We start from the raw sequence: 56,590 nt of genomic DNA on the forward strand, positions 1-56,590 counted from the left end.
CTAAAGAGGGACCACATCCTTTGMATTGGGTCACACGGTGAAGGACTCGATGGTCAGGATTCGGTGCTTGGCGGAGCGTCGTTCCTTGGTGCCCTGGCTGTCCTCCCGGCCGTTTCTCCGACGGTTGGCGAGAAGGAGATTTCGCCCCAAACCGGTCAGAGGACGGCGGTAAATGACTATTCGTACTGTTTTTTTTCGTACGGGCTTCTAATTCTGCAATACGTGCTTTCAATTGCTGGTTTTCTTGTCTTAACTGTTTATTTTCGTTGATGAGTTTTTCGATGGTCTGTGCTTGACGTTCGATGTTTGCCACCATGCTTTCGAGTGTGAAGACCGCTTCTTGGAAGCCAAAAGCAACATTTGCCATTGTGTTCACCTCCCATGTCTATGATGGTAATTAGTATAGACAAGGAAGGTACGAACAAACCGGCTCTCGTAAATTTTTTCTATGTACGGGCTGAATAGTTACTTTTGATAAGCATTATGGTATAATCTATCATTAAGCTTTTCTTGAATTTGCAGCAACAAATGGTACATGGCTTCATCATTTTTCACAATGTCGTCTAAATTGACATTCAGCTCTCGTTCGACCCTTAAAGCCTTTGCTACTCTTGAATTAACTGCTTTCACTTTGCTTTTTATATTGCCGTCGTTCATTAAGAATTTTCGGAACTCTTCTTCTCTCATTCTACACTCCTCCACCTTCTTTTTTTAGATAATATCATAAAAAATGGCAGCCTGATTTAGCAAATCGCTGTTTAAACATTTCTTTTTATCGCGATGGGTTAAACGCAATGTCATTTCCTCTTTCGAGCAAGGTTCATCACCATAACGTGTACTTGACGAGTGAGGCTTTTTCTCTTATCACCATGTATAAAAGTCGTTGATTTACTACCCTTTTTAGGTGGTGATGGCATATGAAACGAAAGGAGAATCGTCGATTGAAAGCTCCTATTATGAAAAGAAAAGGATTTCAGCCATCTAGGGCTTTTCGTTCTAGACGATTTACCCGAGTTCGACAGTTTTGAGGCCATTTTAGGCAAATGAAAATGGCCAAAATGCTGTTATATCAAGGATTTCGCCATACGGATCCTAGAAAAAAGAGCTGAATTTCATAGGCACACGACTTGACAATTTATCATTTTAAAAAAGCCTAATATCGTTTATAATATAGGCATGTACATACGACGAGTAACACGCAAAAACAAAGACGGAACGACCGTGGCGTATCTCCAGCTTGCTCACAACGAATGGGATCCGAAGGCCAAATATGCGAAAGCGAAGGTGATTTATTCGTTTGGGCGCGAAGACGAGGTGGATCGCGCTGTCTTGGAGCGTCTGGCCAAAAGCATTTCGCGATTCCTTTCTCCTGACTCATGATTCATGGCCAAAAGTAAGAGACGAATGTGAGCGTCTCATGCTTGGTCATTTTTCTTCCAAAAACGGCGACCTGCATCAACGGACTGAACTGACGGCCAAACAAGCGCAACTCTTTGCGGCTCTAGGGCTGGAGCCTCCTCCGAAGATCCTAGGCATCTATCCTCGCGCCTAGATACACGCCCAAAGTGTGCCCAAATGTCTCTCGTCCCTTTTGCATCAAGGGGCGAGAGGTATTTTGTTTGCCTAGTGACTGTCGAACTCGGGATCTACATATGCGAAAATAAGCTTTCCTGCTTCTAAACAAGACGCCATCACGCAGTATGTATTTGATCTACAAAGGGGCTGGCCCAAAAGTCTGCCAAAAAGCGGACTTTTGAAGTCAGCCCCTTCTCTTTTCCATCGATCCATCAGGCGCGCTGGAAATCTTTATCTAAAAAAGCGTGCAAACATTCCGAAAGAATGTGCAAAATCCGGAATAATTCGCAAACATTTTGCACATTCTTTCGGAATCCATCTGAAATAACTTAAAAAAGGATTCTGAAATAATGTGCTAATTTATAGCAAGAAACCTAGGAACGTCGTGGCATTGGTGGCCTCCGCTTGATGAACCACGGCGTCCCCATCGTGGATATTCACGGAGCCAAATACCGAAACACGGGCATGATGGCCGAATGTCGGCGTCGGCACTCGTTTTTGACGGCCGACCTCGGACCAGGTGGATCTCAAGACATGGATGTTTCGCTCCTGCTTGCGAAGTTCCCGTGGCGTCCATCCGTGATCGTTGGTGATGTTGAGGCGTTTCATGAATGCCCCCTTTCCTTTTCCATGGTTTTCCTTAGGAACAGGATAACCAAAGTGAGCACCGCTTATACGAAGGTTAACTTTTCAATGAGCATGTATATAATTTTGGATAATCAGCACTCGTGTAGAAGAACGATTTTATGACGAATAAAATCGTTCTTCATATAATTTTTTTACAATATATGATAGTGCCCTTTTATGCGCTTATCTTTTTAGCCTTACTTTCGAAGAGAAATCATCAAGTACTTTTATATTACCGGAAATCCTACAAGACCCAACGATACTACCAACCATATCTTGGAAATTTTTAATAGCTGCTTTTATATTTTCACTATTTTTTAGCCCTTTCTTTATAGATGGGAGTAGTTGGCTGCTGAATGGTATAGTTAGTTCAACTATTGGTTTCCAATATTGCTCGCCTTCTTCAGGGGAAGTCGCATTTCCGAACGAAACATCAAACAAATTCGTAATTGCTCGTCCAAGCAATGTTTCTAAACAACTAGCTATAGCTGCAGTTAATAAAAGTGTAGCGCCGCGATATCTTAAAAACTCTAATTGACTTTGCTCGTTTTGAGTTAGTCCGTCTTTACTTATCAATTCTTGCTTTTTGTTTTCAATAGCCCGAAGCAGTGAATACGCAAAAACTATGTGGTCAGCATGAGTTTGCTCTGAAAAAAATCTAGAGTAGAGGCCGTCTTCTATCCAAATTCGAGATTTTTCATGATAGGCGATAATCGGCTCTTGATGGAATGCAGCAAGAACTTGAGCCGCAGTATCTGACGGTAATAGATTAGGTTGTCTTCGTATCACGTCTTCGGCACCACCCCTTCTTCCTCCGAGATAGGTAACAGATGGAATTTTTTTGAATTCTTCACATAAACGACGTTGAATAGGATCCCCACTTCTAAAATCCGCAGGTTCAACTGGATTTTGTTTATTGTTGTATTCGATGATTCCTTTTACTGTCTTAACATCGCTACATTTGACAAAGCGGGCAGGAACCATGGCGTTTTGAGAAGGTCTAGTATTTAATGAGCCAATTGCTCCCGTTGTTTGTGCCCCGTTCACGATCGATAGACCAGTAATAAACAATATTGAGTCATCTTCTAGTAGTTTAAAATCATGAACTAAGACAGTAAGTCCGTTATTAAAAACCCAGAAATGCCCCGGATCTTGTCCCACCGTTTGTTTAATTCCATTGTTAATATTATTTTTACTCTTCCGACTTCCTAAATAACCACGTATATTAGAAGAGAACAGAGCATCCTTATGCTGAGAAAATACATCGTAAAGCCAACTTGCAGGTATAGTAGTCACAAAGGAATCCCAATTTTCCCCTGAAATTTTGAAGCCGCCATATGGAATTGGGACACGAAAAGAATTTCCTACTAGTATTGGATTTGTTAGCGATCTATACCACTCATCTAAAGTCCTTTGTCCCACCTCTACCGCTTTTATTTCGGTTACTTCTGAATCCGGAAAGTTACTTTCAACAAGCTTCTTTACTGTTGCCTCAACAGTTTTTAATTCATCTTTCACACTTTCTGATTCAGGGAGATTATGGACGTACCAAAACTGTACAGAGGAAATTTTATTTGCTGAAAGCGCTGAACGAAGTTCAACAGCTGCAGGCTTTAATCTTTCTGGCAAATCATCGATAGAACGGTTGAAGAGCCAAGAAGCAGCCGTATTGAGATCGCTTGCTTTGTTTGCTTTAGCACTTAATTTTGCTGTATTTTGACTATAGTAACTCTGCGCTACGATTATATATCCGTTGTCTTCATCTACGTACACCAAATCACATTTTTTATCATCATTTCCATCTGTTAGGGAGTTGACAGCCACACTATCAATGTTCTCAATTTGGAAACGAAGTTGAAGTGCAAAAAGGAGTAAAGCATTGTCTCCGTATTTTTTTAAGTCATCTCGTGCATTGAAAGCTGCTTTGAAACCAGTCAACAACTTAATTCCCCCCTAAGTTAAGCAGAATTTAATCATTTAGAACTGAGTCAAATCTCATTGTCCGCATTGAAACAATGATACAGTAATTAACGAAAATAAAAGGCTGGTATAGTTTATTTTTAGCTAAGTATAAAGCCTAATGGGCTTTTTTTATGCTTTCTCTTTGTAATTATAAGATTATCGGATAGGTATAAGCAAGGTCGCTGTCATTGATGGGTTAGTCAAGACTTTGTGGAGAACTTTTTTCGGTTCACTACGGGCGTTGTCAATCACCGGTTAGTGAACCATTTTCAGAGATTTATATCGTAAGCGCTTTTGGACTCTCATCCCTCATCTTGAGGTGATGATATTGTATTCCATTTTTTACATCTAACCAAAATCCCGAAGCACCGACAACTCTTGATCAATCGGCGTCCCTGATGACTGTTGGAAACACGGCATGAAGACAGCGAACACCTTTTGAAGAGTTCTAAATAATGGATCCTCCAACTCTTTTCATAAAGGCCATTCTGTGGTAAGATGTTGTTGAATCTTCATGGACTCTCTCCCTCCTGTTTTGTTGATGTTGCCTATCACCATCATAGCAGGGAGAGAGTCCTTTTTGTATGAGATTTGCTTTTTCCTACCGCGCTTCGCTTGGTGGCCCCGACGAGCGTGGCAAACAAAAATTCGCAACCCTCGTCGGGAATCATTCCTGAATGTCGCCCACAAATATTTTACTCACACTTTTGATAACGAACCTTTTATTTTCAAAAGAGGCTAAGCTAAAGAACTTTTTCCTTTTCACCCGCTCTGGCTCGTTGCGGAACACGGCTTGGCTACGAATGAGCATTTCGCGTTTTCTTGGAAATAGTAAACCATGTTGGTGTCATATTCCTTGTGGATGACGTCGTACGCTGCCTGCAGGCGGAACGGCCCTGTTGTCTTCTCTTGGAAAACGGTCTATAATCGAAATGGTGTACACGAAAATTTCTAAATGAAAAAGGAAGAGAGTCCATGAGAGCAGAACGTCGAAAAAAGAGGAAAAAATGGCTACGCTGGATTGTGGGGGCGTTTGTTGCGCTGTTTGTTGGAACAGGAATATTCGCCTATTCCATTTATCATCATGTGAAACAGACGGCGAACCAAATGCACGAGGACGTCAACTGGAAGTCGGAGAAGCGGAAAGAAGACGTTTCGTTTGAACGGAAGACGCCGATTTCCATTTTGTTGATCGGCGTTGATGAACGCAAAGGGGATCGTGGGCGCGCGGATACGCTGATTGTGATGACGGTGAATCCCAACAAACAGTCGATTGACATGGTGAGCGTGCCGCGCGATACGAGAACGGAGATTATCGGAAAAGGGACGAAAGATAAAATCAACCACTCGTACGCCTTTGGCGGAGTGGAGATGACGATGGCGACGGTGGAACACTTTTTAGATATTCCCATTGACTATTACATTAAGGTCAACATGGAAAGCTTCCGCGACATCGTCGATGCGGTCGGCGGAGTGACGGTGAACAACCCGTTCGCTTTTACGTATGAAGGAACGCACTTCCCGAAAGGCGAGATTACGTTGAACGGGGACGAAGCGCTGAAATACTCCCGCATGCGGAAAGAGGACCCGCGCGGCGATTTCGGACGCCAGGACCGCCAAAAACAAATCATTCAAGCGATTATTGAGAAAGGCGCAAGCTTCTCGTCGCTCACGAATTACAGCGATGTGCTCGCAGCGATCGGGAAAAACGTGAAAACGAACTTGACGTTTGAGGAAATGAAAGAAATTCAAGCGAATTACAAAGGCGCCCGCAAACAGATCAAACAGCTCCACATCACCGGCCAGGGGACGAAAATTAACGGCATTTATTACTTGATCGTGCCGGAGAGCGAACGGCTGGCGATTTCGAATGAGTTGAAAGAGCATCTGGAGCTGAAAGCGACGGCGGCGAAGTAAATGCGACGCGCACCTTAAGAGGTGCGCGTTTTCATTGGGCGATGAAGTGCTTGGCGAGCTTTGTTCGGATCGTCCGATACTGTTCCGCGATGGGCGATTTTGGGTTGTCGACGGTGATCAGCTTCCATTTCGCTTTTGTGGCGTGCTTTCCTGTTTTACGAACCTATGGTTTCACCTCTTGTTTACGGAATGGCGGCTTGGTGTTTCATGTTTTGATTTAGATCCACCACGATCATGCTGACAGCACCGAGCACGGGCAGTGTACTATATCTAACAGAAATCGTCCCCAATTTCCACAAATCAAAAAAAGCTGCCGAACAGGCAGCTTCCATGCGGTTATTCATCTTTATTGTCTTTGTCATTCGCATCCCGCGGATCTTCAATCGGGTCTTCGCGGTCCGGCACTCTGTCACGTTCGTCGTCGCCCGGTCCGTTGTTCGTATCGTCTCCCGGCGGGAGTTGATTGTTTTGGTTGTCGTTCAAATCGGTATCGCGGTTGTCCGGGATGCCGTCATTGTCTTTGTCGTTGTCGACGTTATCGTTTTGGTTGATGTCATCAGCCGGGTTCATGTCTTGATCGTTGACATCGTTTTGGTTGTTGTTCGGCGGCGGCGGATTGTTGTTGTCGCGGTTCATATTGCATCCAGCCGCTAAAAAGAGGGCGACAAGGGCGCTGAACAGCCGGATCAGCAACGCTTTTTTCTTCATCCTATCTGCTCCTTTCTATTGGTTGTGGTGACCTTATGTAAGGCCGGTCCTTGTTTATCTTTCCCAGAAAGAAACTTTTCATTCGCACGCTATATAGCGCAGCCGACAAAAAAACGCGCTCCCCGAAGGAACGCGTTTTGTTCAGTCAGCTCGTTTGTCGCCAAGAGCGAACATCAACTCCGTTTCGCAGACAAGCTCGCCGTCGACGGTGGCGATGCCTTTGCCTTTGCCGATGGCGCCGCGGGCGCGGAGGATTTCGACTTCCAAGCGGAGCTGGTCGCCCGGTTTGACTTGCTTTTTAAAACGGCAGTTGTCGATGCCGGCGAAGAAGGCGAGGCGGCCGCGGTTTTCCTCGCTTTGCAGGAGGACGACGGCGCCGACTTGGGCGAGCGCCTCGACGATCAACACGCCGGGCATGACCGGGTATTCCGGGAAATGGCCGGCGAAAAATGATTCGTTGGCGCTGACGTTTTTGATGCCGACGGCGCGCTTGCCTTCTTCGATTTCCAGAATGCGGTCGACAAGCAAAAACGGATAGCGGTGCGGGATGATGGACTGGATTTGCTGGATGTCAAGCATGGACAAACTCCTTTCTCTCGTTTGGCGGCTTCATCAGCCGCGATCCGTTCCTTTCTCGACGATATCGATGATGTGCTTCCACGTGGACGGGCGGAATACATCGAGCGGCTTCCCATCGCCGATGGCGCTGTAGCCGACGACCGCGCCGGCGGCGAGGCTTGCGGCCATCAAGACGATCACGATGATCAGCCGAAGCCAGATCGGGATGAGCCGGGTGCGGACGAACCGGCGCGGCGCGGCCGCCTCCCCTTCCGGCGGAAGGGCTTTGGCTTCCGGTTCGGCGGGAGTCGGCGGGCTCTTTCTTACTCGGCCTTTCCGCCTCGCCATCCGGGAAGACGGCGAGCGCATAGGTTCTTGATGCCTCTCGTCACTCATCGCGATCCTCCTTATGAGGAGCGCATGCCGTTAATCAGCCCGAGCATTTGTTCGGAGATGGAAACGGCGCGGGCGTTGAGCTGATACGCTCGGCTTGTCGCCATCAGGCCGACCATTTCCTCGCCAAGGTCGACGTTCGCTTGTTCGAGCGCGCCTTGCTTGACGCTGATTTGGCCGCGCAAGCTGCCGTTCAGTTCTTCGGCCGCGCCTGGGACGTTGGGAAGCGCATAGACATTGCCGCCGCGGGCTTCCAGAAGCTGCGGACGGCGGATCATGGTGACGCCCAAATTGACGCGGGCGACGACGCGGCCGTCGGTATTGGTTGCCGTCAACGTCCCAGTCGGGGACATCTGCACGTCATGCGCATCGGCGGGAAGCACAATCGGCGCGTTCCTTTCATCAAGCACAAACAGGCCGTCGCTTGTCGTCAAAGCAAGCTCGCCGTTCATGGGCGCAAGCGAAAAGTTGCCGGCGCGGGTGTAGCCGATCGTTTCCGCGCCGTTTTGATCGGCCAGACGGACGCGGAACCATTGGTTTTCGGCCGTCAAGGCAAAATCCAAGCGGCGGCCGGTTTCCACCAGCGCGCCTTGCTTGGTGATGAGCATCGTCGAAGCGAGACGCGCCCCGTTGCCATAGCGCACGCCCGCCGGCGTTTGCCGGGGCGCTTCGTCGTTCGGCAGGCGGTCGATTTGTTGGGTCAAGAGCTCGGCAAAGCTCGCTTCGCGCCGTTTAAAGCCGACGGTGTTGCTGTTGGCGATGTTATGGCTGATCGTATCGAGCCGCTGCTGCAAAGCGTTCATCGTGTTGGCGGCGGTGAGCATCGAGCGGAGCACGGGCTTGTCCCCCTTTCGTCATCATTTCAGGCGGCCGACTTCGTTGACGGCCTTGTCCAAGCTGCGGTCGTACGCTTGGACGATTTTTTGGTTCGCTTCAAACGTGCGGTAGGCGGCGAGCAAATCGGTCATCGTCCGCTCAATGTCGACGTTCGACCGCTCGAGAAAACGCTGTTTCACCGTATACGTCACATTGCCGGGCGCCTGCGGCAACGGCCCTGTCGTGCTGCGGAATAAGCCGTTTCCTTCCTTGACCAACGTTTGCGGATTGGCGGCGAATGCAACGCCGAGACGGGTGGCCGTCCCATTCTCATCGATGATCGTTCCATCGTCGCGGACGGCAAACCGCTCGCTTGAGAGCGGAATGCGCTCGCCATTGGCATCAAGCACATACCAGCCCTCTTGCGTCGTCAAGTAGCCGTCCGGGCTCAAGGTGAAATGACCGTTTCTTGTGTAGCGGACCTCCCCTTGACCGTTGGCGACGGCAAAAAACAGCGCGCCTCGCTGGCCGCTCGCCCGGTCGACGGGGACTTGTCCGTCCACAAGGGCGATATCGGTCGCCAAGCCGGTTTCTTTCACATCCCCTTGGCGGAAGTTCGGGATGAGCTCTTGCATATATACACCCGTGACGAGCGGCCCAATGACGGTTTGCGTCGGGATGGCGCGCCTTGAGGCGGTCGGGATCGGTTGATCCTCGAGGCGGCTCATCAACAGTTCCGGAAACGCTCTCATTGCGGCCGTATCGGCTTTGTATCCCGGCGTTTCGGCGTTCGCCAAATTGTTCGTCAACCAATCGACGCGCCGCTCTTGCGCCAACATGCCGCTCGTAGCGGTGTACAACCCTCTTAACATGACCAGCACCTCGCTTGTCCGATCGATCAGAAAAAGCCGCGGCCGCTCTTTAGGCAGCGGCGGATGGGGTATTCCCTATGGTCAAGCGGGCGGGGCGTTGCCCTGCCGCTCCAGAAGTCATTATAAGCGGGCAAGGGCAGCCGCGGCATCCCCCGCCATTCCTTTTTTGCCCGCCTCGCTTGTCCCGGCGGCGGTTGTATCCATTTTGATCACGCCATGAGAAAAACGTTCTTCCAAAGCGGTCTGCGCCTGAATGCCGCAAAAGGTTGACTCTATAAGGTTGATCCAGGTGAACCATCTCTTGGCCAAAGGGCATGACGGCTTTTTATATCAACTGCGATTTCGGCGCCCGATCGATGTTTTCAAGCATAATCCCGGTGCCAAGAGCGACGCAGTCCATCGGATTCTCAGCGACGAACACCGGAAGCTTCAGCTCTTCTGACAGCAATAAATCGATGCCATGAAGCAATGCGCCGCCGCCCGTTAAAATGACGCCGCGGTCGATAATATCCGCCGACAATTCCGGCGGGGTGCGCTCGAGCACGCTTTTGGCGGCTTGTACAATCAATGACACCGGCTCGCGAAGCGCTCGTTCGATCTCCTCCGATCGAACGGTGATCGTGCGCGGCAGTCCGGTGACGAGATCGCGGCCGCGGACGTCGATTTCTTCGGACCGTGCGCCTGGGAATACCGTTGCGACCTTAATCTTGATTTCCTCGGCCGTTCGCTCCCCGATGAGCAGCTTATATTCGCGCTTGATGTAGTTTAAAATCTCCATATCAAACTTGTCCCCGGCCATTTTAATGGAAGAGGCGGTGACGATGTCTCCCATCGAGAGAACCGCGACGTCAGTCGTGCCACCGCCAATATCAACGACCATGTTTCCGCACGGCTGAAAAATGTCCATTCCGGCGCCAATGGCTGCGACTTTCGGCTCTTCCTCCAAGTACACTTTTTTGCCGCCGCTTTTTTCCGCTGCCTCTTTGATCGCTTTCCGTTCCACGGATGTTGTGTTCGTCGGGCAACAAATCAAAATGCGCGGTTTGGCGAAAAAGCCTTTTAGGTCGAGCTTGCTTAAGAAATGCTTCAGCATCGCTTCGGTAATGTCAAAATCCGCGATGACGCCGTCTTTGAGCGGCCGAATGGCAACAATATTCCCAGGAGTACGTCCGACCATTCGTCGTGCTTCTTCGCCGACTGCCAGCACTTTGTTCGTGTGTTTATCGATCGCCACGACGGACGGCTCATTGAGCACGATGCCTTTGCCTTTGACGAAAATGAGGACGTTCGCCGTGCCTAGGTCAATGCCGATGTCTCGTGAAAACATATGACTTGCTCCTCCTTGCCTCTGCCCTAAAATCATTCCTAATTGTTTATTTTACCATATTTGCCTCCCGGAATGATACTGCAAACGGCAGATGGCAAGGAAAAAGTCAGTTGTTTTTCACCGTCTGCTTTTTATACTTTTTCTTCGTTGCTTCCCCGCCGCGCAAATGGCGGATCGATTTATGGTAATCGAGAATTTGTTTGACTTCTTGAGCCAGTTCCGGGTTGATTTCCGGCAGCCGCTCGGTCAAGTCTTTATGCACGGTGCTTTTGGATACGCCAAATTCTTTCGCAATGACGCGAACGGTTTTCCTCGTCTCCACGATATACTTGCCAATCTTGATCGTACGCTCTTTGATGTAATCGTGCACACCACTCGCCCTCCCTAAGTTGGATGTGAGAAGTGAGAAGTGTGAAATGAGACTCGTCTTGCCAATGATGAGCGCCGCTTTCGTTGGATGTCTTAGAAGCGTCTTCATCGCGTCGTTTGCCGGTTGTGAACGATCCCCACCTCAACCACTCTCATTGCTGTTCAATTTGTAACATTTTATTAGACAAATCGGGCATATATACCAGAAATATCAAGGCGGACAACGGTTTTTTCACAATTTTTTGCCGCTTGTAACGAAGAGAAAACGGGAAACGACTATAATATAGAAAAGCCAAAGGAGGAGCCAGAATGGGAAAAGGAAAAACGATCGGCATCATTGCGGCGCTCGCGGGAGCGGCGGCCGCGAGCGCGCTGTTCATGTACACAAACGGCAGCGATCGGCCGCAGGCGAAAGACGATTTGCTTGGCCCCGCTCCGGCCGGCAAACCAGCGCCCGCGGGCGGAAAAGGCATCATCGCCGGGACGCTTGAGCCGTCGCTGACATATGAAAAACAAAACGGGGCGTATGTGTTTACCTTCACGGTGAAAAACCAAACCGAACGCGTGCAAACCATAACGTTCACGAGCGGAAAAAAATACGACTACATCTTGTACCGCGGCAAGAAAAAAGTGAAGCAGTTCAGCGAAGGAAAGATGTTTACGCAAATTTACGAGGAGCGAACGTTAAAGCAAGGAGAAGAACTGTCGTTCCAGGAGACGTTCCGCGGCCTAAAACCCGGAACGTATACGCTTGAGTGGTGGCTCGCTGACAAACACTGGCCGACCGCGCGGGCGAAGGCGACATTTACGGTCGAGTGAAGGCGCTGCCGGTTTCGCCTTCGCGGCTGTTGCCGCGCTCGCCATCCGGCGTCTAAATTAGGAAAACGCTCCTGTCCCGAGCGCTTTTTGCGGCCTTTTCCAACAGGAATTTCTGCATCGATGTTCTTTTTTGCCCGCACTGCCACAAAAAGAGGGATGCTCACCCATGGATGAAGCATCCCGTTGCAGCGCCGAAAGGATTTTCTCTGCATTAAGACAAAAAGAAAGCCCCATACACAAGCGACAAGGCGATGACATACGCCGGGTGCAGGCGCCATTTGCCAAACATCAAAAAGGCGCTGGCGGCGATTTCAGCGAATTCTTCATCCGCCATCCAGCGGTATTTCGCCACCACTTCAGCGCGCACAAGCGGGATCGAAGACGGGCCGCCCCCATATCCAAGCTGCCGACGCGGAAAAAAGCGAGAAACAAATGCCATTGGTTCATCGAAGTCATCCCTTTATCGTGAGTCTCACCAAGCGGCCACCGCACCGTCCGTGCGCGGCTCCGTCCCGGCGGCGAGCACGCCGGTGTCAGGATCGCGCCAAATGATTTGCCCGCGGCCGAACAGTCCGCTGTCCAACGCCAAGCGGATGTCATGCCCTTTGCGGGCGAGCGCTTCAGCGATATGGCGCGGGAAGTGCGGCTCCACCAATACCGTTTTCCCTTCCATCCACTGCCAACGTGGCGCATCGAGCGCCGCTTGCGGGTTTAAGTCAAAATCGATCGTGTTCATGATCACTTGCAGATGCCCTTGCGGCTGCATAAATCCGCCCATGACGCCGAACGGGCCGACCGGCGCGCCGCCTTTGGTCAAAAAGCCGGGGATGATCGTATGGTACGGCTTTTTCCTTGGCGCCAGCCCGTTCGGATGGCCGTCATCAAAGGCGAAGTTATGGCCGCGGTTATGCAAGGCAATGCCCGTTCCTGGGACGACGAGGCCCGAGCCGAAGCCCATGTAGTTGCTTTGAATATAGGACACCATATTCCCTTCGCCGTCGGCGGCGGCCAAATAGACCGTTCCGCCTTTTGGCGGCGTTCCGGGCTCCGGCGTCAGCGCCTCCTCGCCGATTTGCGCCCGGCGCATCGCGGCAAACGATTCCGACAACAGCTCGTCTGGGCTGCAGTTCATATAGCGGCGGTCGGCGATGTACGCTTTCCCATCGGCAAAGGCAAGCTTCATCGCCTCGATTTGCCGGTGGTGCGTCTCGACATCCGGGACGCTTGGCACGTCAAACCCGTTCATGATGTTGAGCGCCATCAACGCGACAAGCCCTTGGCCGTTCGGCGGAATTTCCCACACCTCATAGCCGCGGTAGGAGACGGAGATCGGCTCGACCCATTCCGGTTCATACTCGGCGAGGTCGTCCGCCGCCAAAAAGCCGCCGTATTGCCTCGAGAAGGCGGCGATTTTTTCCGCCAGCTCGCCGCGGTAAAAGCTTTCCGCTTCCGTTTCGGCAATGGAGCGCAGCGTCGCCGCATGGTCCGGCGAGGCCCACACTTCGCCGATCTTCGGCGCGCGGCCGCCCGGCGCAAACGTCGCAAACCAGGCGGCAAACTCCGGCCCACGAAGCGCTTCTTTGTATGTACGAAACGCCGCAGCCCAATACTTTCCGAGCACTGGCGAAACCGGATAGCCGTTTTCCGCATAGGCGATCGCCGGTGCGAGCGTTTCCACAAGCGGCAGGCGGCCGAAGCGCTTTGACAGCGCCGCCCACGCCGCCGGCGCCCCCGGAACGGTCACCGGAGCAAAGCCGTATTTCGGCATCTCCGTATAGCCGCGCTCTTTAAGCGCTTCAATCGAGATCGCTTTCGGCGCATAGCCGCTCGCGTTTAATCCGTACAGCTTCCCGTCCGTCCAAACAAGGGCGAACGCATCGCCGCCGATGCCGTTCGATGTCGGTTCGACAACCGTCAAGCAGGCGGCCGCGGCGATCGCCGCATCGATGGCATTGCCGCCTTTTTTCAACACATCAAGCCCCGCTTGCGCCGCGAGCGGCTGCGACGTTGCGACGACGCCGTTTTTGGCGAACACCGTCATCCGCTGCGATGGGTATGGGTGGTATAGGTAGTCCATGGCCACGATCCCCTTTCTTTCGTTAAGGAAGAATAAAATGTTTTACAAACGAAACTTGTTTCTGTTTTTCATTTATTTTAAAGGAAAGAGGGGGTTATTTCCATCCTTGTTCCTAAAAAATGAAAGAATATTCAAATCATAATTTTTGGCGGTTCATCACCGAAAGATGTACTGGACTTTTAGACACAAACATAATATCGTCCCTCCCAATCGAACAAAAAATAGCCATGACTTTTTGGGGCACCTATCATGAAAAACGTTTTTTATCTTATGGTGAAGAGCTTTTTTGGCTACCGTTTTTCCCACGTCCGACTTTGGAAGCGGCAAAACAAAAAGACCCGCCCGTTTGTCTTGGCAAACGGACAGGCCTTTTCGTCGCGTTTTTCGTTTCCTCCGTTAGACGCCTTGTCGATTACGCTCTTGCCATGCCGATCGAGGCATCGGGCGTTTTGTAAGACGAAGCGTCATCATGTTCGTCTTGGTTGTTGTCGCTTGGCGCCGTCGAATGGTCGTCAACCGGCGCTTGTTCGTTCGCTGGGTTTTCGTCTGTCGGCGCTGTTTCGTCACTTGGCATCAATTCTTTTTCTTTGCTTGTGGCGGCGCGATCGGTTCCTGCGTTGTCTTCCGTTTTATCGGTCAAGGCAGTCAACGGTTTGTCGACATAGTCGATCGGGTTGACCGCCCGGCCGTCTTTGCGAATTTCAAAATGGACGTGGATGCCGGCTTCTTTGTTGAATTCGCTTTGCCCTGCCTTGCCGATCACTTCACCTTGTTTCACCGTGTCGCCGGCTTCGACTTTCACATCAGCGAGCGATTGATAGACGGTCGTGACCCCTTGTTCATGATTGATTTCGACAACATAGCCTAAAATCGGGTCTTTTTCCGCTTTCGTCACCGTGCCGCTTAAGGAAGCGGTGACGTCAAACGTTTTGCCGTCTTGGCGCACAAGATCGATGCCTTGGTTCGGGTGGTACGTATGATCATAAAAGACGAGGGCTGCTTCCTGTTCTGCTTCGGATGCTTTGTCATCGTAGAATGGCGTTTTCACTTGCACCGCATTTGGATCAAGCACCGGCATCGCAATCGTTTCGACCGTTTCATTGACCGGAACAGCCGGATTTTCTTGCTGGGCGGTGCCGTTTTTCGCCACGTTGTCTCTGCCCGTATTCTCCTCTTTGCCCAATTGGAACCAAAGAGCGCCAGCGACGATCAATGCGGCAGACGATAAATAGATCGCCGGAAATACCCAACGTTTGCGGAACAGACGCTTCAGCGACGATTGTTTTTGTTCCTCTCTCATGTTCATCACCTCAGCAACCATTTTGAACAGAAAGAGGAAAAGATATACACATAGAAAACAATTTTTTCACTTATTTTTTGACATTAGGCTAGATTTTATACAAAAAAATGAGGGGCGTCTCCCTGCCGTTTGCCCCGAAAGTTTGACAGAAAAACCGGGGCGCAGAACCCCGGTTCATCCATTTTTCGCGGTCAATTTGTTTAAAAACGCCGTCGCCGACGAAATATGGACGCCGCGGTAATAATATTTGACGATGTCAGCGTACGTTTTCCCTTCTTTGGCCATAAAGTTGGCTCCGTATTGGCTCATGCCGACGCCATGGCCGTAGCCTTTCGTCGTAATGATGATGTCATCTCCGTTGCGCACCCAGGTGAAATCACTCGACGGCAATCCGAGCCGTTCGCGCACATCGCGGCCCGTAAACGTCTTGCCGCCAATCTTCACTTCGCCGACGCGGCGGCCGGGAGTGCGCGATACAATGACGCCGACTGAGCCGTCAGCGGGCAGTTCGATCCCCAGTCTTCGCTCGAATTCCGCCACTGGCATCGTTTTTCGCTGGTAAAACTTCGGGGATTGTTTGTCCCATGGGCTGGCGACGCTTTTTAAATACGGAAAATCGCTTTGCCAATAGGCTTCCGAATTTTCCGTATAGCCGTTGCTTGTCGAAAAAAACAGCGCCTCGATCGGCTCGTTGTTGTATGTCAAAATTTGTCCTTGCGTGTCCATCACCGCTTTTGTCACTTTTTTGATTTTCCAATCGTAGTCGCTGCCCCATAGTTTTCGTAGTTCGTCATCGCTGTAATAGACTTGATGAGCCACCGTGTCGGTCACATTCGCTCCTTTTGGCAGGCGAAACGGCTGGTTGGTGAGCAATTGCTTCACGATGTATGTTCTTGCCGTCAACGCTTGCGCCTTTAATGCCTCGAGTTCAAATTCGGCCGGCATTTCCGCCGCAACGACGCCGATGACGTATTGCTCGAGGGGAATATGTTCGACGCGTTGTTCTTTGCTTCGATAGACCGCCACGTCGATGGACGGCCCTTCGGCTGCCTGCGACTGTTGGACTTGTTCTTGCTTGTGCAGTTGTTCGGCCAATTTGGCCACCTTCCCGTCATAAAATGGAAGAACGAGCGCCGTCGGAATGACGAGGATGGCGACAAACAGCGAGAGAGCGAGCGCCATCACCGGTTTCAGTCGTTTCACCATAGCCGAGCCCCCAATATGCATTTTCCAAGCACAAGCGGACATCGCGAATGAATGCCTGCGTTGGCTTCGGTTCGTTACTATAGTTATGGGCTCGGACAAGTATATATGACAGTTTTCTTTCCAGCCAAAACCTCCATGAGCGCGTTTCGCACTCCGCCTAAAAGGCTGGTGAAAAACAACGGATTCGCTCAGTTTGTGAGAAATCGCAAGGAATGACGCTATGGTGTTGCAAGGTTTTTCCATTTGAGAAACACTGTTGGAGAACAGCATTTCCCCTTAAATCGCCATCCTGCTAAACATGAAGCCGTTGAAAAAAGTCGGTGACTGAATAGGGGGCGATGGAACAAGGGGGTTCTCGAAAGCACATGTTTCACCACCGTCGCGACTTGCTTCGCGCGATGCGATCAAGCTTATGGTGAAATTTCATACAGACGGTCTTTCTCTGAGCTTCAAAACAGACCGTTAGGAACGAACGGTTGTTTTTTACCGTCCTTCGACGGTCGCCCGTGTTCCAAGAAAAAACGACCATTCCCTGCTCGAAGGCAGTTCACGGTCGTTTTTCGCTCTTTATCCGTTCCATTGGATCGTTTGAATTTGGTCGAATTGTTCTGTTTCTTCGCGGACGCGTTCAATGTCGGCCCCAAGCGCAGCCAACTTTTCGTGGAAGCGGACATACCCGCGGTCGAGATGACGAAGCTCGGTCACGCGCGTGTAGCCGTCCGCCGCGAGTCCAGCCAAAATCAACGCCGCCGCTGCGCGCAAATCGGTGGCCGCCACTTCGGCGCCTTGCAGCTGGCACGGGCCATTGATAATGACGGAACGCCCTTCAATTTTAATATCGGCGTTCATGCGCCGGAATTCCTCCACATGCATAAAGCGATTTTCAAACACCGTCTCGGTGATCATGCTCGTGCCTTCCGCTTTCAACAAGAGAGCCATCATTTGCGACTGCATGTCGGTCGGAAAGCCCGGATATGGCATCGTTTTAATGTCGACGGCTTTCAGCTTTTCCGGACCGATGACACGCAAGCCGCTTTCCTCTTCAATGACGGTCACGCCCATTTCTTCGAGTTTAGCGATCAGCGAGCCTAAATGTTCCGGAACGGCTCCTTGCACGAGGACATTGCCGCCGGTGATTGCCGCCGCCACCATAAACGTGCCGGCTTCGATGCGGTCCGGAATGACCGTATGCGTTGTGCCGACGAGCTCGTCAACTCCCTCGATTCGAATCGTTCCGGTGCCGGCGCCGCGCACTTTGGCGCCCATCGCGTTCAAAAAGTTCGCCAAATCGACGATTTCCGGCTCTTTCGCACAGTTTTCGATCACAGTCGTGCCTTCCGCGAGCACGGCGGCCATCATAATGTTTTCCGTCGCCCCGACGCTTGGAAAGTCCAAATAAATTTTGGCGCCGCGGAGCCGTCCGTTCACTTCCGCATCGATAAAGCCATTGCCGACTTTCACAGACGCGCCCATCGCTTCAAATCCTTTTAAATGTTGATCGATCGGGCGCGAGCCAATGGCACAGCCGCCCGGCAGCGCCACGCGGGCTCGGCCGTTGCGCGCCAACAGCGGCCCCATGACAAGCACCGACGCGCGCATTTTTCGCACATATTCAAACGGCGCTTCCACCGTCAACGGACCGGTGGCATCGACGGTGACCGTCTCGTCGGCAATGTGCACATCGGCGCCTAAATAGCGGAGCACTTCACTGATTGTATATACATCGGAAAGAGCAGGCACATCATGAATCGTACTTGTTCCTTTCGTAGCCAATAAAGTGGCAGCGATGACAGGCAAAACGGCATTTTTTGCGCCTTCCACTTTGACGGTGCCGCTCAACCGGTTTCCGCCACGGACGATGATCTTTTCCAAGGTATTCCCCTCCGCGTCCAATTTCTCTATATTAGTATTCAATGGTAATGATTGGGGTTCCAGCAACGACGCGCGTCTTGCCGCCCAATCTTTCTCTCAAGGCGAGTTGCAGGTTGATCGGCTGATGATTGGCGGCCGGGAGAACGTTCTTCCACTGCCCAGTATATGCAGACAGGGAAACGAGTGACTCTTCCCGCAGCCACTCGACAGGCGTCGCTTGAAAATCGCGAAGCAATTGAGAAGCTTGATCGAACAAACCACCTTCCATATTACCACTGAACTCGCCTTCAATACAAGCGAAAAATGTAGAGTGATTCACAAATAGTCCGTTCGTCGTTTTTTGAATGTGCTGTGCTGCTTCTTTCCACCCAGCTTGGCTCCACGTTGGGCCGGTCGCTTCATAGAGGATATACGTTTGCGGCGTTCCATTTGTGACGGTCATCACGAGCTGGATTTGTTCACGAAAAAAGGAATGTTCATTCGTGCCGATCACTTTTTGCCAATGGCTAGTTTGGTGGAACGTCCAGCGGAAGGAGCGGTATGTTTGTTTGAACTCCGCCATTTTTTTGAAAAAGTCCGCATCATTTTGAATATCGTGGGCATACTCTCTTGTGTACACGACCCAGCGGCCGAGCGAGGCACCGTGTTGCGCCAATGTGTGCGCCATCATTTCCAACGGTTCGGACCATTCGTTCCCCCGCGCGCCTTCCGTCCGGTATTGCCCTGCGGCCAACAACAAGACCGCGGCGGCCAGCGCCATCAGCCAACAGATTGGATTTTTTCTCATCTTCGTTCCCTTCCTCTCCTTACTTGTTATTGTTGCCACCGGGCAAGGGAACATACGTCAAAAAAATCGACAACCGGCGATTTTTGAAATCGCTTTCATAAATAAACATCAAAGCGGAGGGCAAACAGCCGAGAATCCATGGAAGAAGGGGACGGGACGGGGAGCAAAGAGGCGGCGGCAAGAACGGATCGGCCGGACAGAGGGCGGGGCAAGCGGACAGTTGGAGGGGGAGCCGAAGCACCACGGCGCCCCGGGCCTCCCTATTCGCGGAACAAATACGGCAAATCGGTTGACCAAGCCCAATAGTCAAGGAAAAAGTTCGCCACCGTCGAGCCGATGGCAATCGTCAATAAAATGTACAGCAGCCGCCCTTGGACGACGCGGTTCGGCCGAAGCAGCACCTCGAGCCGCACCGCCTGCAGCGTCCACCACGTCACCGCTAGAAACGCCAAATGAACGATAATCGAAATCAACGCTTGTTGGCCGATGACCAGCATCATCAAGTTTCACCTCTTTCTCAAGCATATGTGAAACGGCGCATACGAAGCATTTCCTCTTTTTCGGAACGCGGCGTGCAGCCAAAGCACTTCATGCGTTTCGAAAACAGATTAAGCGTCGCATGACAAGCTCTTCTCCCCCGAAACAGCACCGGCCGCACATCCAAGGTGCTCCTCGACCCGAAACAAAGCCAGCGGGATGAGCATTCCCCTCTTTCTATGAAAATGCGCAGGCCTTGAAACTTTCATGCTAGGTGGAAAGCAAACATTGCTCGATGGAGCTTTCCTGCGCAAAGCACGCAGCGCATCCCCTCCTTTCCAAACGAAGCCGGCGGCGCAAAAAAAGAGGAGAGGCATTCTCCCTCTCCCTTTATTCTACCGTTACGGCAAAAAATCGCCAAAATGCCCAAACTGGGCAAGCATATCGTAAGCAAGCCCCGGCGCCCAGCCGATCGCCAACGTTCCAAGCGCGCAAAGAACGACGGCGGTCGACAGCCCGGCCGGCAGCCGGCCAAGCGGCGCGGTGAACGTCGGGCGGAAAAAGAGCTGGACGATCAAATTGAAATAATACACGTACGAGATGACGGTCGTGATCGCCATCACGGCGGCGAGCACATAATGGCCCGGCTCTGTGACGACAAGGCCGATGAAAATATGCAGCTTGGCGATAAAGCCAGCTGTTCCTGGGATGCCGGCGAGCGAGAGCAAAAACAGCCCGAACGCCGCAGCCAGAAATGGGCGGTGCCGATATAAGCCGGCGAGCCCATCCAAATCATCGGATCCGGTTTCATTGACAATATGGGCAATAATGGCAAACGCCCCGATGTTCATCAACGTATAGACGAGCAAATACATCCAGAGCGAATCGATCATCGCCCATGACATCGCGGCAAACCCCGCGAGCAAGTAGCCGGCGTGGGCGATGCCTGAGTAGGCGAGCAGCCGCTTTAAACTCCGCTGCCGAAGCGCCACGACGCTGCCGATGATCATCGTCAATCCAGCTAACACGGTGATGATCGGCTGCATCGACAAAAGAAGCGATGATGGGTCACGCCCTTCAGACGGCGCCGCGGCAAAGATCGTCACCAGCAAACGGAGAAGAAGGGCAAAGCCGGCCGTTTTCGACACGACGGCAAAAAACGCGGTCGCTGGAACGGGCGCTCCTTCGTACACGTCCGGCGCCCACATATGAAACGGAACAGTCGCCAGCTTAAACGAAACGCCGATGAGCAAAAGCAGAAACGCCAAAGCAAGCATGTACGGCTCGTTCGTCTCCTGCAAGCGGCGCGCGATGCCGCCGAGATTCGTCGTTCCGGTCAAGCCGAACACATAACTCATGCCAAACAGCATGATGGCGGTGGCGATGCCGCCATTGATGACGTATTTGAGCGCCGCCTCGTTCGATGCCGGCGCCGTTTTGCGCAAACCGGCCAAAATGTAGGACGACACCGAAAGCAGCTCAAGGCTGACAAATAATGTAAGCAAATCGCCGCTAGACGCCATCATCATCGCCCCAAGCAGCGCAAACAACATCATATAGACAAATTCGCCGCGGTGCGGACTGCCTTCTTTCGGCGCCCATTCGGCCACTAAAAGCAGAGCGAGCGCTCCGCCAGCCAGCAAAATGAACTTGAACGCTTTGGCGAACGCATCGAGCCGGAACGTATCATGCAAAATCGATGCCGACCCGGCCGGGATCATCGCCGCTGTCGCGATCATGGCGAGCGCCGCCGCCGCCGCGGCGCCCCAAGCAAGCGGCCGGCGGCTTCGATCACTCGGCAGCGCCAAGTCAATCACCAACAGCGCTATGGCGGCCGCGAGGACGATCCATTCGGGCGCCATCATGCTCCAATCGGATTGCCATACATCGTTCATGTGATCAACCCCCTAGCCCGTTCATCATCGTCTCTACGACGGCCGTAAGCGGTGCGGCCAATAGCTGCGGATAGACGCCGACGGCCACGATCAACGCGACGAGGATGAACGCCGGCACAGCTTCTTTTCCTTGCAAGTCAACGACGCCCCCTTGCGGTTCACCTAGGCTTGCCCCAGATGTTTGCGGTTCACATATGCTCACTGCAGATGCTTGCGGCTCACGCCAGCCCATGACCGCTTCCTGCCGGTCGCGGGGGCGGCCGAACGTGATATCAAGGACGGCTTTCAGCGAGTAGACAGCGGCGAAGATCAATCCAAGCGCCCCAACTGCGGCAAGGGCCGGCTTCGTTTGAAACAGCCCGAGAAACGACGTGAATTCACCGACAAATCCCGCCAGCCCCGGCAGACCGAGCAAGGCGAGCGCCGCTGTGAGCAAATACCCGGAAAAGAGCGGCATCGCTTTCGTCAGTCCGCCAAGCCGGTTGATGTCCGTTGTTCCCATTCGATGAGTGAGCACGCCGACAAGCAAAAACGACAAGGCCGAGATGAGTCCGTGAGCCACCGATTGAAAGATCGCTCCTTGAATGCCGGCCTCATTCAACGCACCGAGTCCGATGAGCACGACCCCCATATGCGACACGCTCGAGTAGGCGAGCACGCGCTTCAATTCGCGCTGGCGAAGCGCCAACAGCGCGCCGTACAGCACGTTGATGACGCCAAATAGAGCGAGAACGCCGGCAAACGAGCGGAACTCATCCGGAAACAAGCCGACCCCGAAGCGAATCATCCCATACGCTGCGATTTTCAGCAACACCCCGGCATGAAGCATCACCACCGGCGGCGGCGCTTCGACGTGGACGCGGATGAGCCAGCGGTGGAACGGAACAGCCGGCAGCTTGACGGCAAATGCCAACAGCAGCCCGCCGAGCAGCCAGCGACGCCCTTCCTCCGTCAGCGGCGCAATCAGTTGCCCTTCCGCCGCTGGATTATGTAACATTTCATGAAGCAAGGCAAAATTCGCTGTTCCAGTTCGGGCAAGCAGCACCGCGATCACGACAAGCAGCAAAGCCGAGCCGAGCCCGTTGTACAACAAGTAGCTGTACGCCGCCCGCTCGCGCTCAAACCCGCCCCACTTGCCGACAAGCAAAAACATGGCGACCAACGTCACTTCTAAGAAGAGGAAAAACCAAACGAAATTGGCGGCGGAAAATACGCCGAGCATGCCAATCTCAAGCGCCAGCAGCCAGAGAAAATACCCTTTTTTCTCCGTTTTGACAAGCATCGACGCCAAAGCGGCCAACGTCGCCAACACCGCGGTCAGAACGATAAAGACAAGCGACAGCCCATCGATGCCGAGCTCATAGCGGATCACATACGCCGCGTCCGTGAAAAATGGCAAGTCAGTAAGCCGCACCCAGTCCCGCGCTTCGTCGAGCCGCTCGAGGCGAAACCCGCGCCCGGACTGAATGAAAGCAAACAACGCCAAAATGAGCGGCGGTACGGTGGCGGCCGTTCCGAGCCATTGAATCATTCGTTCATCCGTTTTGCGGACAAACATCAGCAACACGATGCCTAACAGCGGCGAAAAGACGAGCAGCGATAAAAACATCATAGCCAGTACCCCCCTGTTAAGGCGAAAATGACGACCAAAATCGCCAATCCGGCCACCGTCACCGCCCCATACGTCTGCGCCTGCCCGTTTTGCCCGCGCGACCCAGCTGAGGCAGCCGCGCCGACAATGCCGGCGGCAAGCCGGGCGAGCCCTTCAACAAGGAAGCGGTCGACATACGCCAACAGGCGGCTGATCCATGACACAAGCGACACGACCGTCAAACGGTAAATGTCATCGATGTAGTAATGACGGCGCAGCAGCTCATCAACATACGGAACACGCGCGGACAGCCAATCGCGCGGCATTTTCTGCGCCCCGTACATCAGCCAAGCGAGAAAAATCCCTGCAAACGACACGATCGTCGCCACAACAACGATCCATCCCGGCGCCGCTTCATGACGATACGCTCCATCCGTCAACCATTCGCCAAGGAACGAGCCAAACCACGGCGTTTGCATGTATCCGGATGCAATCGACAGCACGCCGAGCACAAGCATTGGCGCCACCATCGAGGCCGGCGCTTCATGAGCATCCTCATGATGCCGCGCTTTGCCGGCAAAGACGAGGAAAAAGAGCCGGAACATATAAAACGACGTCAACAGCGCGGCAGCGACCGCGAGCCAAAAGAGGAGGCGCGGCCCGTTCGTCCAGGCGGCGGCCAAAATTTCGTCCTTGCTGAAAAAGCCGGCGAATAGCGGAACCCCGCTGATCGACAGCGCCCCAATGAGGAATAGCGGCGCGGTCCATGGCAGCCGCCGCCAAAGCCCGCCCATTTCCTCGATGTTTTGCGTACGGACGGCATGAATGACGCTCCCGGCGGCCAAAAAGAGGAGCGCTTTAAAGAACGCATGCGTCGTCAAATGGAAGATGGCCGCGACATAGCTGCCCGCGCCAAGCGCCAACATCATATAGCCGAGCTGGCTGACCGTCGAATAGGCGAGGACGCGCTTGATGTCCGTCTGCACCAAGCCGATCGTCGCGGCGAAAATGGCCGTCACCCCGCCGATCGTCGCCACGGTCATCATGGCTGCATGGCTTGCCTCATACAGCGGAAACAATGCCGCCACAAGGTACACACCGGCCGCCACCATCGTCGCAGCGTGGATGAGCGCCGACACCGGCGTCGGGCCTTCCATCGCGTCTGGAAGCCATGTATGGAGCGGAAATTGCCCCGATTTGCCGATGGCGCCGATGAAAATCAAGATCGCCGCGAGCGTCGTCATCCCCGGCGACAGCGTGCCGTCGCCGACGGCGCGGAAAATGTCATCGTAATCAAAGCTATGCGTTTGCCAAAAGAGCAACATCATGCCGATGAAAAAGCCGACGTCGCCGATGCGCGTCATGATGAACGCTTTTTTCGCCGCCGCTTTTGCTTCTTCCTTATAGAAGTAAAAACCGATCAGCAAAAACGATCCAAGCCCGACGAGCTCCCAAAAGATGTACGCCTGCAGCAAATTCGGCGACAGCACAAGACCGAGCATCGCAAACGTAAACAGGCCCAAATACGCGTAAAAGGTGGAAAACCGTTCATCGCCAGCCATGTACCCTTGCGAATACACATGGACGAGCCAGCTGACGAGTGCGACGACGACGAGCATCCAAACGTTTAGGGCGGTAACGGAAATCCCGACCGTCAACGTCACGCCGCCTATCGTCATCCATGTCCAGTTTGCCTCATACGTCGACCCGCCGAGGCGGTCCACAAGCACCGCGAGCGCCAAAAGCAGCGACAAGAACGTCGCGGCGATGCCGACATAGGCGCTTGCTTGTTTCCATCTCCGTCCGAACAGCAGCAACAGAATGAACGAACCAAGCGGGAACAGCGGCACGACCCAAGCTAGGTTCATCATCGTTCCCATCCCCTTCTCTAATGTTTCAACGAATTGGCTTCATCGACTTGAACCGTCTTCCGGCTGCGGTAAAAAGCGATGAGCGCAGCTAAGCCGACGGCTGCTTCCGCCGCCGCCACGGCGATCGCAAACAGCGCGAACACATGCCCGTGAACGCTGGGATGGGCGCCGTATTTGGCAAACGCGACGAAATTGATGTTAACCGCATTTAACATCAGCTCAATGCAGATGAGCACAATGACCGTATTCCTCTTCGTGAGCGCCCCGTACAGCCCGATGCAAAACAAGATCAACGCCAACGCTAAATAGGCCGATAATGTCATTCGTCTTCCGCCCCCTTGCCGTCTTTTTTCGCCAACACGATCGCGCCAATTAAGGCGACAAGCAAAATGACAGACACGATTTCAAACGGAATCGTATAATACGAGTAAAGCAACTTGCCGATCGCCTTAGCGTTGTCGCCCGCCAGCGCGCTGCCGTCAGCGCTGAAGTCGAGCTGGCGGATGCCGAAGTAGACGGCAAGGCCGAAGGCGATGACGGAGAGGGCGGCAACCGCTTTATGCCAGACGCCGCCGGTGGTTTGGCGCTCCCTTTCGTCTGTGTGATGGCGCGTCAGCATGATCGCAAACAGCATGATGATCGTGATGGCTCCGGAATAGATGAGCACTTGCACAACAGCGACAAATTCGGCGGACAACAGCACGTACAGCCCGGCAATGCCCAAAAATGTCATGACGAGGGCGATGACCATATGGACGACGTTCGTCAGCTGGAGCATCGTCACTCCCCCGGCAATCGCCGTGAGGGCGAGCAAGAAAAAGGCGATGTCCGTTCCGCTCACGGCTTATTCTCCCTTCTTATGTTCGTATCGTTTTCATCAAGCCAGGCCAAATCTTTATACAGAGCGTCGCGGCTGTATTCCGCGAGCTCAAAGTTGTTCGTCATGACAATCGCTTCCGTTGGGCATACTTCCGTGCACAAATCACATAAAATGCAAATTTCAAAGTTGATGTTGTACGTCTCAATCACTTTCCCTTTTTTCGTCGGATCGGGATGTTTTTTCCCGGTCAGCTGGATGCATTCGGTCGGGCAAATGTTGACACACTGGTTGCACACGATGCATTTTTCGGGATAAAATTTCTGGATGCCCCGAAACCGATCCGGGAGCGGGAGCGGTTCGTGCGGGTAATCGTACGTCACTTTTTCGCGCGTCAACTCTTTTAACGTATACGCCAATCCTTTCATCAACCCTATCATCCGTCTACCCCTCTCATGGGAAAAGTGGCGTTCCGACACGACCTCTGCCCGAAGAAGGAGGCCATGCTCATGGGCGGCTGCCCCCTTCCTGGCAAGACAAGTTGCTTTGTTTCTTTAGAGGACTGGCGAAAAACGACCGATTTCGCCGAATCCGTTGCTTTTGGTTGAAAGAGAGACGTTGATTTTACAGGACTTCTCAATTTGAGAAAAGTCCGTTTTTCGCGACTTTTCACTAAATCACCGGCTTTTTTAGAAAAACCACGCTTTAACGACCGCCGTCAGCACAATGTTGACGAGCGAAAGCGGAAGCAGCACTTTCCAGGCGAACTCCATCAGCTGGTCGGCGCGCACGCGCGGAAATGTGGCGCGAAACCAAATGAGGACGAAAACAACCGCACAAAACTTCAGCGCAAACCAGACCGCGCCAGGAATCCAGCCGAGAAAGGCGACCGGATGCCAGCCGCCGAGAAACAAAATCGTCACAAGCGCCGCCATGGCGAACAAATACACATACTCGGCGAGCATAAAGAACGCCCAACGGAATCCGGAATATTCGACATGAAAGCCGGCGACCAACTCGGACTCCGCCTCCGGCAAGTCAAACGGCGTCCGGTTCAACTCGGCCACCGCGGCAATGAGGAAAATCAAAAACGCCAACGGCTGGGCGAAAATGAACCAGACGTCTTTTTGCGCCGCAACGATGTCGACTAAATTCATGCTTCCAGCCAAAAGCACGACGCCAAGCGCTGACATGACGAGCGGAATCTCATAGGAAATCATTTGCGCGGCTGCCCGCATGCCGCCAAGCAGAGCGTATTTGTTGTTTGACGCCCAGCCGCCGGCGACAACGCCGACGGTCGTCAAGCCGGAGACAGCGATATAATACAGAAGGCCGACGCCAATATCGGCGAACCGGAACGCATCGGTAAACGGCAATACCGCCAACACCATAAACGACGGCACAAAGGCGATGATCGGCGCCAGCACGTAGAGCGGACGGTCGGCCGCTTTCGGGATCGTATCCTCTTTCAAAAGCAGCTTCAACACATCGGCAACGGTTTGCAGCAGTCCGAAGCGGCCGCCGACTTGGTTCGGGCCGATGCGCCCTTGCATAAACCCCATCACTTTCCGTTCAGCCAAAATGCCGTATGTGACAAAGGCGAGCACAACCGCCAAAAGCAGCGCCCCAAGCCCGAAAAACAGGGCGATGTTCGACCAGCCAGGCGTGGATTCAAGCCATTGTTCCATCATCCGTCGACCTCCCCAAGCACAATGTCAATCGACCCAAGAATGGCGATGACATTGGCCAAGTTTTCCCCTTTGAGCAGCTTCGGGAGTATTTGCAAGTTGTAAAACGATGGGCGCCGGAATTTGAGGCGGTACGGCTCTTTTTTGCCGTCGCTCGCAATATAGCAGCCGATCTCGCCGCGCGGCGCTTCGATGCGGACAAATGTCTCACCCGGCGGCGCTTTAATGATGCGGGGCACTTTTCCCATGATCGGCCCCTCAGGCGGAAATTGCTCGCACGCCTGCTCGATGATGCGGAGCGACTGTTCGATTTCCGCCATCCGGCATTCATAGCGGGCGAGGCAATCGCCGCCCTCGCGCACCGGCACGTCAAAATCAAAGCGGTCATAGATCGAATACGGTTCATCTTTGCGCAAATCCCATTTGACGCCGGTCGACCGCAAGTTGACGCCGCTCAGCGAATAGCTGATCGCCTCTTCTTTCGTATACCGCCCGACGCCGGTGACGCGCTCGCGGAAAATTTCATTGCCGGTGACAAGCTCATGATAGCCGTGAAGTTTCTCCCGCATGTACGGAACGAACTGCTTCACTTTGTCAATCCAACCGTCCGGCGCATCCCATTTGACCCCGCCGATGCGCATATAGTTGAACGTCAACCGCGCTCCAGACAGCTCATTTAATAGATTAATAATCATTTCGCGTTCGCGGAACGCGTACAAAAACGGGCTCGTCGCGCCAAGGTCAAGCAAGTACGTCCCCCACCAGACAAGGTGGCTGGCGATCCGCCCAAGCTCCATGGCGAGAACGCGCAAATATTCGGCCCGCTCCGGCACTTCAATGCCCATCATCGTTTCGACCGCATGGCAAAGCACATAGTTGTTCGTCATCGCTGATAAATAGTCCATCCGGTCGGTGTACGGGATGATTTGCGTATATTGCAGCCCTTCGGCAATTTTCTCCGTTCCGCGATGCAAATAGCCGATGACCGGTGTCGCTTCTTGAATGATCTCGCCGTCAATTTTTAAAATGAGGCGGAACACCCCGTGCGTGCTCGGGTGTTGAGGGCCGACGTTTAAAATCATTTCTTCTGTGCGCAGCATCATCTACACCTCCGCATCATACGGCTCGTAATCTTTGCGCAACGGATGCCCGACCCATTGCTCCCCTAGGAAGATGCGGATTAAGTTCGGGTGGCCGCGGAAACGGATGCCAAGCAAATCGTACGCTTCGCACTCCGGCCAGTTCGCCCCCGGCCAAAGCGGAACGAGCGAATCGACTTCCGGGTTGTCGCGCTCGATTTTGACTTTCAGCGCCACCGGCTGCCGGTTTGGATAGGAATACAAATGGACGTACACTTCCATATGCGTTTGAAAATCGGTGCCGTGCAGCTCGGATAAATAATCAAACCGAAGCTGTTCATGGCCTTTCAACAACTCGGCGACTTTGTAGTACGCCTCTTTTTTCACGACAAGCGTCGGCACATCTTTCGCCAGCCGGTTGATGTATGCATCCTCGAGCACGTCCGAACCGAGATGCTCATGAATGATGCGGACATATTTCTCAAGCAGCGGATCGTTCGGCGACGGAGCGGCATACCGTCCGGTTCCTCCGTCAGTTTCTTCGGCCTTTGTCCGGGCGGCCGCTGCCGCTTTTTGTTTCGCCCCCTCATCGCCAGCGCCGCCTTGTTGCTTCGCCAAGGCCGCCGCCCGCGCTTTTGCCGCGGCCGCAGCTTTCGCTTTCGCCGCGGCGGCCGCTTTTTGCTTGGCTAGCTCGTCATCGTCGCCCGACGCTTCAGCGGCTTTTTGTTTGGCTAATGCAGCAGCTCTCGCCTTCGCGGCCGCAGCTGCCTTTTTCTTCGCCAACTCAAGATCATCCTCCGCACCGCTTTCCGCCGCCTCGCGCTGTCTCCGCAGTTCCGCCGCCCTCGCCCGCGCTTCCTCCGCCGCCTTTCTCTTCGCCGCCTCGAGGTCGCCTTCGGTCGCCGCACCAGACGCAGCGGCCTCGCGCTGTCTTCGCAGCTCCGCCGCCTTCGCCCGCGCTTCCTCGGCTGCTCGTTTTTTCGCCAATGCAAGATCGTCGGCCGATGCCGGTTCCGTTGCCTCTCCCTTCGTTGTTTCGAGCTGGCTGCCATTCGAATTCGGGGGCGTTTTCAAACTGCCCGTTTCGGCGGCTGACTTGGCCTGTTCATCTGCCTGCCTAGCCGCGAGCCGTTCGCGCGCCAGCTGTTTTGCCCGCTCAGCGGCTTCTTTTTTTCGCTGGGCCAAATCTTTTTCTTCATCCATCGGTTACAGCACCTTCTTCCCCGTTTTGGCTTCCAGTCGGATTTTTTCTTTTAATTTATGAATGCCGTAGATGAGCGCTGCCGGGTTCGGCGGACAGCCTGGTATGTACACGTCCACCGGGACAATTTGGTCGACGCCTTTGACGACGCTGTACGATTTGACGTACGGGCCGCCGGCTGTCGCACACGAACCCATGGCGATGACCCATTTCGGTTCGGGCATTTGGTCATACAACCGGCGCAAGAGCGGCGCCATTTTTTTCGTCACCGTGCCCGAGACAATCATGACGTCCGCCTGCCGCGGCGAGGCGCGGAAAAACGAACCGAACCGGTCGAGGTCGTAATGGGCGCCGCCGACCGCCATCATCTCGATAGCGCAACAGGCAAGGCCGAACGTCAACGGCCAAAGCGAACTGCTTCGGGCCCATCCTTTCAACTGTTCCAACGTCGTCAAAAAGACGTTTCGCTTCACTTCTTCCATTTCGACGCCAGAAAAACCCTCCCATTTCACATCCATCGTAACACCTTCTTTTTCCAAGCATAGATAAGGCCAATGGCAAGCAAAACGATGAAAATGATCATTTCCACCAACGCGAACAAACCGAGTTGGTCATAGACAACAGCCCACGGGTACAAAAACACCGTCTCGATATCGAAAATGACAAACAGCAAGGCAAATAGGTAGTACCGAACTTGGAACTGAACGCGCGAGTCGTGAAAGGGATTGTTACCGCTTTCATACGTTGTCGCCTTTGCATCACTCGGCACGTGCGGCCGCAGCCACCGCCCGGCCGTGAGCGCCCCGATCGGCAGCAACACACCGAGGCAAAGGAAGACGAAGATGATCAAATAACTGTTTGCATAGATGTTGCTCAACCAGCTCGCCCCCTTCCGGTTTACTACATACGTATGGTGTTAATGATGAAATTTTTCAATAATTCCTTCGATTTCATTATAACATTTATATCCAGCCGTGTCAGCAAAACTTCAAGTTAACACTGTCAACACTGTATCCATTCATGTAAGCGCTTCATCTTTGTTGAAACGACGGAATGCGAGGAACGAAAAAAGAGAGAGCGTTTGCCTCTCTCCTTGACGGACGATTCTTCTGTTTTCATCAAAAAAAGCAGGGGAGTTTTCCCCTGCTTTTTACTTCATTTCCGCAACACTCAAACGGTTCATGGCGCGTTTTAACGCCAGTTCAGCCCGCTTGAAGTCGATGTCATCCTGCTGGCTTTGCAGGCGGCGCTCCGCCCGCTCTTTCGCCGCTTTGGCGCGGAGGACGTCAATGTCCTCCGCCCGTTCAGCAGCTTGAGCCAAAATCGTCACTTTGTCCGGGCGGACTTCCAAAAAGCCGCCGCTGACGGCAATGTATTGCGTTTTGCCGCCTTTTTTCAGCCGGGCCGCGCTGATCTCGAGCGGGGCGACAAGCGGAATGTGCCCCGGCAAAATGCCGAGCTCGCCGCTTTTCGCTTTGACGCTGACCATCTCAACATCGTCTTCGTACACCGGGCCATCAGGAGTAACGACGCTCACGTGGATCGTTTTCATTGTCCAATCCCCCTATCCCGGGTCACACTTCGACACCCATCGCTTTCGCTTTTTCAACGACTTCTTCAATGCGGCCGACTAAGCGGAACGCATCTTCCGGAAGATGGTCGTATTTGCCTTCCAAAATTTCTTTAAAGCCGCGCACTGTTTCTTTCACCGGCACGTAGGAGCCCGGTTGGCCCGTGAACTGCTCCGCCACGTGGAAGTTTTGCGACAAGAAGAACTGGATGCGGCGGGCGCGATGAACGACGAGTTTGTCTTCATCCGACAGTTCATCCATCCCCAAGATGGCGATGATGTCTTGCAATTCTTTATAACGTTGCAGCGTTTGCTGCACTTTGCGGGCGACTTGGTAGTGCTCCTCGCCGACGATTTCCGGCGCCAACGCACGCGATGTCGAAGCGAGCGGGTCAACGGCCGGATAAATCCCCATCTCCGCGAGCTTCCGCTCCAGGTTCGTCGTCGCATCCAAGTGCGAGAACGTCGTGGCCGGAGCCGGGTCCGTATAGTCGTCGGCCGGGACGTAAATCGCTTGAATCGAGGTGATCGATCCTTTCGCCGTCGACGTGATCCGCTCTTGCAATTGACCCATCTCCGTCGCCAATGTCGGTTGGTAACCAACGGCCGACGGCATGCGGCCTAACAGCGCCGACACTTCCGAACCGGCCTGCGTGAAACGGAAGATGTTATCGATAAAGAGCAACACGTCTTGGCCTTGTTCATCACGGAAGTATTCGGCCATCGTCAAGCCGGTCAAGGCGACGCGCATCCGCGCCCCCGGCGGCTCATTCATTTGTCCGAACACCATGGCCGTTTTGCTGATGACGCCGGAATCTTTCATCTCATGGTACAAGTCGTTTCCTTCGCGCGTCCGTTCGCCGACGCCAGCAAAGACGGAAATCCCGCCGTGCTCTTGGGCGATGTTGTGGATCAGCTCTTGAATCAAGACCGTTTTTCCTACGCCAGCGCCGCCGAACAAACCGATTTTTCCGCCTTTAATATACGGGGCAAGCAAGTCAACGACTTTAATCCCCGTTTCCAAAATTTCGACTTCCGTCGCCAATTCCTCGAATTTTGGCGCCGGACGGTGAATCGGGTCGCGGCGGGCGTCAGCCGGAATGTCGCCTTCCAAGTCGATCGGCTCGCCCAAGACGTTGAACACGCGGCCAAGCGTGACTTCGCCGACCGGCACCGAAATCGGTGCACCGGTATCGATGACTTCCATGCCGCGGATGAGGCCGTCTGTGGACGCCATCGCGATCGTCCGTACTGTATCATCGCCAAGGTGCAAGGCGACTTCCAATGTCAAGTCGATGTCGACTTCGTTTTCGTTGCGCGCTTTATGTTGAATTTTCAGGGCGTTGTAGATCGCCGGCAAGTGGCCGTTCTCAAACTTGACGTCTACAACCGGACCCATGACTTGGATAACGCGTCCTCTTGTCATCGTTTTCCCTCCTAACTTGCTAGTCCCCTATTGCAAGGCGTTTGCTCCGGCGACAATTTCCGTAATTTCTTGCGTAATCGCCGCTTGGCGAGCGCGGTTGTAGGAAAGCGTCAATGTGCGAATGAGCTCGTTCGCATTGTCCGTTGCGTTCTTCATCGCCGTCATGCGGGCGGCGTGTTCGCTTGCTTTTGCATCGAGCAATGCGCCGTAAATGAGGCTTTCCGCATACTGCGGCAATAAGACGTCCAAAATTTCTTCTTGCGACGGTTCAAATTCGTACACCGTGCGCTGCTTATTCTCCGCCAAGTCAGTGAGCGGCAGAAGCTTCCGTTCCGTCACCTCTTGCTGGATCGCGCTCACGTAATGGTTGTAATACATATACAGCTCGTCAAACGTACCGTCGGCGAATAACCCAACCGTTTTGCGGGCGATTTCTTTAATATCGGCAAACGACGGCTGGTCCGGCAAGCGGGTGATGTCGAGAATGACCGGCATGTTCCGCTTGCGGAAAAAGCTCAACCCGACGCGGCCGATGACGATGATCGCATATTCGTCCGGAGAAGCATGGCGTTTTTGGATCGTTTGGTACACGAGGCGCAGCACGTTGCTGTTGTACGCGCCAGCCAGACCGCGATCCGACGTGATCACGAGATACCCGGTTTTTTTCACCGGGCGCGAAACGAGCATCGGATGCGAAGCCCCCCCGGCGCCAAGCGCCACATTAGCCACGACTTCTTGAATTTTCTCCATATATGGAACGAACGATTTCGCGTTTTGCTCCGCTCGGTTCAGCTTCGACGTCGAGACCATTTCCATCGCTTTTGTAATTTGGCTTGTCTTCTTCGTCGCATTGATGCGCGTTTTAATATCGCGTAACGATGCCAAAGGTTTCACCACCTTTTTGCTGCACGGGTTCTAACAGGCGTGAGGGGGCGATATGCCCCCGCCGGCCTTATTGTGAAACGACAAACGTTTTCTTGAACGCTTCGATCGCTTTATTGAGATCGTCTTCGTTCGGAAGATCTTTCGTCGTGCGGATGTGCTCAAGCAAGTGTTGGCCGTTTTGGTCGAGCCACAAGTAAAACTCTTTCTCGAAACGGCGCACATCTTCAACCGGAATGTCGTCCAAAAAGCCGCGCGTCAATGCATAGATGATCAACACTTGTTTTTCGACCGGAATCGGCTGATGCAAATCTTGCTTCAGCACTTCGACCGTGCGCGCCCCGCGGGCGAGCTTCGCTTGCGTCGCCTTGTCGAGGTCGGAGCCGAATTGGGCGAACGCCTCCAGCTCACGGTAAGCGGCCAAGTCCAAACGGAGCGTCCCGGCTACTTTTTTCATCGCTTTGATTTGCGCTGCCCCACCGACGCGCGAAACGGACAACCCTGCGTTGATCGCTGGGCGGACGCCGGAGAAGAACAAGTCCGATTGCAAGAAAATTTGCCCGTCCGTAATCGAGATGACGTTCGTCGGAATGTACGCGGAAATATCGCCCGCTTGCGTTTCGACGAACGGAAGCGCGGTCAAGGAACCGCCGCCTTTGGCATCGCTCAATTTCGCTGCGCGCTCAAGCAGGCGGGAGTGCAAGTAGAAAATATCCCCCGGATACGCTTCACGGCCCGGCGGACGGCGAAGCAAGAGCGACAATTCACGGTATGCCGCGGCTTGTTTCGATAAATCGTCATAGACCACTAACACGTGTTGGCCTTTATACATGAAATACTCGCCCATCGCCACACCGGCATACGGCGCCAAGAACAAAAGCGGAGCCGGCTGCGACGCCGAAGCGGTGACGACGATCGTATAGTCGAGCGCGCCGTGTTTGCGGAGCGTTTCGACAACGGTGCGGACCGTCGATTCTTTTTGCCCGATGGCGACATAAATACAAATCATGTTTTGGTCTTTTTGGTTGATGATCGTGTCAATGGCGACGGACGTTTTCCCCGTTTGCCGGTCGCCGATGATGAGTTCGCGCTGGCCGCGGCCGATCGGCACGAGCGCGTCGATCGCTTTAATCCCGGTTTGCAGCGGCTCATGCACCGATCTCCGGTCCATAACGCCCGGCGCCGGGCTCTCGATCGGGCGCGTTTCCGTCGTTTCCACCGGCCCTAATCCGTCAACAGGCTGACCGAGTGGGTTGACGACGCGGCCGATGAGCGCTTCCCCAACGGGCACTTCCATGATCCGGCCCGTACGGCGCACTTCGTCCCCTTCTTTAATGCCGGTGTACGGTCCTAAAATAACGATACCGACGTTGTTTTCTTCCAAGTTCAACGCCATGCCCATCACGCCGTTGGCAAACTCGACGAGCTCGCCGGACATGACGTTATCGAGCCCATGAGCGCGCGCGATCCCGTCGCCGACTTGGATGACGGTGCCGACGTCGCTCACTTGGATTTGCGATTCATAGTTTTCAATCTGCTGCTTAATGAGCGCGCTGATTTCTTCCGCTCGAATGCTCATGCCTTTCACCCCTGTCTTCAAATGTTAGCCGATCAGCTGCCGCCGAATCCGTTCAAGCTGCCCGCTGACGCTGCCGTCGTAAATGCGGTTGCCGATGCGCAGCTTCACGCCGCCGATGAGTTCCGGATCAATGATATTTTCAATCTCAAGCGTCTGTTTGCCGACTTTTTGGGCAAAGACGTCGGAAAGCGCCCGCAGTTCTTCGTCCGTCAACGGCCGCGCCGAATAGGCGACCGCCTTGGCGATGCCACGCGCATCGTCGACTAGGGCGAGAAACTGTTCCGCCAGCTCGGGCACAAGGCCGAAGCGATGGCGCTCCAGAAGAAGGAGAAGCGTGTTTTGCACCGGGGTGGACACACCGGCGAACGCTTCGCGGATGAGCGCTTTTTTCTGATCCAAGGAAAGTTTCGGATACGAAAGAAGCGATAAAAACTCGCCGTTTTCCGCCAACGCCTGGCGCACGGCGCGAACATCTTCTTCGATTCGATCAAGCTTTCCTTGTTCGAGCGCGATTTGGAACAAAGCGGACGCGTACCGTTTGGCGATCACTTCTTGGTTCATCGCGCTCCTCCTGCCTCTTGAACGTCTTTGATGTACGCTTCGATCAGCTTGCGTTGATCTTGCTCGGTCAGCTCTTTTTCAATCACTTTTGAGGCGATCAAGACAGACAACGAGGCCACTTGTTCGCGGAGCGCGGCCATCGCCTGTTCTTTTTCACGCTCGATTTCTTTTTTCGCCGCTTCTTTCACCCGTTCCGCTTCCGCACGGGCCGAGGCGACAATTTGTTCTTTCTGCTCTTCAGCCAGCTTGCGCGCGTTTTCAATGAGCGCTTGCGCTTCTTGGCGCGACTGCTTCATCAGTTCGCGCTGTTCTTCAAGAAGTTTTTCTGCTTCTTGACGGCGTTTTTCCGCCTGGTCGATTTCGTTCGCGATATGTTCTTCACGTTGTTTCATGATATTCATTAACGGCTGCCAAGCGAATTTGCGCAACAAGGCCAGCAAAATGATGAACATCAGCAATTGGTAAATAATCGTGCCGCCGCTGATGCCATGCGCCGCTTCGCCGAGCACCCATACGTTTGCCTTCCACAACACCGCGTTTCACTCCTTTCGACAGCTATCGCACCGACGCGATCTCGCAAAACCGCACATAAAGGAATGGCGAAGGTGGTCGTTGACACGAACTTCGCCATCACTTTCCATATCTATTTCTTATCGACCTAAGTAAATGAACGAGAAGACGACACCGATGATCGGAAGCGCCTCAACCAACGCGACCCCGATGAACATCGTCGTTTGCAAAACCGGACGCAATTCCGGTTGACGTGCAATCCCTTCGATGGTACGGCTGACGATCAACCCGTTGCCGATGCCGGCGCCTAACGCCCCCAAACCTACCGCAATCGCAGCTGCAAGTACACCCAAACTCATGTCGATAGATCCTCCTTCGCAATGTTTAAAGTAATGTTTCATTCAAGTCTTGCTCTAATGAAAAGGAATGCTCAATGGTCATGACTGACCTTATGAGCCATATAAACCATTGTTAACATCGTAAAAATGAACGCCTGAATAGAGCCGACAAAAATGCTGAACGCTTGCCACACCATCATCGGGATGGCTGCGCCAACAGCGCCAAGCACACCGTAATTCGTGCCAAGGCTGGCGAGCAAGCCAAGCAAAATTTCCCCGGCGTAAATGTTCCCGAAAAGACGCAAACCAAGCGTCAGCGTGTTGGCAAACTCTTCGATGATTTTGAGCGGGAACAACCAGGCGACTGGACGGGTGTAATCGCGCAAATATTCGGACGCCCCTTTCATTTTGACGCCATAGTAGTGGGTGAGGGCGACGACCATCACCGCCAGCGTCAACGTAACGGTCGCATCCGCGGTCGGCGATTTCCACCAAAGTTCACCGTTGACATGGACGGAAAACGGCAGTCCAAGCATATTGGCCACAAACACATACATGATGAGCGTGACGCCCAGCGTCAAAAAGCGGCCGCCCGTTTGCCAATCCATCGTGCTGTTAATGATGCCTCTGACAAAGTCAAAGACCCACTCAATAAAGTTTTGCATTCCCGTCGGGCGCAGCTGAAGCGAGCGAGTAGCCGCAACAGCAATGATGAAAACGATCAAACTCGTGATCGTAATCATCAACATATCAGATAAATTAAAAGTAAGGCCTAAAAATTCGACAAGCGGCGCTTCATGTTCCATCATCTCTCACCTCGCTTTCATACCTGCAGCTTGTCGTTTTTCTTGTGAAAGAAGAAATCTATTATAATGACAATGTAGGATGTCATTAATCCCAAAACGGTTGGCACGATATGAAAATATTGCGGATACGTCAGAACAATGACAGCAGCCAACGCGGCAAGCGCCAAACGCGACAAGGTGCCCAATGTACGCACTTTTTTGCGCGCCGCCACTGCTTGTCCGAATTTTTCGATTTTCCAGGTTAAGTTCCAAACCATGAGGAGGCTGATCGATGTGCCGAGAATCAGACTGAGAAAAACGGTTTTATATGGCGTAAACCCAAAGCCGAGCGTATAGATGGCGAGCAAATACAATATGTACCTAACTTGCCGCCAAAACATCGTTTGAAGGCTTCCCATTTCATTACTCCTCAGAGAAATATTGGCGGATCAAGCGCAACATGGCGTACACGCCGGCCGCCAGTCCAAGCAAGAGGCCGACGATCAAAAAGATCGGCTCGGTGCCAAATCGATCATCGATCCATCTCCCGCCGAAAACGCCGACCAAAATCGAACCGACAAGTTGGGAGACGATGGCGGACATCAACGCCATGGCTTGAAACGGGTGGCGCTGCTTTGGGGACATGCCAATGCACCCTTTAAATTTATAATGAAAACCTTCTCAATCTACCCCTTGTAAAGAATACAATACGCCCCCGTCAATGTCAATGTGTTTCCACGTAAAACCTCATTCACATAGGGCAAATATTAATAATTTGTGACAATTTCTCATTTTTTTCTCACAATGATGATGTATCTCATATTTCGCAACCTTTGCATAATATACAAAAAACAACCTGGATATTCGCATAAAAATAATTTTTTATACAAAAATTGTAAAATAATTAATTTTTATTCGGTCAAATCGGGCTTATTTCGAATTTTTATTCAGGGTGCGAAATGTGAGATGTATAATGGTATATTTTATTTTTAGCCTATTTTCCTTTTCATTATCCTGTATGCTTGGCTTTGCAAACGGAGCGGTTTCTCAGCGCCACCTTTCTGCCGCTCCGGTTCGATGCAAGCGCTTAACCGATGCATGGGCAAGGCACCCTCTCCGCCGCTCGATGGAATGCGAGCCCCGCGCAGAGCGGGGCGTCTTGCAGCCGTTATTTTGTGCCAAACAGCCGGTCACCGGCGTCGCCAAGGCCGGGAACAATATAGCCGTGGTCGTTCAGCCGTTCATCAAGAGCGGCGATGTAAATGTCCACATCCGGGTGGGCCGTCTCCACCGCTTTGACTCCTTCCGGCGCCGCGATCAGGCACATAAATTTAATGCTTTTCGCCCCCCGCTTTTTCAGCGCATCGATCGCCGCCACCGCTGAGCCGCCGGTCGCGAGCATCGGGTCGACGATGATAAAGTCGCGTTCTTCGACATCGCTCGGCAGCTTGACGTAATATTCGACCGGCTTCAATGTCTCCGGATCGCGGTACAAGCCGATATGGCCGACTTTCGCCGCCGGGATGAGCTTTAGGATGCCGTCGACCATGCCGATGCCAGCGCGCAAAATCGGAATGACGCCCAATTTTTTGCCAGCGATCACTTTCGCTTTGGCTTTGCTGACGGGGGTTTCGATCTCGACTTCCTCAAGCGGAAGATCGCGCGTAATTTCAAACGCCATCAACGTCGCCACTTCGTCGACAAGCTCGCGAAATTCTTTCGTGCCCGTATTCTTGTCGCGAATGTAAGTCAATTTATGCTGGATGAGCGGATGGTCAAACACATATACTTTTCCCATAAGTCATCTCCTCTTCCGTATGTATGCGCTGCACTTCTATACATTCTACTGGAAAACGAGCGCCTGTTCAACTGCCGAACGAACGGAAAAAGGCGCACCGCCAAGTCCGGAGGCGGTGCACCGTACGGTTTCGGACGAAGCGGCGGCTGCGCTTAGTCTTGATAGAGCGGGAACTTTTCCGTCAAAGCGGCGACGCGTTGGCGCGCTTCCTCAAGCGCTTGTTCGCTGCCGACGTTTTTCAGCACAAGGCCGATGATGGCGGCGATTTCGTCCATCTCTTCCAATCCGAAGCCGCGCGTCGTGACCGCGGCCGTGCCGATGCGGATACCGCTTGTGACAAACGGACTTTCCGGATCGTACGGAATCGTGTTTTTATTGACCGTAATCCCAACCTCATCGAGCACTTTCTCCGCCGTTTTCCCGGTCAGCTGCTGCGGGCGCAAATCGACAAGCAGCAAATGGTTGTCCGTGCCGCCGGAAATGAGGGTGAATCCTTCGTTTTGCAAGGCGGAAGCGAGCCGTTGGGCATTCTCCACGACGCGCTTCGCGTAGATTTTAAAGTCGTCTTGCAACGCTTCGCCGAGCGCGACGGCTTTGGCGGCAATGACATGCATAAGCGGGCCGCCTTGAATGCCAGGGAAAATCGCTTTGTCGATCTGTTTGGCGAACTGCTCCTGGCATAAAATCATCCCGCCGCGCGGACCGCGCAGCGTTTTGTGCGTCGTCGTCGTGACAAAATGGGCGTACGGCACCGGATTCGGATGAACACCTGCCGCAACAAGACCGGCAATATGGGCCATGTCAACCATTAAATAGGCGCCGACTTCATCGGCAATCTCGCGGAACTTGGCGAAGTCGATGATGCGCGGATAGGCGCTCGCGCCGGCGACGATCAACTTCGGCCGGTGAAGGCGCGCTTTTTCGCGCACGTCGTCATAGTCAATGACATGCGTTTCCGGATCGACGCCGTATTCGACAAAATTGTACTGAATGCCGCTGAAATTGACCGGGCTGCCGTGCGTCAAATGGCCGCCGTGCGACAAGTTCATGCCAAGCACCGTGTCGCCGTGCTCAAGAACGGTGAAATAAACGGCCATGTTCGCCTGCGCCCCCGAGTGCGGCTGGACGTTCGCATGCTCCGCCCCAAACAACTGCTTCGCCCGCTCGCGCGCCAAATCTTCGACGATGTCGACATATTCACAACCGCCGTAGTAGCGGCGTCCCGGATAGCCTTCCGCATATTTGTTCGTCAGCACCGACCCTTGCGCTTCCATGACCGCGCGGCTGACAAAGTTTTCCGAGGCGATCAGTTCAATTTTCGCATGTTGCCGCTTCCGCTCCTGCTCAATGGCGGCGAACACTTGCGGATCTTGTTGTGGCAAGTAATTCATCAATAGCTCCCCCTTATGCGAAATCAGTGAATATTCGTTTTTATTTTATCAGCTTCAGCTAGGCAAATTCAAAGAAAAAATGAATGAAATCGCTAGAAAGAACAGGAATCATTCGGATTTTCCAAAGAGTAGACCGCGCGGGCGCCGCCAATCAGCTTCGGCCGCGTTTTCGCCAGCGTCACGCACGCCGATCCAATGTGCTTCATCGAAACGCGCACGGGAACGGCGACCGGCTTCAAATGCATGCCGATGAGTGTATGGCCGATGTCAATGCCGGCATCGGCGCGAATCGCCTCGACGACAACCGGGTCGTCGAGCTTTCGATAAGCGTAGGCGGCCATCGCCCCACCCGCTTTCGGCACCGGAACGACCGAAACAATCTCAAGCCCGTGAGCTTTGGCGGTTTCCCGTTCGACAACAAGCGCCCGATTTAAATGTTCGCAACATTGAAACGCGAGCGCAATGCCGGTTTCGCGCCGCCACGCGTCAAGCTCGGCAAACAGCATGGCGGCAACGTCCATCGATCCGGCCGTGCCGATCCGCTCGCCAAGCACCTCGCTCGTGCTGCAGCCGATCACAACGATGTCGCCACGGCCAATCGGCGCCTGTTTGCGAAACTCACGCAAGATGGCTTGCCATTGCTGCCGCCATTCGGTCAATCGTGCGTCCATGTCCTCTCCCCTCCTTCGCTCGTTTTTATCCACGCCGCCCTTGACGAACACTGGCACTTTCGACGGTGGTTCGTCAAAACCGAGTCCGGCTCCGGAGATGCCTGCGATGCTCACGAATATGGAGTTTTCCTAGAAGGCTGGTGAAAAAACAACCGTTTCCCCTAAATCGACAGTTCTCAAGTGAAGAGAAGGGCAAGATTTACAAGTTTTTTCAATTTGAGAAACGTCACCGTTGAACTGCATTTTCCGTTAAATCACCGGCCTCCTAGAAGAGCGGTGAAAAACAACCATTTCCCCTCAATCGATCGCTTTTGAGCAAAGCGAAGAGCAACTTTTATAGGGTTTCTTGAGTTGCACTTCTTGCTGCCGCCATCCTCATGAAGCAAGACGCCCACGGCCGGCATGGGGCCGCGCGGCGCCTTCCGCTCATGGCCCGCAGGCCGCATCAGCTCCGATGCGGCCTCGGTTCGACCTACAAATGCTTGTTTTCATAGTCGGCGATTTTGCCGATCCGCCGCGCATGGCGCCCGCCTTCAAATTCGGTCTCAAGCCATGCCTTGGCGATTTCACGCGCCAAGCCGGGGCCGATGACGCGCTCGCCCATCGCGAGAATGTTGCTGTCGTTATGCATGCGCGTCAGCTTGGCGCTGTAGACGTCGTGGCAAAGGGCGCAGCGCACCCCTTTCACTTTGTTGGCGGCGATCGTCATGCCGATGCCGGTGCCACAGATCAAAATGCCGCGGTCAAATTCGCCGCGCGCCACTTTTTCAGCGACCGGAAACGCGTAATCCGGGTAATCGACCGATGTTTCACAGTCGCAGCCAAAATCGGTGTACTCGATTCCCATTTCATCCAACAGCGCTTTAATTTCCTCACGAATGCGAATTCCACCATGGTCAGAAGCAATGGCGACTTTCATCACTTTCGGGCGGGGAGCCCCCGACTTCGCAGTGATAGCGAAAGCCAGGGAGGAATCGCCCTTCCTCCTTTCGATGAATCATGTGCTTGCACGTGCATCAACGGGTGCGGAACCGGGCGACAGCCGCCTGCAATTGTTCGGCCTGTTCAACCAACTCGCCAGCCAGTTTATGCACATCGTTGATCGATGCGGCCTGCTCCTCGGTCGCCGCCGCAACTTCGAGCGCGCCGGCGGACGTCTGCTCAGCAATCGCCGCCACTTCTTGCGTCTGCGCCGCGGCCCGCTTCATATGCCCCATTTGACGCTTCGCCAACTCAGCGATGTCATGGACGGCGCGGATCACTTCATCGGCTGAGGCCGCCATGGCCGCAATGGCCTCATTCGTGCGCTCCCCTTTCGCCGCCTCGGTGTTTGCGGCGGCCACCTGCTTGTCCATTTGCGCCACCACACGGGCGACTTCGTTTTGAATGTTGCCGACCAGTCCCGCGATTTGCTTGACCGCCTTGGCGCTCTCATCAGCCAGCTTGCGCACTTCCTCGGCGACGACGGCAAACCCCCGGCCGTGCTCGCCGGCGCGGGCTGCCTCAATGGAAGCATTGAGCGCAAGTAAGTTCGTCTGTTCAGCAATGTCAGCGACAAGCAACGTAATGTTGCCGATTTGATTGGCATGTTCTTCGAGTTGCTTGACAGCCGCCCGCGACAGTTCTTGATCGTCAGCCAGCTGATCGATGCCGCTGACAAGCGAATGGGTGATATCGCGGCTTGCCTTCAGCGTTTTGGCCATCTCATATACCGACTGTTCCGCACGCTCGGCCGTTTCTTTTACTTGTACTGCGATGGCGAGCACATCCTCGGCCGCCGCAGCCGCTTCTTGGATCGCCTCCGCCGAGGCCGCCGCCCCTTTGGAAATGTCGTCAATGGTCGCTGCGATATCGCGTGCACGGCTTGACGCTGTTTCGGACGCCTGCCTCATTTCCGCCGTCTTTTCATTCGTGCGCGCCGCATTTTCTTCCACGTTGGCGACGACCGCGCGCAAATGGCCGAGCATCCGGTTGAACGCGACAGCCAACGAGCGAATTTCGTCATTGGAAGAGGGCAACGGAACATCCTCATCGATATGCCCTTCCGTCGCCTTTGCCGCCGCTTCCTCGAGCCGCTGCAGCGGCCTTGTAATCCAGCCAGCGGCAAAATAGGCAAGCACCCCGGACCAAAAAATGCCAAGGAGCAACACGACCATCGTGAACACGCTTTTGTTCCATGATGCAAACCACTGATCGTGCAAAACGTACAAGAAAAAGGCGCTCGTTGAATAGGTGATCAGCGCCAACGCTGTCGTAAAAACGACGAGCTTTAGGCGCAAGCCGAACCGGTGACTTGTCCCCCCCATTGTGTTCCCCCTCACTTGTCAACATCATTGTTCTGCTTGCAACTTTTCCGCCAGGCGGTCAATGAGCCTCTCCAGCTCATCGCGCGCCGCCCGGTACGCTTCAACCGGTCCGCCGAACGGGTCGGCGATGTCGCCGTCTGTTCCCGAGACGAACTGCTTCAACGTAAACGTTTTGTCCTTCGCCTCTGGGAAGCGCTCGACGATCATTTCTTTATGGCCGGATGTCATCGCCAGCACGTGCGTCGCCCAGTCGATATGCTCTTTTTTCAGCTGCGAGGAGCGATGGGCCGCTTCGATTCCTTTTTCCTTCAACACCGTCTTGGCATGGACCGACGCCTCGCTTCCTTCCGCCGCAAACACGCCGGCCGATTTCACCTCGACGCCTGGCAGCTGCTTATTCTCCAACAATGCAGCGGCCATCGGGCTCCGGCACGTATTGCCCGTGCAGACGAACAAAATGCGGTATGGCATACAACCACCTCTTCACATCAATGACTTACCATCAATATACCATAGGGAAAAGAGCAAAAAAAGCAGGCAGTCCGCTTTTTTCCACTGAAGGAAAACCGCCTGCCGCCGTTTATAGAAAAAGCAGCTTGAGCCCGAACGCCAGCAAAATGCTGCCGCCGAGCGCTTCGCTGTAAGAACCGAGCCATTGCTGAAAATGGCGGCCGACAAAAAGCCCAACCCATGTCAGCACCATGCTGAACAGACCAAACAGCAAAATCGTCACCATCGTCCGCGCTCCGAAAATGCCAAGGCTCAGCCCGACGGAAAAGCTGTCTAGGCTGACGCTGAACGCAAAAAAAAGCAACCCCACCCCGCGCGGAAACAGCGGCGAGCCGTCGTCCCTCCGGAACGAGGCGATGATCATTTGCACGCCAAGCCATAACAGCAGCGCCCCGCCCGCGTATGTCGCGACGCTTCCGAACTCGCGCGACAGCAGGCGGCCGACCGCCATGCCAGCAAGCGGCATGAGAATATGAAACAAGCCGATCGTCAACCCGATATAAAACATTTGCCGCAGCCGGAGGCGCAACAGCCCCATTCCTAAAGCGACTGAAAACGCGTCCATGCCCAGCGCCAGCGCCATCATTGACAGCGCGATGATTTCGCCGATGAATGCGCCCATGTTTCTTCCCTCCCGGACCGGCCTTATTGCTAACATATGCACGTCCAGGGCGGTTTAGAAGCAGGCGGGCAGCCAATGGGCGCCGCCTGATTGACGGGCGGACGGAAAAGAAAAAACCGGTTCGCAACAGACCGGTTTGGCGTTTGGAAACGGCATCCCCCAAGGCAGGCGGCCGCCCTTTCATTTCCGCTGTTCGCTGATGACGCGTCCGCCGGCTGCTTTGCGGAGCCGGTTCATGATCGCGGCGCCGATTCCTTCTTCCGGAAACGCCTCGCTGTAAATGAGATCGACGTTCGTTTCATCAAATCGGCGCAGCGTGTCGTACAGCCGGCTCGCGACCGTCTCAAGCGCCTGGCGCATTCCGCACGGCAGCACGACATCGGCCGCATACTGATCCCGATTTTCCTCGGTCGTCAACACGCCGACCGTTTTCCCTTCCGCCCGGCTTTCATCGACAAGCCGCTGCAAAAACGCGGGCGGGCCGGCGACGATCCAAAGCGGCGCTTTCGGCGCATAATGCGTATATTTCATCCCCGGCGCTTTCGGCGCCGCCTCGTCGTCCACAGCAGCGGCCTCTTCAACGCGGCCGATCGCCTCAATAAGCGCCTCTTTCGTCACCCCTCCCGGGCGCAAAATCGTCGGCACGTCCCCACTGCAATCGAGCACCGTCGATTCGACGCCCACGCCGGTCGGCCCGCCGTCGATCACCCCGGCGATCCGCCCGTCTAAATCGGCGAGCACGTGCGCCGCCGTCGTCGGACTCGGCCTTCCTGACCGGTTCGCGCTCGGGGCGGCCAACGCCAAGCCGCTCGCCTCGATCAACGCCAGCGCCAGCGGGTGATCCGGCATGCGCACCGCCACCGTCGGCAGCCCGGCCGTCACCCGTTCAGACACCGCTCCGGCCCGTTTTGGCAATACTAACGTGAGCGGCCCCGGCCAAAACCGCTCCATCAATGTTTTCGCCACCGTCGGGATCGAAGCAGCCACCGCCTCCGCTTGCGCGATATGAGCGACGTGCACGATGAGCGGATTGTCGCTCGGCCGCCCTTTGGCGGCGAAAATTTTTTCCACCGCCGCCGTATTGGCCGCATCGGCCCCCAACCCGTACACCGTTTCTGTCGGGAATGCGATGACTTCCCCGGCCCGCAGCCATTCAACCGCCTCTCGTATTTGTGGATAAACTTGCCGTTTATCAACAATATTATCCACAACCCAAACACGCGTTTTCAATCGTTTCACCTTCTCTATTGCCGTGATTCGCCTTGAAAATGGCGGCTTTTTTTACAAGCGTCAGATCCGCCGCCCGACGCCTTTCCACAGTTATACACAAATTGTGAATAAACTTGTTATTTTTGTGGATAACTTTGTGGATAGATGCTTATGGAATGAGATGGCTGAGCCACTCTTTGAAGAAAAATTTTACTTCCACCGGCTGTTCCGGCTCGACCATGACGGCGAAGGACGATTCTTGATCATCAGTGTGCCCTTTGTCCTTCTCGCCATCCGCATGGGCGGAAGAAGCGGCGCGATCTTCGGTTTCCACCATTGCGGTCCTCTCCTCTTTCGATTCATCCGGTTCGGCGACCCGCTCGCCGCTTCGCATCGCCTCAGCTTCCGCTTCGGCCGACTCGCTGTTTTGCTTCGACCCGGCTTCCATTGACCGGACGCTCTCAGCCGACACCGGTTCATTCGTTCCTGCAGGCGATCGGTTCGCCGCCATCATCACCGCATCGCTGTTGGAAAAATCGAGAAAACAAAGCGGCGGGAACAGAACACACCACCAGTTTGCTCCTTTTCCTTCCCCAAGCGTGATCAGCACGGCATCATAGATGCCAGCCGGATATACGTAGTTGCCGTACACTTTCGTCGGAAAATGAACCGGGCCAAACTCCACTTTGTACGTTTGATCGCTTTGTTCATCGCGCAACACGCGGGCGACCGTCTGCTCGATGTCCGGCAGGTGGGAGCGAATGACGCGCTTTGCTTCCTCAAACGAAGTGAGTTCGGCCACCCAGCCGTTGATTTGCGCATTGACCGCATCACGCACTTTTCGCTTCAATTGTTGGTCTTCATCGGCGTCGCTGTTGGCTAAAATGCGCAGGCGGATTGCCTCATCAGGGATGGCGACCGCCGCGTTCGCCCCGGCGTCCGTCTTGTGGCCGTACAGCTCGACGAGTACGCCTGTCGTTAATAGAATGATATATAAACATATAGCAATGGCATTTCCTTTGATGGTCATCATCGGCACCGTCCTTTCACCTTTCATTGTGGACGGCGCCGCTCGTTTTTAAACCTATCAATCTAACACTTTTTCCCGTTTTTCGGCCGCGTCATGTACACCATCCGGTCTTTGCCGTTGAGGTCAAAATCAACTTCCACTTCGGCTTCTGGAAACGCTGCGGCCAAGAGCGCCGCCACTGCTTCCCCTTGCCCGGCGCCGACTTCAAAAGCGGCAAGCGCCGGCGCACCGAGCACAAGCGGCAGCTCGCGGGCGAAGCGGCGGTAAAAATCAAGCCCGTCGCGGCCGCCAAAGAGCGCCGTGTGCGGCTCATAGTTTTTGACGACCGGGGAAAGCATAGCGGCGTCCGTCTCTGGAATGTACGGCGGATTGGAAACGACGACATCGACCGTCCGCCCCATGACAATGAACGGCTGCAGCAAATCGCCGCACAAAAATGAAACGTTCGCCCCGAGCCGCCGGGCGTTTTCACGGGCGACCGCGAGCGCTTCTGTGGAAATGTCGATTGCCGTCACGGACAGCGCTTTGTTCTCCAGCGCCAATGTCACGGCGATCGCCCCGCTGCCAGTGCCGACGTCAACGACATCGATCCGCTTCCGACCAGCAAATAGGCGCGGCACCCGCTTTAGGACGCCAAGCACAAGTTCTTCCGTTTCCGGGCGCGGGATTAACACATGGCGGTTGACAAGAAACGGCCGGCCGTAAAACGATTCATAGCCGATCAAATATTGAATCGGCACATGGTCCACCGCATGGCGGCGCACATCGGCCGCAAACCGTTCATATACCGCTTCGTCGACCGGCTCGCGCCAGCGGGCGAACAGCCCGGCCCGATCGGTGCGCAAATGGTGGCACAATAGCCACTCCGCCGCCCGCTCCTCTTTTCCGTGGGCGCGCAAAAAAGAAGAAGCCCAGGCGAGGACTTCATGTACGTTACGACGCATCGTTCGCTTGCTCCAATTTTTTCGCTTGGTCGTCCAAAATGAGCGCCTCGATGATTTCATCCAAATGCCCATCGAGCACTTGATCGAGCTTTTGGATCGTCAGTCCGATGCGGTGGTCGGTGACGCGGTTTTGCGGGAAGTTGTACGTGCGAATGCGTTCAGAACGATCGCCGGTGCCGACAGCTTGCTTGCGCGTTTGGTCGTATTCAGCGCGCGCTTCTTGCTGGTATTTATCGTAAATGCGGGCGCGCAATACTTTCATCGCTTTTTCTTTGTTTTTGATTTGCGATTTTTCGTCTTGGCACGTGACGACAATGCCGGTCGGAATATGGGTGAGGCGCACGGCCGACATCGTCGTGTTGACGCTTTGCCCGCCCGGTCCGCTTGAGGCGAACGTGTCGACGCGAATGTCTTTTTCATTGATTTCGACTTCGATTTCTTCCATCTCCGGCAGGCAGGCGACCGTCGCCGTCGACGTATGGATGCGCCCGCCTGACTCCGTTTCCGGGACGCGCTGGACGCGGTGCGCGCCGTTTTCAAACTTCAGTTTTGAATACGCCCCTTTGCCGTTGATCATAAAAATGATTTCTTTATAGCCGCCGAGGCCGGTCGGGCTCGCTTCGATCACTTCCGTCTTCCACCCTTGCGATTCCGCATAGCGCGTATACATCCGGTACAAGTCGCCGGCAAATAGCGCCGCCTCTTCGCCGCCGGCGGCCGCGCGGATTTCCATAATGACGTTTTTCTCATCGTTCGGATCTTTCGGCAAGAGCAACACTTTCAGCTTTTCAACGAGCGCCTCTTCCCGTTCTTCCAGTTCGCCGATTTCCTCTTTCACCATCTCGCGCAGCTCCGGCTCCAGCTTTTCTTCGAGCATCGCTTTCGCTTCGGCCAGCTGCTCGCGAACCGATTTGTATTCGCGGTACGTTTGCACCGTTTCTTCCAAATCCGCCTGCTCTTTGGAATAATCGCGCAGCTTTTTCGGATCGTTGATGACATCGGGGTCCATCAACAGTTCATTGAGCTTTTCATACCGTTGCTCCACAGCTTCCAACCGGTCAAACACATCATTCACCTCTGTTTTTCCCACACAGTCTAATTTTAGATTATAGCATGAAATGAAGCCAAACAAAAACCCCCGCTTTTGGCAAGCGGGAGCTCTCAGTTGACGCGCACGATGATCTCGTATGTCGGGATCGCTTTTGTCAGCAGCTTGTCAATGCGTTGCGCCTCGCGCTGCCGCTCCTCGTCAGACAGCTCTTCCGGCACATCGACCGTCACATACATATTGCCGCCGTGAAACCAGATGGAGTCGGCGTGGTAATCGGTGTACCGCTCAATGAGTTGCGCTGCCTTGCGCGTATCGGCGCGCTGGTTTTCGCTTCCTTCGGTCAAGCTGATAAAATTCGGGTTTTGCCGCACCTTTTCCGGATCGTCGAAGTTGTTGTACAAGTCGCGGTCGGCGTCGATTTTCGGCCGCCCGTCCGTCATCAGCCGCGCGCCGTTTTTGTCCTCGCTTTGCTGGCGGTAGGACGGATGATCCGGATTCAACGAACAGGCCGAAAGCAGTAAGATCATTCCTAACAGCCAGATGCGTCTCATCCTTTTTCGCCTCCTTAGCTGTTAGGATGTCCATGACCGCCATTGATGATACGTAGTAAGCCTTGAACGCTCTCTCACCTACGCAAACGCGTAGAGGTGGGAGATTGTAAACGATCGAACAACATCGATGATCGCCTCACCGTCACTCACCCGTATGTCCAGCAAGCGGGCGGTTGTACCGCTTTTTCGGTTTGCCGGGCACCTCGTGGTGATGGCGGCAGCGCGGCTCATACGCTTCACTGGCGCCGACGAGAATCACCGGATCGTCATAAGAGGCGGGCGCACCGTTAATGAGCCGCTGCGTCCGGCTGGCCGGGGAACCGCATACCGTGCAAACCGCCTGCAGCTTCGTCACCGACTCCGCGATCGCCATCAGCGCCGGCACGGGGCCAAACGGTTCGCCGCGAAAATCTTGGTCGAGCCCCGCGGCGATGACGCGGTAGCCGCAATCAGCGAGCGTTTGCACCACATCGATGATGTCGTCGGAAAAAAACTGTATTTCATCGATGGCGACGACGTCGGTGGCGGCGGAAATGTAGCGGAACATTTCCGCCGGCGTCGCGACCGGAATGGCGATCACCGAATTGCCGTTGTGCGACACGACTGCGTCTTCGCTATAACGATTGTCGATCGTCGGTTTGAACACTTTCACTTCCTGCTTGGCAAACTGAGCGCGGCGGACGCGGCGAATCAATTCTTCTGATTTGCCGGAAAACATGCATCCACAAATGAGCTCAAGCCAGCCGGACTGCGTCATCACGTACATCGGGGCCTCTCCTTTCACACAACACTGTCCTCAAACCATCGGCCGCTCCTTGCCGTCTGCCATCGCAACGATCAGCGGGATCAGCTTGATAAGCAACCGGCCTTCCATCTGCTCTCACGAAAAAGCAGGCAAGTTTCGCTTGCCTGCTTTCGTCACGTCCTTGTTACTTAAGGCCGTATTTTTTATTGAATTTATCCACGCGGCCCGCTGCCGTAACAAATTTTTGTTTGCCCGTGAAGAACGGATGGCATTCCGAGCAAATCTCCACGCGCAGCTCGTCTTTGACCGAACCGCTTTCGAATTCGTTGCCGCATGCGCAACGGACGATGACTTTTTTGTACTCTGGATGGATGCCTTGTTTCATCGTTTTCATCTCCTTCCGCCCTGTATCTTATCGAAACAGAGTGATTCGTAGCATGGAACGCTTCATGCTTATGCGCGCCCGCCCGTTTGGCAAGGCGCAGCGCATGGAACAGCTGGGGCTCCACCGAAGCGAACCCAGCCGGTGCAAATCACGGATCGCACAAACCAAAAGGCGATAGCCAAAACACACATGTTAAGATTATAACAGCTTTTCTGTCAGTTTGCAACGGGCGATTCGCGGCAAATTCCGCCAACTGCCTACAGACGGGGCGGGCCGCCCTGTTTCCACTCCTGATCGAGCAAGGCGAAAAACTCTTCGTTTGACTTCGTCCGGCGCAATTTGTTCAAAAACCGCTCGATAAAGTCGGGCGAATCGGCCATCGTTTTGCGGATCGCCCACAGCTTTTCCAAATGTTCTTTCGGGATGAGCAGCTCCTCTTTGCGCGTTCCCGAGCGGCGAATGTCAATCGCCGGAAAAATGCGGCGCTCGGCGAGCGAGCGGTCAAGATGGAGCTCCATGTTGCCGGTGCCTTTAAATTCCTCGTAAATGACGTCATCCATGCGCGACCCGGTGTCAATGAGGGCGGTCGCCAAAATCGTCAAGCTGCCGCCTTCTTCGATGTTGCGCGCCGCGCCGAAAAACCGCTTCGGGCGATGAAACGCCGCTGGGTCGATCCCTCCTGAGAGCGTGCGTCCGCTCGGCGGAATGACCAAGTTGTACGCCCGGGCGAGGCGGGTGATGCTGTCCATTAAAATGACGACGTCACGCTTATGCTCAACTAATCGCATCGCCCGTTCTAAGACAAGCTCGGCCACTTTAATATGGTTTTCCGGCACCTCATCAAACGTCGAGCTGACGACATCGCCTTGCACCGACCGCTCGATGTCGGTCACTTCTTCCGGCCGTTCGTCAATGAGCAAGACGATCAACTCGACATCCGGGTGGTTTGTGGTGATGCTGTTGGCAATTTCCTTCAGCAGCATCGTCTTGCCAGCTTTCGGCGGCGCGACGATCAACCCGCGCTGGCCAAAGCCGACGGGAGCGATCAAGTCGATGATGCGGGTCGACAGCTTGTCCGGCGTTGTCTCCAGCTTCATTTGCCGATTCGGGTAAAGCGGCGTCAACGCTGGAAAGTGAACGCGCTCCTTGGCGACTTCCGGGTCTTCGCCGTTGACCGCTTCGACATGAAGCAAGCCGAAGTAGCGTTCATTTTCTTTCGGCGGCCGCACTTTGCCGGATACTTTATCCCCGTTGCGCAAATCAAAACGGCGGATTTGGGAAGCGGAAATGTAAATGTCTTCCGAGCTCGGGGAATAGTTGATCGGGCGCAAAAAGCCGAATCCTTCCGACGGAATGATTTCGAGGATGCCTTCCATGAAAAAGAGGCCGTCTTGTTCGGCACGCGCTTTCAAAATCGCAAAAATAAGCTCCTTTTTCGTCAACTTGCTGTAGTATGAAATTTTGTATTGCTTGGCGAGCTCATACAGCTCCTTCAATTTCATGTTTTCTAGTGCTGCTAACGTTAATTCCATCTTGACACCACACTTTGCAAATTTTCCTATTCTCCCATCGTTCGTGTTCGGACGTATTGGTCATCAATTCGACAGGCGAAGGGATTCATTTCGAAGATGATGAAGGCTGAAATGAAATAAAGAAGTAGAATGGCAGAGCTTATTTTTGCATAAGCAACACGACTATTTTACCCTTTTTTCTTCTTTTTAATCAATATTTTTTTGTTTTTCCGAGCCAGGCGCGGCTCCGGCGCCCGGCCGGATGGTAGGATATCATTTGATGACTAAGTTCGGTTTTTTCTTCAAACTGTGCCGCCCTTCGATGAAGCGGACCGTGCCGGACTTGGCCCGCATGACGACGGAGTGGGTGAGGCCGTACGCCCCTTTCAGCCGCACGCCGCGCAACAGCTCGCCGTCGGTGACGCCGGTGGCGGCAAAAATCGCGTCGTCTCCTTTCACCAAATCGTCCATGCGCAGCACTTTGTTGACGTCAATGCCCATTTGTTTGCACCGCTCGACTTCATCGTCGTTTTGCGGCAGCAGCTTCCCTTGCAGTTCGCCACCAAGGCATTTCAACGCGACCGCGGCGAGCACTCCTTCCGGCGCGCCGCCCGAGCCGAACAAAATGTCAACGCCGGTATGGTCAAACGCCGTGTTAATGGCGGCGGCGACATCGCCGTCATTGATGAGCTTAATGCGGGCGCCGGCTTCACGCAGCTCATGAATGAGACGCTCATGGCGCGGACGGTTGAGAACAACCGCGACGACGTCTTCAATATCTTTGTTTTTCGCCTTCGCCACCGCCTTTAAATTGTCGATGATCGGCGCCTCAATGTCAATCATCCCGACCGCTTCCGGCCCGACGGCGATTTTCTCCATGTACATGTCCGGCGCGTGAAGCAGATGACCGTGGTCAGCGACAGCGACGACAGCCAAGGCGTTCCATCCCCCGGAAGCGACGATGTTCGTCCCTTCAAGCGGGTCGACAGCGACATCGACGCGCGGGCCATAGCCGTTGCCGAGCTTTTCCCCGATATACAGCATCGGCGCTTCGTCCATTTCCCCTTCGCCGATGACGACGGTGCCTTTCATCGGCACGGTGTCAAACACGTCGCGCATCGCCGACGTCGCGGCGTCATCAGCCTCATTCTTTTTCCCGCGCCCCATCCAGCGGGCGGCGGCAAGCGCCGCCGCTTCGGTGACGCGCACGAGTTCCATCGATAAGCTTCGTTCCATCGTCGTTCTCCCCTTCCCCTTTGTCGACTGGACGTTACGCGTTTTTCACTTGCTCGATTTCTTCATCGGTCATTTTTTCGCGCCAAATGGTGGCGCCGATGTCAGACAGTTTTTCGACGAGGTTGCTGTAGCCGCGGTCGATATGCTCGACGCCGGTGATCTCCGTCACTCCTTCAGCCATCAGCCCGGCAATGACAAGCGCCGCCCCGGCGCGCAAATCGCTCGCCTTCACTTTCGCCCCTTGCAGTTTGACGGGGCCGGTGACGATGGCTGAGCGGCCTTCGACTTTTACATTGGCGTTCATGCGCCGCAATTCATCGACATGCTTGAAGCGGGCGCTGTAAATCGTGTCGGTGACGACGCTTGTGCCGTTGGCTTTTGTCAGCAGCGCGGTAAACGGCTGCTGCAGATCAGTTGGGAAGCCCGGATAGACGAGCGTCTTGACGTCAACCGCTTTCAAAACGTCGGTGCCGCAGACGAGAATTTGATCTTCCCCCGTCTCCACGCGCACCCCCATTTCGCGCAATTTGGCCGTCAGCGATTCAACGTGCTGCGGGATGACGTTGTCGACGACGACTTCGCCATTGGTGGCCGCGGCGGCGATCATGTACGTCCCGGCTTCGATCCGATCCGGGATGATGGCATGGCGGCAGCCCGATAATTTTTCGACGCCGTCAATGCGGATCACATCGGTGCCGGCTCCTTTGATTTTCGCGCCCATATTCGAAAGCAATGTCGCTACATCGATGATTTCCGGCTCTTTCGCCGCATTTTCGATAATCGTCCGCCCTTTGGCGCGCACCGCCGCCAGCATGATGTTGATCGTCGCGCCGACGCTGACGACGTCCAAAAAAATGCGGGCTCCGCGCAGTTCCTCCGCGCGCAAGTAAATGGCGCCCTGCTCGTTCGTTACGGTGGCTCCCAGCGCCTCAAACCCTTTGATATGCTGGTCAATCGGGCGCGGACCGAGATGACATCCGCCCGGCAAGCCGACAACCGCTCTTTTGAAGCGGCCAAGCATCGCCCCCATCAAATAGTAGGAGGCGCGCAGCTTTTTCACCTTCCCATTTGGAAGCGGCATGGACACCATATTCGTTGGGTCGATGACCGCCTCTTTGCCGTCAAACGAAAACGAGCCGCCGATTTCTTCGATCAAGCTTCCTAAAATGTGCACGTCGGAAATGTCCGGCAACCCCTCGATCGTCACCGGCGAATCGGCCAAAATCGCTGCAGGAATCAAAGCGACCGCGCTGTTTTTCGCACCGCTCACTTTGATCGTTCCCCGCAGCCGATCTCCGCCGATAATTTTCATTTTATCCATCGTCGTCTCCCTTCTTTGCTCGGAAGTTGGCTTCACCCCTGGGACGAAAAAGCAAAGCCGGGCGGGCTCATCACTTCCGGCCTGAACGCGGCAGAGCGAGCCCGCTTCACCCAAGAGGCAAACGGCTTACTTTCATTTTTGCCGATTCCAGTCGGCGAGAAACTTCTCAATTCCTTGATCGGTCAGCGGATGGTTGAACAATTGCATAAGCACCTTGTACGGAACCGTGGCAATATGCGCCCCGCGCAGCGCCGCTTCCGTCACGTGGTGCGGATGGCGGATCGAAGCGGCGATGATTTCCGTTTCAATGCCATGAATGTTGAAAATCTCAGCGATGGTGGAAATGAGCTCTAAACCGTTATGGCCGATGTCATCGAGGCGGCCGAGGAACGGAGAGACGTACGTCGCGCCGGCGCGTGCGGCCAAGAGCGCCTGGTTGGCGGTGAACACAAGCGTCACGTTCGTTTGAATCCCTTTTTCGCTGAACGCCTTGACTGCTTTTAAGCCTTCCGGCGTCATCGGCACTTTGATCGTAATGTTCGGAGCGATTTTCGCCAGCTCTTCGCCTTCAGCGATCATGCCGGCAGCGTCGGTCGAAATGACTTCGGCGCTCACCGAACCGGAAACGATCGATGTAATTTCGCGCAACCGATCATGGAACGATACGTTCTCCTTCGCCACAAGGCTCGGGTTGGTCGTCACTCCGGCCAAAATGCCGAGTTCATGGGCGTGTTTGATTTCTTCCAAGTTGGCAGTGTCGATGAAAAATTTCACGGTTGACCCTCCTTGTTATTCGTTGCACATGCAAAGACGGCCGTGCGGCGGCCAAACGCCGCCTGCTGAGCCGCTGCGTTGATCCCGCTCGTTATCGCACCGCTTTTCCAGACGAGCCGAACTCGCGCATTTTGCCAATGACCGTCGCTTTGATGGCGTCGCGGCCCGGGCCGATGATTTTGCGCGGGTCGTATACGTTCGGGTCTTTGGCAAGCAGCTCGCGGACGACTTTCGTAAACGCCATTTGATTTTCCGTATTGACATTGATTTTCGATGTGCCAAGGGAAATAGCGCGCTGAATTTGCTCGGTCGGAATGCCGGTGCCGCCGTGAAGCACAAGCGGAACGCCGGTTAAGTCGCGGATTTGTTCCATTTCGGCAAATCCGAGCTTCGGCTCTCCTTTGTATGGGCCGTGCACAGAACCGAGCGCCGGAGCGAGACAGTCGACGCCTGTCCGTTTGACCAGCTCTTCGCACTCTTTCGGGTCGGCGTAAATGATTCCTTCGCCGACGACGTCGTCTTCCTGCCCGCCGACGATGCCGAGCTCCGCTTCGACCGAAACGCCGCGCGCATGAGCATATTCAACGACTTGCGAGGTGATGCGGACGTTTTCTTCAAATGGATGGTGAGAGGCGTCAATCATAACCGAGGTGAACCCGGCGTCAATCGCCGCTTTGCATTTTTCAAAGCTCGATCCATGGTCGAGATGGATGGCGACCGGAACGGTGATGTTCATGTCTTCCATTAAGCCTTTGACCATGTTGACGACCGTTTTGAATCCGCTCATATAGCGAGCCGCCCCTTCGGAGACACCAAGAATGACCGGCGATTTTTCCTCTTCGGCCGCCGCTAAAATGGCTTGCGTCCACTCCAAGTTGTTAATGTTAAATTGACCGACCGCGTATTTGCCGCGCAGCGCCTCGTTGAGCATCTCTTTCATCGATACTAACGGCATGGTTACATCCTCCTTAGCTGATCGTCGTCTTTGTCGCCTTGGCGATGACTGGGCCCACAGGCGCAAAATCCATCTACGTTATAAGCATACCAACTTGCCGGCAAAACAGCAACATTTCCATCCTT

At 54.2% G+C, this 56,590-nt stretch carries 59 protein-coding genes and 2 pseudogenes; 3 read left to right on the forward strand and 58 right to left on the reverse strand.

From position 1 onward, the window contains the following. Both B1A75_RS01575 and B1A75_RS01580 read right to left on the reverse strand, forming a co-directional pair. Positions 1–367, reverse strand: a 367-nt coding sequence (locus B1A75_RS01575) for a DUF6444 domain-containing protein (protein ID WP_254866586.1), incomplete at its 3' end; no start/stop codon positions are given. A gap of 98 nt (positions 368–465) precedes the next feature. Next, positions 466–687, reverse strand: a complete 222-nt coding sequence (locus B1A75_RS01580; protein WP_079935622.1) for a hypothetical protein — start codon at positions 685–687, stop codon at positions 466–468. 489 nt (positions 688–1,176) lie between these two features. Between B1A75_RS01580 and B1A75_RS20595 the strand changes: the two are divergent. Further along, positions 1,177–1,374: pseudogene (locus B1A75_RS20595) on the forward strand (IS1634 family transposase); the annotation flags it as partial. Between the two features lie 561 nt (positions 1,375–1,935). Here the strand turns inward: B1A75_RS20595 and B1A75_RS20725 are convergent. Both B1A75_RS20725 and B1A75_RS01605 read right to left on the reverse strand, forming a co-directional pair. Then, positions 1,936–2,184: a hypothetical protein gene (locus B1A75_RS20725; protein WP_254866587.1), complete on the reverse strand. Its 249-nt coding sequence runs from the start codon at positions 2,182–2,184 to the stop codon at positions 1,936–1,938. 201 nt (positions 2,185–2,385) lie between these two features. Then, on the reverse strand, positions 2,386–4,143 hold the full coding sequence (locus tag B1A75_RS01605) for an AIPR family protein (protein WP_176202378.1): 1,758 nt from the start codon (positions 4,141–4,143) through the stop codon (positions 2,386–2,388). 996 nt (positions 4,144–5,139) lie between these two features. Here B1A75_RS01605 and tagU point away from each other — a divergent pair. After that, entirely contained in the window at positions 5,140–6,081 is a 942-nt protein-coding gene (tagU, locus tag B1A75_RS01615) for a polyisoprenyl-teichoic acid--peptidoglycan teichoic acid transferase TagU (RefSeq protein ID WP_079935625.1), read from the forward strand. A 336-nt stretch (positions 6,082–6,417) separates the two neighbouring features. Here tagU and B1A75_RS01620 read toward each other — a convergent pair whose 3' ends face one another. The 7 genes from B1A75_RS01620 to spoIIID all read right to left on the reverse strand — a co-directional run bounded on the left by B1A75_RS01620 (position 6,418) and on the right by spoIIID (position 11,125). Then, on the reverse strand, positions 6,418–6,789 hold the full coding sequence (locus B1A75_RS01620) for a hypothetical protein (protein ID WP_074043970.1): 372 nt from the start codon (positions 6,787–6,789) through the stop codon (positions 6,418–6,420). Between the two features lie 141 nt (positions 6,790–6,930). Next, on the reverse strand, positions 6,931–7,368 hold the full coding sequence (gene fabZ, locus B1A75_RS01625) for a 3-hydroxyacyl-ACP dehydratase FabZ (protein ID WP_011232796.1): 438 nt from the start codon (positions 7,366–7,368) through the stop codon (positions 6,931–6,933). A gap of 33 nt (positions 7,369–7,401) precedes the next feature. Continuing rightward, positions 7,402–7,743 (reverse strand): DNA-directed RNA polymerase subunit beta, encoded by a 342-nt coding sequence (locus B1A75_RS01630; RefSeq protein ID WP_011232797.1) that lies wholly within the window; start codon positions 7,741–7,743, stop codon positions 7,402–7,404. Positions 7,744–7,754: 11 nt separating this feature from the next. Next, positions 7,755–8,576: a flagellar hook-basal body protein gene (locus tag B1A75_RS01635; RefSeq protein WP_079935626.1), complete on the reverse strand. Its 822-nt coding sequence runs from the start codon at positions 8,574–8,576 to the stop codon at positions 7,755–7,757. 21 nt (positions 8,577–8,597) lie between these two features. Continuing rightward, on the reverse strand, positions 8,598–9,428 hold the full coding sequence (locus B1A75_RS01640) for a flagellar hook-basal body protein (RefSeq protein ID WP_079935627.1): 831 nt from the start codon (positions 9,426–9,428) through the stop codon (positions 8,598–8,600). Positions 9,429–9,753: 325 nt separating this feature from the next. Next, positions 9,754–10,755 (reverse strand): rod shape-determining protein, encoded by a 1,002-nt coding sequence (mreB, locus tag B1A75_RS01645; RefSeq protein WP_011232800.1) that lies wholly within the window; start codon positions 10,753–10,755, stop codon positions 9,754–9,756. A gap of 106 nt (positions 10,756–10,861) precedes the next feature. Then, complete coding sequence (gene spoIIID / locus B1A75_RS01650; RefSeq protein ID WP_011232801.1) at positions 10,862–11,125, reverse strand: sporulation transcriptional regulator SpoIIID; 264 nt, start codon at positions 11,123–11,125, stop codon at positions 10,862–10,864. A 308-nt stretch (positions 11,126–11,433) separates the two neighbouring features. Between spoIIID and B1A75_RS01655 the strand changes: the two genes are divergently transcribed. Further along, positions 11,434–11,943 (forward strand): BsuPI-related putative proteinase inhibitor, encoded by a 510-nt coding sequence (locus B1A75_RS01655; RefSeq protein ID WP_079935628.1) that lies wholly within the window; start codon positions 11,434–11,436, stop codon positions 11,941–11,943. A 295-nt stretch (positions 11,944–12,238) separates the two neighbouring features. On the opposite strand, the pseudogene B1A75_RS20170 reads toward B1A75_RS01655, so the two are convergent. The 47 genes and pseudogenes from B1A75_RS20170 to B1A75_RS01895 all read right to left on the reverse strand — a co-directional run. Then, a pseudogene (locus tag B1A75_RS20170) lies at positions 12,239–12,390 on the reverse strand (chromate transporter); the annotation flags it as partial. Positions 12,391–12,415: 25 nt separating this feature from the next. Further along, on the reverse strand, positions 12,416–14,020 hold the full coding sequence (locus B1A75_RS01665; protein ID WP_079935629.1) for a gamma-glutamyltransferase family protein: 1,605 nt from the start codon (positions 14,018–14,020) through the stop codon (positions 12,416–12,418). Between the two features lie 412 nt (positions 14,021–14,432). Continuing rightward, on the reverse strand, positions 14,433–15,320 hold the full coding sequence (gene spoIIQ / locus B1A75_RS01670; RefSeq protein ID WP_079935630.1) for a stage II sporulation protein SpoIIQ: 888 nt from the start codon (positions 15,318–15,320) through the stop codon (positions 14,433–14,435). Between the two features lie 174 nt (positions 15,321–15,494). After that, the gene (spoIID, locus tag B1A75_RS01675; protein ID WP_079935631.1) at positions 15,495–16,526 is read right to left on the reverse strand and encodes a stage II sporulation protein D; all 1,032 of its coding nucleotides are present in this window, start codon (positions 16,524–16,526) and stop codon (positions 15,495–15,497) included. Between the two features lie 567 nt (positions 16,527–17,093). Further along, the gene (gene murA, locus B1A75_RS01680; RefSeq protein ID WP_014196941.1) at positions 17,094–18,398 is read right to left on the reverse strand and encodes a UDP-N-acetylglucosamine 1-carboxyvinyltransferase; all 1,305 of its coding nucleotides are present in this window, start codon (positions 18,396–18,398) and stop codon (positions 17,094–17,096) included. 31 nt (positions 18,399–18,429) lie between these two features. Then, positions 18,430–19,185 carry a YwmB family TATA-box binding protein gene (locus B1A75_RS01685; RefSeq protein ID WP_079935632.1) on the reverse strand — a complete coding sequence of 252 codons (756 nt, stop codon included), beginning with the start codon at positions 19,183–19,185 and terminating at the stop codon, positions 18,430–18,432. A gap of 260 nt (positions 19,186–19,445) precedes the next feature. Further along, a complete protein-coding gene (locus B1A75_RS01690; protein ID WP_014196942.1) occupies positions 19,446–19,685 on the reverse strand; it encodes a DUF1146 family protein in 240 nt (79 codons plus the stop codon). Positions 19,686–20,063: 378 nt separating this feature from the next. After that, positions 20,064–21,557, reverse strand: a complete 1,494-nt coding sequence (gene nuoN, locus B1A75_RS01700; RefSeq protein WP_014196943.1) for an NADH-quinone oxidoreductase subunit NuoN — start codon at positions 21,555–21,557, stop codon at positions 20,064–20,066. 4 nt (positions 21,558–21,561) lie between these two features. Next, a complete protein-coding gene (locus tag B1A75_RS01705) occupies positions 21,562–23,169 on the reverse strand; it encodes an NADH-quinone oxidoreductase subunit M (RefSeq protein ID WP_079935633.1) in 1,608 nt (535 codons plus the stop codon). Beyond that, positions 23,166–25,019: an NADH-quinone oxidoreductase subunit L gene (gene nuoL / locus B1A75_RS01710; RefSeq protein ID WP_079935634.1), complete on the reverse strand. Its 1,854-nt coding sequence runs from the start codon at positions 25,017–25,019 to the stop codon at positions 23,166–23,168. Before nuoL ends, B1A75_RS01705 begins: the two co-directional genes overlap by 4 nt. A gap of 17 nt (positions 25,020–25,036) precedes the next feature. After that, complete coding sequence (nuoK, locus tag B1A75_RS01715; RefSeq protein ID WP_011232815.1) at positions 25,037–25,342, reverse strand: NADH-quinone oxidoreductase subunit NuoK; 306 nt, start codon at positions 25,340–25,342, stop codon at positions 25,037–25,039. Then, positions 25,339–25,860 carry an NADH-quinone oxidoreductase subunit J gene (locus B1A75_RS01720; protein ID WP_079935635.1) on the reverse strand — a complete coding sequence of 174 codons (522 nt, stop codon included), beginning with the start codon at positions 25,858–25,860 and terminating at the stop codon, positions 25,339–25,341. Before B1A75_RS01720 ends, nuoK begins: the two co-directional genes overlap by 4 nt. Then, positions 25,857–26,276 carry an NADH-quinone oxidoreductase subunit NuoI gene (nuoI, locus tag B1A75_RS01725; RefSeq protein WP_013146600.1) on the reverse strand — a complete coding sequence of 140 codons (420 nt, stop codon included), beginning with the start codon at positions 26,274–26,276 and terminating at the stop codon, positions 25,857–25,859. Before nuoI ends, B1A75_RS01720 begins: the two co-directional genes overlap by 4 nt. A gap of 249 nt (positions 26,277–26,525) precedes the next feature. Continuing rightward, on the reverse strand, positions 26,526–27,527 hold the full coding sequence (gene nuoH, locus B1A75_RS01730; RefSeq protein WP_011232819.1) for an NADH-quinone oxidoreductase subunit NuoH: 1,002 nt from the start codon (positions 27,525–27,527) through the stop codon (positions 26,526–26,528). Further along, on the reverse strand, positions 27,524–28,624 hold the full coding sequence (locus tag B1A75_RS01735) for an NADH-quinone oxidoreductase subunit D (RefSeq protein WP_079935687.1): 1,101 nt from the start codon (positions 28,622–28,624) through the stop codon (positions 27,524–27,526). The genes nuoH and B1A75_RS01735 overlap by 4 nt, the downstream gene beginning before the upstream one ends. Before the next feature lie 3 nt (positions 28,625–28,627). Further along, positions 28,628–29,806 (reverse strand): NADH-quinone oxidoreductase subunit C, encoded by a 1,179-nt coding sequence (locus B1A75_RS01740; protein WP_079935636.1) that lies wholly within the window; start codon positions 29,804–29,806, stop codon positions 28,628–28,630. A gap of 3 nt (positions 29,807–29,809) precedes the next feature. Then, positions 29,810–30,322: a NuoB/complex I 20 kDa subunit family protein gene (locus B1A75_RS01745; protein WP_011232822.1), complete on the reverse strand. Its 513-nt coding sequence runs from the start codon at positions 30,320–30,322 to the stop codon at positions 29,810–29,812. Beyond that, positions 30,313–30,681, reverse strand: a complete 369-nt coding sequence (locus B1A75_RS01750; protein ID WP_011232823.1) for an NADH-quinone oxidoreductase subunit A — start codon at positions 30,679–30,681, stop codon at positions 30,313–30,315. The genes B1A75_RS01745 and B1A75_RS01750 overlap by 10 nt, the downstream gene beginning before the upstream one ends. Before the next feature lie 273 nt (positions 30,682–30,954). Then, entirely contained in the window at positions 30,955–31,356 is a 402-nt protein-coding gene (locus B1A75_RS01755) for a F0F1 ATP synthase subunit epsilon (RefSeq protein ID WP_011232824.1), read from the reverse strand. A gap of 22 nt (positions 31,357–31,378) precedes the next feature. Continuing rightward, positions 31,379–32,800: a F0F1 ATP synthase subunit beta gene (atpD, locus tag B1A75_RS01760; RefSeq protein ID WP_011232825.1), complete on the reverse strand. Its 1,422-nt coding sequence runs from the start codon at positions 32,798–32,800 to the stop codon at positions 31,379–31,381. A gap of 27 nt (positions 32,801–32,827) precedes the next feature. After that, complete coding sequence (gene atpG, locus B1A75_RS01765; RefSeq protein WP_011232826.1) at positions 32,828–33,685, reverse strand: ATP synthase F1 subunit gamma; 858 nt, start codon at positions 33,683–33,685, stop codon at positions 32,828–32,830. Between the two features lie 67 nt (positions 33,686–33,752). Continuing rightward, positions 33,753–35,261, reverse strand: coding sequence for a F0F1 ATP synthase subunit alpha (atpA, locus tag B1A75_RS01770; protein WP_011232827.1), 1,509 nt, complete (start codon positions 35,259–35,261; stop codon positions 33,753–33,755). A 24-nt stretch (positions 35,262–35,285) separates the two neighbouring features. Beyond that, entirely contained in the window at positions 35,286–35,822 is a 537-nt protein-coding gene (locus B1A75_RS01775; protein WP_079935637.1) for a F0F1 ATP synthase subunit delta, read from the reverse strand. Then, positions 35,819–36,352: a F0F1 ATP synthase subunit B gene (locus B1A75_RS01780; protein ID WP_171660741.1), complete on the reverse strand. Its 534-nt coding sequence runs from the start codon at positions 36,350–36,352 to the stop codon at positions 35,819–35,821. Before B1A75_RS01780 ends, B1A75_RS01775 begins: the two co-directional genes overlap by 4 nt. 120 nt (positions 36,353–36,472) lie before the next feature. Next, complete coding sequence (gene atpE / locus B1A75_RS01785; RefSeq protein WP_011232830.1) at positions 36,473–36,691, reverse strand: F0F1 ATP synthase subunit C; 219 nt, start codon at positions 36,689–36,691, stop codon at positions 36,473–36,475. Between the two features lie 71 nt (positions 36,692–36,762). After that, positions 36,763–37,476, reverse strand: coding sequence for a F0F1 ATP synthase subunit A (gene atpB / locus B1A75_RS01790; RefSeq protein ID WP_074042851.1), 714 nt, complete (start codon positions 37,474–37,476; stop codon positions 36,763–36,765). Between the two features lie 17 nt (positions 37,477–37,493). After that, complete coding sequence (locus B1A75_RS01795; protein ID WP_074042852.1) at positions 37,494–37,874, reverse strand: ATP synthase subunit I; 381 nt, start codon at positions 37,872–37,874, stop codon at positions 37,494–37,496. A 4-nt stretch (positions 37,875–37,878) separates the two neighbouring features. After that, positions 37,879–38,100: an AtpZ/AtpI family protein gene (locus B1A75_RS01800; RefSeq protein WP_011232833.1), complete on the reverse strand. Its 222-nt coding sequence runs from the start codon at positions 38,098–38,100 to the stop codon at positions 37,879–37,881. A gap of 523 nt (positions 38,101–38,623) precedes the next feature. Beyond that, positions 38,624–39,253 carry a uracil phosphoribosyltransferase gene (upp, locus tag B1A75_RS01805; RefSeq protein WP_033017312.1) on the reverse strand — a complete coding sequence of 210 codons (630 nt, stop codon included), beginning with the start codon at positions 39,251–39,253 and terminating at the stop codon, positions 38,624–38,626. Positions 39,254–39,405: 152 nt separating this feature from the next. Beyond that, on the reverse strand, positions 39,406–40,644 hold the full coding sequence (gene glyA, locus B1A75_RS01810) for a serine hydroxymethyltransferase (protein WP_074042853.1): 1,239 nt from the start codon (positions 40,642–40,644) through the stop codon (positions 39,406–39,408). Between the two features lie 92 nt (positions 40,645–40,736). Then, positions 40,737–41,315 (reverse strand): TIGR01440 family protein, encoded by a 579-nt coding sequence (locus tag B1A75_RS01815; RefSeq protein ID WP_079935638.1) that lies wholly within the window; start codon positions 41,313–41,315, stop codon positions 40,737–40,739. A gap of 472 nt (positions 41,316–41,787) precedes the next feature. Then, positions 41,788–42,234 carry a ribose 5-phosphate isomerase B gene (gene rpiB / locus B1A75_RS01820; protein ID WP_074042855.1) on the reverse strand — a complete coding sequence of 149 codons (447 nt, stop codon included), beginning with the start codon at positions 42,232–42,234 and terminating at the stop codon, positions 41,788–41,790. A gap of 97 nt (positions 42,235–42,331) precedes the next feature. Further along, entirely contained in the window at positions 42,332–43,621 is a 1,290-nt protein-coding gene (locus B1A75_RS01825; protein WP_079935639.1) for a methyl-accepting chemotaxis protein, read from the reverse strand. Between the two features lie 24 nt (positions 43,622–43,645). Continuing rightward, complete coding sequence (locus tag B1A75_RS01830) at positions 43,646–44,092, reverse strand: low molecular weight protein arginine phosphatase (RefSeq protein ID WP_074042857.1); 447 nt, start codon at positions 44,090–44,092, stop codon at positions 43,646–43,648. A 109-nt stretch (positions 44,093–44,201) separates the two neighbouring features. After that, on the reverse strand, positions 44,202–44,753 hold the full coding sequence (locus B1A75_RS01835; RefSeq protein ID WP_074042858.1) for a manganese efflux pump MntP: 552 nt from the start codon (positions 44,751–44,753) through the stop codon (positions 44,202–44,204). 180 nt (positions 44,754–44,933) lie between these two features. Beyond that, positions 44,934–45,983 (reverse strand): L-threonylcarbamoyladenylate synthase, encoded by a 1,050-nt coding sequence (locus B1A75_RS01840; protein WP_074042859.1) that lies wholly within the window; start codon positions 45,981–45,983, stop codon positions 44,934–44,936. Positions 45,984–46,131: 148 nt separating this feature from the next. Further along, complete coding sequence (spoIIR, locus tag B1A75_RS01845; RefSeq protein ID WP_074042950.1) at positions 46,132–46,995, reverse strand: stage II sporulation protein R; 864 nt, start codon at positions 46,993–46,995, stop codon at positions 46,132–46,134. Positions 46,996–47,054: 59 nt separating this feature from the next. Continuing rightward, positions 47,055–47,936, reverse strand: coding sequence for a peptide chain release factor N(5)-glutamine methyltransferase (gene prmC, locus B1A75_RS01850; RefSeq protein ID WP_074042860.1), 882 nt, complete (start codon positions 47,934–47,936; stop codon positions 47,055–47,057). Next, positions 47,926–49,002 carry a peptide chain release factor 1 gene (gene prfA / locus B1A75_RS01855; protein WP_011232845.1) on the reverse strand — a complete coding sequence of 359 codons (1,077 nt, stop codon included), beginning with the start codon at positions 49,000–49,002 and terminating at the stop codon, positions 47,926–47,928. The genes prmC and prfA overlap by 11 nt, the downstream gene beginning before the upstream one ends. Positions 49,003–49,097: 95 nt before the next feature. Beyond that, entirely contained in the window at positions 49,098–49,538 is a 441-nt protein-coding gene (locus B1A75_RS01860; RefSeq protein WP_074042861.1) for a hypothetical protein, read from the reverse strand. Positions 49,539–49,680: 142 nt separating this feature from the next. Beyond that, complete coding sequence (locus B1A75_RS01865) at positions 49,681–50,304, reverse strand: thymidine kinase (RefSeq protein WP_014196962.1); 624 nt, start codon at positions 50,302–50,304, stop codon at positions 49,681–49,683. A 163-nt stretch (positions 50,305–50,467) separates the two neighbouring features. Next, a complete protein-coding gene (gene rpmE, locus B1A75_RS01870; protein ID WP_011232848.1) occupies positions 50,468–50,668 on the reverse strand; it encodes a 50S ribosomal protein L31 in 201 nt (66 codons plus the stop codon). A 257-nt stretch (positions 50,669–50,925) separates the two neighbouring features. After that, on the reverse strand, positions 50,926–52,200 hold the full coding sequence (gene rho / locus B1A75_RS01875; RefSeq protein ID WP_011232849.1) for a transcription termination factor Rho: 1,275 nt from the start codon (positions 52,198–52,200) through the stop codon (positions 50,926–50,928). Positions 52,201–52,452: 252 nt separating this feature from the next. Continuing rightward, positions 52,453–53,415, reverse strand: coding sequence for a class II fructose-bisphosphatase (glpX, locus tag B1A75_RS01880; protein ID WP_011232850.1), 963 nt, complete (start codon positions 53,413–53,415; stop codon positions 52,453–52,455). A 34-nt stretch (positions 53,416–53,449) separates the two neighbouring features. Then, positions 53,450–54,736 carry a UDP-N-acetylglucosamine 1-carboxyvinyltransferase gene (locus tag B1A75_RS01885; RefSeq protein WP_011232851.1) on the reverse strand — a complete coding sequence of 429 codons (1,287 nt, stop codon included), beginning with the start codon at positions 54,734–54,736 and terminating at the stop codon, positions 53,450–53,452. Positions 54,737–54,868: 132 nt separating this feature from the next. Then, positions 54,869–55,510, reverse strand: coding sequence for a fructose-6-phosphate aldolase (fsa, locus tag B1A75_RS01890; protein WP_011232852.1), 642 nt, complete (start codon positions 55,508–55,510; stop codon positions 54,869–54,871). Between the two features lie 91 nt (positions 55,511–55,601). Then, positions 55,602–56,465 carry a class II fructose-bisphosphate aldolase gene (locus B1A75_RS01895; protein ID WP_074042865.1) on the reverse strand — a complete coding sequence of 288 codons (864 nt, stop codon included), beginning with the start codon at positions 56,463–56,465 and terminating at the stop codon, positions 55,602–55,604. Positions 56,466–56,590: the final 125 nt, after the last annotated feature.

It is taken from the genome of Geobacillus sp. LEMMY01 (assembly GCF_002042905.1).
In the GTDB taxonomy this organism is placed as follows: domain Bacteria; phylum Bacillota; class Bacilli; order Bacillales; family Anoxybacillaceae; genus Geobacillus; species Geobacillus proteiniphilus.

What these genes read in the sequence shown, in the direction of transcription:
- B1A75_RS01830 (WP_074042857.1), bottom strand. Translation starts at nt 44,092, where the DNA reads ATGCCATACCGCATTTTGTTCGTCTGCACGGGCAATACGTGCCGGAGC.
- B1A75_RS20725 (WP_254866587.1), bottom strand. Translation starts at nt 2,184, where the DNA reads ATGAAACGCCTCAACATCACCAACGATCACGGATGGACGCCACGGGAA.
- B1A75_RS01655 (WP_079935628.1), top strand. Translation starts at nt 11,434, where the DNA reads ATGGGAAAAGGAAAAACGATCGGCATCATTGCGGCGCTCGCGGGAGCG.
- B1A75_RS01775 (WP_079935637.1), bottom strand. Translation starts at nt 35,822, where the DNA reads ATGAACCAAGAAGTGATCGCCAAACGGTACGCGTCCGCTTTGTTCCAA.
- B1A75_RS01800 (WP_011232833.1), bottom strand. Translation starts at nt 38,100, where the DNA reads ATGTCCCCAAAGCAGCGCCACCCGTTTCAAGCCATGGCGTTGATGTCC.
- B1A75_RS01795 (WP_074042852.1), bottom strand. Translation starts at nt 37,874, where the DNA reads ATGGGAAGCCTTCAAACGATGTTTTGGCGGCAAGTTAGGTACATATTG.
- B1A75_RS01755 (WP_011232824.1), bottom strand. Translation starts at nt 31,356, where the DNA reads ATGAAAACGATCCACGTGAGCGTCGTTACTCCTGATGGCCCGGTGTAC.
- B1A75_RS01815 (WP_079935638.1), bottom strand. Translation starts at nt 41,315, where the DNA reads ATGGACGCACGATTGACCGAATGGCGGCAGCAATGGCAAGCCATCTTG.
- nuoK (WP_011232815.1), bottom strand. Translation starts at nt 25,342, where the DNA reads ATGACATTATCGGCCTATTTAGCGTTGGCGTTGATCTTGTTTTGCATC.
- B1A75_RS01825 (WP_079935639.1), bottom strand. Translation starts at nt 43,621, where the DNA reads ATGGGGGGGACAAGTCACCGGTTCGGCTTGCGCCTAAAGCTCGTCGTT.
- atpD (WP_011232825.1), bottom strand. Translation starts at nt 32,800, where the DNA reads ATGACAAGAGGACGCGTTATCCAAGTCATGGGTCCGGTTGTAGACGTC.
- rpiB (WP_074042855.1), bottom strand. Translation starts at nt 42,234, where the DNA reads ATGAAAGTCGCCATTGCTTCTGACCATGGTGGAATTCGCATTCGTGAG.
- B1A75_RS01665 (WP_079935629.1), bottom strand. Translation starts at nt 14,020, where the DNA reads ATGGACTACCTATACCACCCATACCCATCGCAGCGGATGACGGTGTTC.
- glpX (WP_011232850.1), bottom strand. Translation starts at nt 53,415, where the DNA reads ATGGAACGAAGCTTATCGATGGAACTCGTGCGCGTCACCGAAGCGGCG.
- B1A75_RS01860 (WP_074042861.1), bottom strand. Translation starts at nt 49,538, where the DNA reads ATGAGACGCATCTGGCTGTTAGGAATGATCTTACTGCTTTCGGCCTGT.
- fabZ (WP_011232796.1), bottom strand. Translation starts at nt 7,368, where the DNA reads ATGCTTGACATCCAGCAAATCCAGTCCATCATCCCGCACCGCTATCCG.
- B1A75_RS01685 (WP_079935632.1), bottom strand. Translation starts at nt 19,185, where the DNA reads ATGAGAAAAAATCCAATCTGTTGGCTGATGGCGCTGGCCGCCGCGGTC.
- prmC (WP_074042860.1), bottom strand. Translation starts at nt 47,936, where the DNA reads ATGCGTCGTAACGTACATGAAGTCCTCGCCTGGGCTTCTTCTTTTTTG.
- B1A75_RS01885 (WP_011232851.1), bottom strand. Translation starts at nt 54,736, where the DNA reads ATGGATAAAATGAAAATTATCGGCGGAGATCGGCTGCGGGGAACGATC.
- spoIIQ (WP_079935630.1), bottom strand. Translation starts at nt 15,320, where the DNA reads ATGAGAGAGGAACAAAAACAATCGTCGCTGAAGCGTCTGTTCCGCAAA.
- nuoN (WP_014196943.1), bottom strand. Translation starts at nt 21,557, where the DNA reads ATGAACGATGTATGGCAATCCGATTGGAGCATGATGGCGCCCGAATGG.
- B1A75_RS01745 (WP_011232822.1), bottom strand. Translation starts at nt 30,322, where the DNA reads ATGGATGTGAAATGGGAGGGTTTTTCTGGCGTCGAAATGGAAGAAGTG.
- glyA (WP_074042853.1), bottom strand. Translation starts at nt 40,644, where the DNA reads ATGAATTACTTGCCACAACAAGATCCGCAAGTGTTCGCCGCCATTGAG.
- B1A75_RS01640 (WP_079935627.1), bottom strand. Translation starts at nt 9,428, where the DNA reads ATGTTAAGAGGGTTGTACACCGCTACGAGCGGCATGTTGGCGCAAGAG.
- mreB (WP_011232800.1), bottom strand. Translation starts at nt 10,755, where the DNA reads ATGTTTTCACGAGACATCGGCATTGACCTAGGCACGGCGAACGTCCTC.
- B1A75_RS01580 (WP_079935622.1), bottom strand. Translation starts at nt 687, where the DNA reads ATGAGAGAAGAAGAGTTCCGAAAATTCTTAATGAACGACGGCAATATA.
- B1A75_RS01630 (WP_011232797.1), bottom strand. Translation starts at nt 7,743, where the DNA reads ATGAGTGACGAGAGGCATCAAGAACCTATGCGCTCGCCGTCTTCCCGG.
- nuoI (WP_013146600.1), bottom strand. Translation starts at nt 26,276, where the DNA reads ATGATAGGGTTGATGAAAGGATTGGCGTATACGTTAAAAGAGTTGACG.
- rpmE (WP_011232848.1), bottom strand. Translation starts at nt 50,668, where the DNA reads ATGAAACAAGGCATCCATCCAGAGTACAAAAAAGTCATCGTCCGTTGC.
- spoIIR (WP_074042950.1), bottom strand. Translation starts at nt 46,995, where the DNA reads ATGATGACCATCAAAGGAAATGCCATTGCTATATGTTTATATATCATT.
- nuoH (WP_011232819.1), bottom strand. Translation starts at nt 27,527, where the DNA reads ATGATGGAACAATGGCTTGAATCCACGCCTGGCTGGTCGAACATCGCC.
- B1A75_RS01735 (WP_079935687.1), bottom strand. Translation starts at nt 28,624, where the DNA reads ATGCTGCGCACAGAAGAAATGATTTTAAACGTCGGCCCTCAACACCCG.
- atpE (WP_011232830.1), bottom strand. Translation starts at nt 36,691, where the DNA reads ATGAGTTTGGGTGTACTTGCAGCTGCGATTGCGGTAGGTTTGGGGGCG.
- spoIID (WP_079935631.1), bottom strand. Translation starts at nt 16,526, where the DNA reads ATGGTGAAACGACTGAAACCGGTGATGGCGCTCGCTCTCTCGCTGTTT.
- B1A75_RS01865 (WP_014196962.1), bottom strand. Translation starts at nt 50,304, where the DNA reads ATGTACGTGATGACGCAGTCCGGCTGGCTTGAGCTCATTTGTGGATGC.
- atpA (WP_011232827.1), bottom strand. Translation starts at nt 35,261, where the DNA reads ATGAGCATTCGAGCGGAAGAAATCAGCGCGCTCATTAAGCAGCAGATT.
- upp (WP_033017312.1), bottom strand. Translation starts at nt 39,253, where the DNA reads ATGGGAAAAGTATATGTGTTTGACCATCCGCTCATCCAGCATAAATTG.
- B1A75_RS01835 (WP_074042858.1), bottom strand. Translation starts at nt 44,753, where the DNA reads ATGGGCGCATTCATCGGCGAAATCATCGCGCTGTCAATGATGGCGCTG.
- B1A75_RS01740 (WP_079935636.1), bottom strand. Translation starts at nt 29,806, where the DNA reads ATGGATGAAGAAAAAGATTTGGCCCAGCGAAAAAAAGAAGCCGCTGAG.
- nuoL (WP_079935634.1), bottom strand. Translation starts at nt 25,019, where the DNA reads ATGATGAACCTAGCTTGGGTCGTGCCGCTGTTCCCGCTTGGTTCGTTC.
- B1A75_RS01705 (WP_079935633.1), bottom strand. Translation starts at nt 23,169, where the DNA reads ATGATGTTTTTATCGCTGCTCGTCTTTTCGCCGCTGTTAGGCATCGTG.
- rho (WP_011232849.1), bottom strand. Translation starts at nt 52,200, where the DNA reads ATGGAATTAACGTTAGCAGCACTAGAAAACATGAAATTGAAGGAGCTG.
- B1A75_RS01895 (WP_074042865.1), bottom strand. Translation starts at nt 56,465, where the DNA reads ATGCCGTTAGTATCGATGAAAGAGATGCTCAACGAGGCGCTGCGCGGC.
- tagU (WP_079935625.1), top strand. Translation starts at nt 5,140, where the DNA reads ATGAGAGCAGAACGTCGAAAAAAGAGGAAAAAATGGCTACGCTGGATT.
- B1A75_RS01620 (WP_074043970.1), bottom strand. Translation starts at nt 6,789, where the DNA reads ATGAAGAAAAAAGCGTTGCTGATCCGGCTGTTCAGCGCCCTTGTCGCC.
- B1A75_RS01690 (WP_014196942.1), bottom strand. Translation starts at nt 19,685, where the DNA reads ATGATGCTGGTCATCGGCCAACAAGCGTTGATTTCGATTATCGTTCAT.
- atpB (WP_074042851.1), bottom strand. Translation starts at nt 37,476, where the DNA reads ATGGAACATGAAGCGCCGCTTGTCGAATTTTTAGGCCTTACTTTTAAT.